Origin of the sequence: Enterobacter cloacae complex sp. XAL002, assembly GCF_049236805.1 — a bacterium.
GTDB lineage: Bacteria > Pseudomonadota > Gammaproteobacteria > Enterobacterales > Enterobacteriaceae > Enterobacter > Enterobacter intestinihominis.
Genome location: NZ_JBMKJN010000001.1, coordinates 1 through 57,671, shown reverse-complemented (window position 1 = coordinate 57,671; position 57,671 = coordinate 1). Strand labels below are relative to the sequence as shown.

Genomic DNA, 57,671 nt, shown 5'->3' with positions numbered 1-57,671 from the left:
GTCATCACCAGCTGTGCGGCGACGAGGTCAACGGCGATGGTCACCGCCCAGTTGTACCAGTAGTTCCAGCCCAGCGCGAAGCCGAAGCCTTCCTCAACGTATTTTTGTCCGTAGGTCGAAAACGAACCAGACACCGGCATGTATGCCGCCAGTTCGCCCAGGCTGGTCATCAGGAAGTAGACCATCAGGCCAATCAGGATATAAGAGAATAATGCCCCACCCGGGCCGGCTGCCGAAATTGTTGCGCCAGAGGCAACGAAAAGACCCGTACCGATGGAGCCGCCAATGGCGATCATCGTCAGGTGACGCGCCTTAAGTGCGCGACGTAGCGCGGGCGCTTCTGTGGTTTTAGTTTCTGAAACCATGTGAAAATGCTGTCCATTCAATAAATGAGGCGCGATTGTAGCAGACGATCTGCGTTGCTTCCGGCAGAAATGCTCAGTTATAAGAGAGCTTCATGACTCGGCCAGGATTATAAGTAAAGCATAATTTTTCCCTCTCCCCTTTGGGGAGAGGGCCAGGGTGAGGGGCGCTTTTACATCTCGCAATAGCGCAGAAAACGCTGGAGCGAGCTGGAAAGGTGTTTCTGACGATGGTGGATGCACCACAGCGTGCGCACCAGCTTCGGCAGCGGAACGGGGATCTCAACCAGAGAGCCGGTTTCCAGCTGTTCGGCGATCACCCGTCGGGAAAGACAGCTAATGCCCAGGCCATGACGTACGGCATGCTTAATGGCCTCGGAGTTACCTAACTCCATCCCTAGCTGGAACTGCGGCAGATGGGACAGCAGCAGATAATCGACAATCTCACGCGTGCCGGAGCCCTGCTCTCGCAGGATCCACTGCGCCTGCGCCAGACGCTCCAGCGTAACCTCGCCCTGGAGTAAAGAAGAGGCCGGGGAAGCAAACACCACCAGCTCATCCTCAAGCCAGGGTTCCGCAATGATATCGACGTTGTGGCACGGTCCTTCAATAAGACCGATGTCCACACGGAAATCAATCACCGCGTTAATCACGTCCTGGCTGTTGCCGACGCTCATCTCCAGCGGCAGGGTCGGAAAATCCCGGCGGTAGCGGGCGATCACTTCCGGCAGGATGTAATTACCGATCGTGCTGCTGGCGTAGACGCGAATAGCGCCGTTGTCCTCGCGGAACAGCTGTTCGATCTCCGTTGCCTGCTCAAGCAAGGCCAGGGCACGCGGATACAGCAGGCGGCCATGTTCGTTCACCACCAGTCGCTTTCCTACCCTGTCGAAAAGCTGGACGCCCAGTTGCCCTTCAAGATCGGTCAAGGCCGCGCTAACGGCGGACTGCGAGAGCGCCAGCATTTGTGACGCCTGGGTTGTCGAGCCGCTTTTCAGCACCTCGGCAAATACTTCCAGCTGACGCAATGTAATGTGCATGGTTGCTTACCACTTATAAAGATTGATTATAAATATATAATCAATTTTATTTTTAAGCCAGAGCGCCGTAACCTTTAGCCAGACAAAGGAGAAGGTTATGTCAGAAATCACCTTACAACATCATCGTACAGTGTGGCACTTCGTGCCGGGTCTCGCGCTCAGCGCCGTGGTTACCGGCGTGGCCTTATGGGGTGGCAGTATACCGGCTGTTGCCGGTGCAGGGTTCAGCGCCCTGACGCTGGCCATTCTGCTCGGCATGGTGGTCGGGAACACCGTTTACCCGCACATCTGGAAATCCTGCGACGGCGGCGTGATTTTCGCCAAGCAGCATTTATTACGTCTCGGGATCATCCTTTATGGCTTCCGTCTCACCTTTTCGCAGATTGCGGATGTGGGTGTCAGCGGGATTGCCATCGACGTCCTGACCCTTTCGAGCACCTTTTTACTGGCGTGCTTTATCGGCCAGAAGATCTTTGGACTGGACAAACAGACCAGCTGGCTGATCGGTGCGGGTAGCAGCATCTGCGGCGCAGCGGCTGTACTGGCAACAGAGCCGGTAGTCAAAGCCGAAGCCAGTAAAGTCACGGTTGCCGTCGCGACGGTAGTTATCTTCGGTACGCTGGCGATCTTCCTGTATCCAGCCATGTATCCGCTGGTGGCGCACTGGTTTAGCCCGGAAACCTACGGCATTTATATCGGCTCAACCATGCACGAAGTGGCGCAGGTGGTGGCGGCAGGTCACGCCATTAACCCGGAAGCGGAAAACGCGGCGGTCATTGCCAAAATGCTGCGCGTGATGATGCTGGCCCCGTTCCTGATTTTCCTCGCGGCGCGGGTTAAACAGCTGGCTCCGGCAGGCGGCAGCGAGAAAAGCAAAATCACCATTCCGTGGTTTGCGATCCTGTTCATCGTGGTCGCTATCTTCAACTCTTTCCACCTGCTGCCAAAAGCGATGGTGGATATGCTGGTCACGCTGGATACGGTCCTGCTGGCGATGGCAATGGCGGCGCTGGGCGTCACCACGCACGTCAGCGCGCTGAAAAAAGCCGGGGCGAAACCGCTGCTGATGGCGCTGGTGCTGTTCATCTGGCTGATTGTTGGCGGCGGTGCGATTAACCTTGCGGTACACAGCCTGTTGGCATAAACCATCTCGTCCTTCTCCTGTTAACCCGCTATCATAGGCATTTCGGGTTAACAGGAGTCTTTTTATGAAATATGTTGGAGCGCACGTCAGCGCTGCCGGTGGCCTTGCGAATGCCGCCATTCGCGCCGCCGAAATCGAGGCGACCGCTTTCGCCCTGTTCACCAAAAACCAGCGCCAGTGGCGCGCAGCTCCCCTCACCGCGGAAGTGATTGATGACTTCAAAGCCGCCTGCGAGAAATACCGCTATAGGCCTGGGCAGATCCTCCCGCACGACAGCTACCTGATTAACCTCGGCCACCCGGTTGCTGAGGCGCTGGAAAAATCCCGCGAAGCATTCCTGGATGAGGTTCAGCGCTGTGAACAGCTGGGGCTGACGCTGCTGAACTTCCATCCCGGTAGCCATCTGATGCAAATCGACGAAGACGCCTGTCTGGCGCGCATCGCCGAGTCCATCAACATGACGCTGGATAAAACCCAGGGCGTGACGGCGGTGATTGAGAATACCGCCGGTCAGGGCAGCAACCTCGGCTTTAAGTTTGAGCATCTGGCGGCGATCATCGACGGCGTGGAAGACAAATCCCGCGTGGGCGTGTGCATTGATACCTGCCACGCGTTTGCCGCCGGGTATGATCTGCGCACAACCGAGGCCACAAAAAATACCTTCGAGGAGTTCGAGCGTATTGTTGGCTTTAAGTATCTTCGCGGTATGCACTTAAACGATGCGAAAAGCGCGTTCGGCAGCCGCGTAGACCGTCACCACAGCCTGGGCGAAGGTAATATCGGCCACGATGCGTTCCGCTTTATCATGCAGGATGCCCGCTTCGACGGCATTCCAATGGTGCTGGAAACCATCAATCCGGATATCTGGGCAGAAGAGATTGCCTGGCTGAAGGCACAGCAGCCCGCTGAACAGGCGGCCTAAAAAAAGCCGGGCGCTTAACGCGACCCGGCTTTTTTGTAGGTCGGGTAAGGCGAAGCCGCCACCCGACACCTCTTTTAGGCTGCTTTTGCGACCACTTCCGCTTCCGGGCGCTTCAGCACCGCGTAAGACAGACCCGCCACCAGCGTACCGGCAACAATCGCCAGCAGGTAGCCCAGCACCGGCGTGATGGCGCCAGGGATCAGCAGGACGAACAGACCGCCGTGCGGTGCCATCAGTTTCGCACCTACCGCCATGGAGATAGCTCCCGTTACCGCACCGCCGACGATACAGCATGGCAGAACACGCATTGGATCGCGCGCCGCAAACGGGATTGCGCCTTCGGTAATGAAGCACAGACCCAGCACCAGCGCCGCTTTGCCGCCTTCCTGCTGCGCTTTATCGAACTTACGACGGGCAATGATTGTCGCCAGGCCAAGTGCCAGCGGAGGCACCATACCTGCCGCCATGATCGCCGCCATCGGCGCGTAGGTCTGGGTACTCAGCAGGCCAACGCCGAACGCGTATGCCGCTTTGTTTACCGGACCGCCCATGTCGGTACACATCATACCGCCGAGGATTGCGCCCAACAGCACCGCGTTCGCCGTCCCCATGGTTTGCAGCCAGTGGGTCAGACCTTCCAGAATGCCCGCGACCGGCTTACCAATCAGGTAAATCATCGCCAGACCGACCACCAGGCTGGAAATCAGCGGGATGATCAGGATAGGTTTCAGCGCCTCCATACTCTGCGGCAGCTTCAGCTTAGAGCTGATGAGCTTCGCCACGTAACCGGCAAGGAAACCGGCAATAATACCGCCGATAAAGCCAGAACCAGTGCTCACGGCCAGCATACCGCCGATAAGACCCGGCGTCAGACCCGGACGGTCAGCGATGGAGAAGGCGATAAAGCCCGCCAGCACCGGCACCATCAGCGCAAACGCGGAGCCGCCACCAATCTGCATCAACGCTGCCGCCAGCGTGCCCTGCTCTTTAAAGGCTTCGATACCAAAGGCAAAGGAGAGCGCAATACACAGGCCGCCCGCCACCACCATCGGCAGCATGTAGGAAACCCCGGTTAACAGGTGACGATAGGCACCCGCAGACTCTTTCTTACCTTCGCCAGGCGTTTTAGCCGCACCGGTCGCCTGATAAGGTTTGGCTTCCGCCAGCGCTTTATCAAACTCCTGCGCAGTTTTCTTCAGCGCCAGGCCGGTTGAGGTGCGGTACATCGGCTTACCGGCAAACTTCGCCAGATCCACTTCGATATCGGCCGCCACGATCACCAGATCGGCTTCGGCCACCTCTTCCGGCGTGATGGCATTACCCGCGCCAACAGATCCGCGAGTTTCAACCTTCACCCACCAGCCGCGTTTTTTCGCTTCGGTTTCAATGGCTTCAGCCGCCATAAAGGTGTGAGCCACACCTGTCGGGCAAGCCGTTACCGCAACAATGCGTTTCGGCCCAGCGGTTGCGACCGGCGCGGCCTCAACGGGTGCACTGTAAACCGTCGCATGACCTTTTGCTTCGCTCAGAAACAGTTCAGGGTGTGCCACCGCGCGGTTAATATCGCCCAGCCACACTTTTTTGCCGTTCAGGGCGCTGTCCGCGGGGATTTTGTCGCCCAGAACAATCGCCATTTCAGCATCACCCGGGTTATCAATGATATCCAGGTGCGCTTTTTGTGCCGCCGCGCCCAGCAGGGTCTTCGCCATATAGGCACGAGCCTGTCCGAGACCGGAGTCAATGATCAGCAGCGTTTTCATTATTCCTCTCCTGCTGTTAGTTAAAAGGTTTTAAGTCAACGCGCGCCATCATCGCGGCTAACTGGGTACGATCGGTAATACCGACATTGCTCTGGCTCACGGCCAGGGCCGCAACGGCGGTAGCAAGGCGTAGGGTATGTTCACTGGATTCGCGCATCAGCAGACCGTAGATCAGGCCGCCAACCATCGAATCCCCGGCACCCACGGTGCTGACCACTTCCATAGAAGGCGGTTTGGCAATCCATTCCCCGGAGGCGTTAACCCACAGGGCACCTTCTGCACCCAGCGAAATCACCACATGAGCGATACCCTGCTCGCGCAGCGCATGGGCAGCGTCAATCACATCCTTTAATTCTGGCAGCTTACGGCCCGCCCAGATTTCCAGTTCACGGCGGTTAGGCTTAACCAGCCATGGCGAGGCTTTCAGACCGGCGACCAGCGCGTCGCGGCTGCTGTCAAAAATAATGCACGGGCACTGGCTGCGCAGGCGCGTCATCCAGTCGGTGAACGCTTCCGGGCTGACGCCGGACGGCAAGCTGCCGCTGACGCACACCATGTCAAACTGGCCCAGCCAGCTCAGGGAATCGGCAACGAAGCGCTCCCAGTCAGCCGGGGTCACTTCGAAGCCGGAGAAGTTCAGATCGGTTACTTCACCGTCTTTCTCGGTCAGCTTAACGTTAATACGGGTACGGCCCTGCACAACCTGAAAACGGTTGGCGATGCCCAGTTCACTGAACAACTGCTGAAAACCGTCCTGGTTGTCTTTGCCAAGGAAGCCGCCAACGGTGACGTCGATGCCGAGATCTTTCAGCACCTTCGCCACGTTAATCCCTTTCCCTGCGGCATGCAGGCCGGTGGTTCGCACCAGGTTAACTTCGCCACGCTCAATTTCCGGGCAGAAGCCCACCAGATCGTAAGCCGGGTTCAGCGTAATGGTCGCAACACGTCTGCTCATTATGCGCCCTCCCCCAGACCGGCCGCGATGGCGTCGCCAATCGCTTTCAGCGCCTGTTCAGCATCAGCACCCTGCGCGGTAAAACGCAGACGATGGCCTTTCTTCACACCCAGCGCGACAACTTTCATCAGGCTGCGCCCGTTGGCTGGTTTACCCGAACCGTCCAGATTGGTCACGGTGATCTCACTTTCAAATTGTTTAATGGTATTCACCAGCATGGTGCCCGGACGGGCATGCAGGCCGTGTTCGTTACGCACCACGTACTCCGCGCTCAGCAGGTTGTCCGTCAGCGCATCGTCGCTGGTCAGCAGGGCCAGCACCGTCGCCGCGTCTGCGTTCAGCAATTTTTCAGCTTTATTGTTCAGCAGCAGATCGCCAAGGCGCTTCAGGACGGATACCGGCTGATCGTCAGCCATGGCAACGGTTACCAGCATCGCGGCGCGTTCGCCGTCTGTCTCAAAGGCAACCGCAGCACGGCTGACCGCGATAGCACTGCGCAGGTTGCCTTCAGCACTGTCGTTCAGCCAGATGCCCTGACCCAGGTTTAAAGGCTTATCATTGATGGTGCGGGTCACAAAGGCGGTATCAGCCGCCCCCACCTCTTTCAGGCGAGCCGCGTTCAGCGCCTGGAGCGTCACCAGATCGGACGCAACGACGTCCAGCATCAGGGTTTCATTATCCAGCTTCAGCGCTTCGCTCTGTTTTTCGCCCATCAGCAGGGCACGCAGCTCTTCAGCAGTGGTGGCGGATTTAAGCTGTTCCGCGACGGCATCATCGCTCAGCACGTGCGTCAACTGACGCAGCAGGCCCAGGTGTTCGTCACCGCTGGCCGCGATACCGATCGCCACGTAAGCCACCTGCCCCTCGCCCCAGAGCACGCCCTGCGGGAACTGGTAAACCTGCACGCCGGTTTTCAGCACCTGATCGCGGGTGTCCGTGGTGCCGTGCGGAATTGCAATACCGTTACCGAGGAAGGTGGAGGTCTGCTGTTCACGCGCCAACATGCCGTTGACGTAGCCGTCCGCCACGTTGCCAGCCTGCACGAGCGCAGCGGCGACCTGGCGAATAGCCTCTTCTTTATTCCCGGCCTGTTCGCCCGGGTGGATATCCTGAACAGATAACTGGAACATGATTCTCCTCTCCTGCTGAAATTGAATCGTTTCAGCTTAACTGAGAAAATATGCGCTAACCTGCTTCTACAGGACATGCAAGATAGCGCTGAAACGTTTCAAGAAGTCTTGTCTTTTCTACAAAAGGTTGCAAGAAAAGTTACATTTCTTGTTGCAGAATTTAGAAGTGCAGCACATTTCTTCTTCAATAGGGAGGTTTTTGCTGATGTTCAGCAAACAGGTTCAGCACACTTCAGCGAAACAGCGTTAAACTGAAATGCTATTTTGATTTATTGTGGCAATCTTGATTTTGCCCTCTGTTTATTTAATGACAGGCGGCGTAAACTCCGCCTCTCTCTGTTACTCGCAAAGACTGAACATGCATAACACCCCCGCTGCCGCCTCACCAAAGCCCTTTGATTTGACGTCAACGGCGTTTTTGATTGTTGCTTTCCTCACCGGTATTGCCGGTGCGTTACAAACGCCTACGCTGAGCTTGTTTCTGACCAACGAAGTCCACGCGCGTCCGGCGATGGTTGGCTTCTTCTTCACCGGGAGCGCCATCATTGGCATCCTGGTCAGCCAGTTTCTGGCCGGGCGTTCCGACAGAAAAGGCGATCGTAAAAGCCTGATCGTCTTTTGCTGTCTGCTGGGCGTTTTCGCCTGCGTGTTGTTTGCCTGGAACCGCAACTATTTCATTCTGCTGTTTGTTGGGGTGTTCCTGAGCAGCTTCGGCTCGACCGCCAACCCGCAGATGTTCGCCCTTGCCCGCGAGCATGCCGACCGCACCGGGCGGGAAGCGGTGATGTTCAGCTCGATACTGCGCGCGCAGGTGTCGCTTGCGTGGGTGATTGGCCCCCCGCTCGCCTACGCGCTGGCAATGGGTTTTGGCTTTACGGTAATGTACCTCAGCGCGGCGGTAGCCTTCGTGGTGTGTGGCGCAATGGTATGGTTCTTCCTGCCTTCCATGCGTAAAGAGCCGAAAGTGGCGACCGGTACGCTGGAAGCACCGCGGCGTAACCGGCGCGACGCACTACTGTTATTCATTATCTGTACGCTGATGTGGGGAACGAACAGCCTCTATATCATTAATATGCCGTTGTTTATTATTGATGAGCTGCATCTGCCGGAGAAGCTGGCCGGGATCATGATGGGAACCGCCGCGGGGCTTGAGATCCCCACCATGCTGATTGCGGGCTATTACGCGAAGCGCTTCGGCAAGCGCTTTTTGATGCGCATCGCCGCCGTTGCCGGGCTGCTGTTTTATGTCGGCATGCTGACGGTCCATACGCCAGCGCTGCTTCTTGCTTTACAGCTGCTGAACGCCATTTATATCGGCATTCTGGCCGGTATCGGCATGCTCTACTTCCAGGATCTGATGCCGGGTCAGGCAGGCGCTGCCACCACCCTTTATACTAATACCACCCGCGTGGGCTGGATTATTGCAGGCTCACTGGCGGGCGTTGTGGCTGAAATCTGGAACTATCATACGGTGTTCTGGATTGCGCTGGTGATGTGCGTCCTGACGTTGAGCTGCCTGACGCGGATTAAGGACGTTTAAGGCGCGGTGAGCGCTTCCAGCTCAAGCAGATAAGTGATGGCCTGCTGGCGCGTACTGCCGCACATTTCGGCGTCAGGCTGGAGCCCGGAGCACACCTTCGGGCGTAAAGGCGAGCCAAAGATCATGCACAGGTTGGAGTCAGAGAGCTGAACGCAGCGGGTATTGGCAGGCTTGCCTTGTGGCATGCCTGGAATGGGGCTTGAGATGGACGGTGCGGTACAGCACGCGCCACAGTCGGAACGACAATCCATACATGCTCTCTGTTGGTGGCAGATGCCCGCGCAGTCGGGCATTGCGCGCACAGTAACACCTTTTATGTATTGATAGCAAAACCCACGAATTCCGCTTGCCTGAAAGGCCGCGCGCGAGTAATTTGGCGCGATATTTTTTACCTCCCGTAAACAGGATTACTGCAATGCCAAGAGCGAACGAAATCAAGAAAGGTATGGTACTGAATTACAACGGCAAACTGCTGATTGTGAAAGATATCGACATTCAGGCACCCAGCGCCCGTGGCGCAGCAACGCTGTATAAAATGCGTTTCTCCGATGTCCGTACCGGCCTGAAAGTGGAAGAACGTTTTAAAGGCGACGATATCGTGGATACCGTGACCCTGACCCGTCGCTACGTTGATTTTTCTTATATCGACGGCAACGAATACGTGTTCATGGATAAAGAAGATTACACCCCGTATATCTTCACCAAAGATCAGATCGAAGAAGAGCTGCTGTTTATTCCTGAAGGTGGAATGCCGGACATGCAGGTGCTGACCTGGGATGGCGTGTTGCTGGCGCTGGAGCTGCCGCAGACCGTTGATCTGGAAATCGTTGAAACGGCACCGGGCATCAAAGGCGCGTCTGCAAGCGCGCGTAACAAACCGGCTACCCTGACTACCGGTCTGGTCGTACAGGTGCCAGAATACCTGTCAGCGGGCGAGAAAATCCGTATCCATATCGAAGAAAAACGCTATATGGGTCGCGCTGACTGATTGTGGCGTTTGCCGGGTGGCGGCTGCGCCTTACCCGGCCTACAAAAACACAAAAACCGGCCTCAGAGCCGGTTTTTCGTAGGCCCGGTAAGCGTAGCGCCACCGGGCAATCAGGCTTACAGAAGCTCTGGATACTTCGTCATTTTCAGCGCCAGCTCAATACCGCGCACTTCCGCCATCCCTTTCAGACGGCCAATCGCCGAATACCCTGGATTCGTTTTCTTGCGCAGATCGTCCAGCATCTGATGCCCGTGATCCGGACGGAACGGGATAGGACGTACATCCCCCGCCTGCTTACGACGTACTTCTTCAGAGAGAATGGCATCCACCACCGCAACCATGTTCACGTCGCCGCCAAGGTGGGCTGCTTCATGGAAGGTTTTTGGATTCTCTTCACGGCAGGTTGCACGCAGGTGAGTGAAATGAATGCGATCCCCAAAGGTTTCGATCATCCGCACCAGATCGTTATCCGCACGCACGCCGTAAGAGCCCGTACACATGGTAAAGCCGTTGTAGATGCTGTCCACCGTCTCTTTTAGCCACTGCATATCCTCAATGGTCGACACGATACGCGGCAGGCCGAGGATTGGGCGCGGAGGATCGTCCGGATGGACCGCCAGCCGCACGCCCGCTTCTTCTGCCACCGGCACGATAGCGCGCAGGAAGTGCGCCATGTTTTCACGCAGCTGGTTTTTATCGATATCGCCATATTCCGCCAGGCGCGCGCGGAACTGATCGAGGGTATAGCCCTCTTCCGCCCCCGGCAGGCCCGCGATAATATTGCGAACCAGCTTCTCAATGTCCGCTTCACTGGCGGCATTGAACCACGCCAGCGCCTGCTGCTGCTCTTCGGCGGTGTAGTCTGCTTCCGCCCCCGGACGCTTCAGAATGTGTAGCTCGAAAGCCGCAAAAGCGATTTGATCGAAACGCAGCGCCTTCGAACCATCGGCCATTTCATATTCCAGGTCGGTACGCGTCCAGTCCAGAATTGGCATAAAGTTATAGCAGACGGTATCAATACCGCAGGCCGCCAGGTTACGAATGCTCTGCTGATAATTCGCAATCCAGGTTTCACACTCACCGGAGTGGGTTTTGATATCTTCGTGAACCGGAATACTTTCCACGACAGACCAGGTTAGACCCTTCTCTGCCAGCTGTGCCTGACGCTTTTGGATTTCCTCCACCGGCCACACCTGACCGTTCGGAATATGATGCAGCGCCGTGACCACACCCGTTGCGCCAGCCTGACGCACATCATCAAGAGAAACCGGATCGTTCGGCCCGTACCAACGCCAGGTTTGTTCCATTGCCCCACCCTCTCAAGTTGTTATACCAATATGGATTACCTCAATGACGACTACCATACATGTTTAATCGAAGTGGTCAACACAGCGCGCGACATTGATTGATCAAACTCACATAACCGGGATATTTACGGCTTACCAATTTAATTTGTTGTCATATAACTTTACACTGGCATTGTTAATTAATGGTTAATCAGGTGTGTACTACATGAAGACTATTGCCTCCACCGCGCTTCCTGCTCATGTCCAGCAGCCCCGCTACGATCGCGAGCAGTTACGCTCCCGCATCGTCCATTTCGGCTTTGGCGCGTTCCACCGGGCGCATCAGGCGTTGTTAACAAACCGGGTGCTGAACGCCAAAGGAGGCGACTGGGGTATTTGTGAGATTAGCCTCTTTAGCGGCGATGTTCTCATGCGCCAGCTCCGCGCGCAGGATCATCTGTTTACCGTGCTGGAGAAAGGTGCCGAAGGCAATCAGCCCATTATTATCGGTGCGGTAAAAGAGTGCCTGAACGCAAAACTCGACTCGCTAGCAGCCATTATTGAGAAGTTCTGCGAACCGCAGGTGGCCATTGTCTCCCTCACCATTACCGAAAAAGGCTACTGCATCGATCCGGCGACGGGGAAACTGGATATGCACAACAGCCGCATTCTGCACGATCTTGAGCATCCGTCTGAGCCGCATTCCGCGCCGGGTATTCTGGTCGAAGCGCTTCATCGCCGCCGCGAGCGCGGCCTGCCGGCGTTTACCGTGCTCTCCTGCGACAACATTCCCGATAACGGCCACGTGGTGAAAAATGCCGTTCTCGGCATGGCCGGAAAGCGTTCCGCAGAGCTGGCCGGATGGATCGAGGCGCACGTGAGCTTCCCTGGCACCATGGTCGACCGAATCGTGCCCGCCGCCACTGACGCCTCACTCGCGGAAATCACCCAGGAACTTGGCGTTGAAGATCCCTGCGCCATCAGCTGTGAACCGTTCATTCAGTGGGTAGTGGAAGATAACTTTGTCGCCGGGCGTCCGGAATGGGAGGTTGCAGGCGTACAGATGGTTGAGGATGTCCTGCCCTGGGAGCAGATGAAGCTGCGGATGCTGAACGGCAGCCACTCCTTCCTGGCGTATCTGGGCTACCTTGCCGGCTACGCGCACATAAATGAATGTATGCAGGACGACAGCTTCCGCGAGGCTGCCCGCAGGCTGATGCTGAATGAGCAGGCCCCTACGCTGCGCATCACCAACGTCGATCTGACAGCCTATGCTGACAGCCTGCTTGACCGCTTCGCCAACCCGGCGCTACAGCACCGCACCTGGCAAATCGCTATGGACGGCAGTCAGAAGCTGCCTCAGCGCATGCTGGATGGGATCCGCATGCATCTTGAGCGTAACACCGCCTGGCCATTACTGGCGCTGGGCGTCGCAGGCTGGATGCGCTACGTCAGCGGGACGGACGACCAGGGCAACGCCATTGACGTGCGCGATCCGCTGAGCGACAAGTTTCAGGCCATTGTCGCTACCAGCAGTGACACAGAACGCGTTAGCGCCCTGCTGACGCTAAAAGAAATCTTTGGCGACGACCTGCCGCAAAACCCTGTCTTTGTCGAGGCAATCACCGGCGCGTACCAGCGCCTCGTCCGGCTCGGCGCGCGTCAGGCCGTTATCGAAACGTTAAAAATTTAGCGATTATTGCGTTTAAGGCGAACGGTTTTACGCTCCGTTCGCCCTCCCTCTTCTCAATGCCCGATTTTTTCGTCAGGATGATAGATAGTTGTTACTACATCACAATTATTTATCGGAGCGCACGTGACCAAAACCAACCTGATCACCGGTTTTCTCGGCAGCGGTAAAACTACGTCCATTCTGCATTTGCTGGCCAATAAAGATCCGGCGGAAAAGTGGGCCGTGCTGGTCAACGAATTTGGCGAAGTGGGGATCGACGGCGCGTTGCTCGCCGACAGCGGCGCGATGGTGAAAGAGATCCCGGGCGGGTGTATGTGCTGCGTGAATGGTCTGCCGATGCAGGTCGGGCTGAATACGCTGCTGCGTCAGGGCAAGCCTGACCGTCTGCTGATTGAACCCACTGGGCTGGGTCATCCGAAGCAAATTCTTGATTTACTGACCGCCCCGGTCTACGAGCCGTGGCTTGAGCTGCGTGCGACGCTTTGCCTGCTCGACCCCCGCCAGCTGCTGGATGAAAAAGCGATCAATAACGACAATTTCCGCGACCAGCTCGCCTCGGCAGACATCATCGTGGCGAATAAATCCGATCGCGCGACGGCTGAGAGTCAGGCCGCGTTCAATGCCTGGTGGCAGCAGGCTGGCGGTGGACGTCAGTATGTGCAGACCACCCAGGGCAACATTGATGGCGCCCTGCTCGATCTTCCCCGCCTCAACCAGACGCAACTGCCTGCCAGCGCAGAGCATTCGCATAGCCACGGCGCGAAGCAAGGTCTGGCTGCGCTGAGCCTGCCCGAACATCAGCGCTGGCGTCGAAATCTGAACAGCGGCCAGGGACACCAGGCCTGCGGCTGGATCTTCGATGCCGATACGGTTTTCGACACCATTGGTATACTGGAATGGGCGAGACTGGCGCCGGTTGAGCGGGTAAAAGGGATCATGCGCACCCCGGATGGTCTGGTGCGCATTAATCGTCAGGGCGAGGATTTCTTTATAGAAACCCAGAACGTCGCGCCACCCGACAGCCGGATAGAGTTAATTAGTGCGGTTAATACCGACTGGAATGCCCTCCAGTCAAGCCTGTTGAAGCTTCGTTTAAGTTTGGGCGGCTAACGTTGCCCCTGATTTCACACATTGCTGAAGACTATGACGACTCGACTTCCTGCTATTTTATTGCTCAACGCTGCCGGTCTGGCGATCTTTTTCTCCTGGTATATCCCGGCGGATCACGGATTCTGGTTCCCGCTGGATTCCGGGCTGTTCCACTTCTTTAACCAGGCGCTGGCGAAGAGTGAAGCCTTCCTGTGGCTGGTGGCGATCACCAACAACCGCGCGTTTGACGGCTGTTCGCTGCTGGCAATGGGCTGTCTGATGCTCTCCTTCTGGCTGAAGGAAGACAAAACGGGTCGTCGCCGTATTCTGATTATCGGCCTGGTCATGCTGCTGGCAGCCGTGATTATCAACCAGCTGGCGCAGCATCTGATGCCGGTTAAACGCGCCAGTCCGTCGCTCTCTTTCCCGAATATTAACCGCGTCAGCGAGCTGCTTCATATTCCAACCAAAGACGCCTCGAAGGACAGCTTCCCGGGCGACCACGGTATGATGCTGCTGATTTTTGCTGGCTTCATGCTGCGCTATTTCGGTAAAAAAGCCTTCGCCATCGCCCTGGTTATTGTGGTGGTATTTGCATTCCCGCGGGTGATGATTGGCGCTCACTGGCTGACAGATATCGCCGTAGGCTCCCTCACGGCGGTGTTAATTGGTTTACCCTGGGTGCTGATGACTCCCCTGAGCGATCGCGTAATAAGTATTTTTGATCGCTATCTTCCCGGCAAATTTAAACAAGTCTGAAACAAATAAATAACGCTAATTAACACCATTCATCAGGGATCGTTTTCGATCCCTGAGTCACTTCTTTCCGGCATCATTCAGCGCTGTCATCATTCCGTCATACAATTCGTGATAAAAATGAAGCAATTGCAGGGATTACCGGTATGAATGGCGGCATTTTGAGCAATTCCGCGCTGTAACGTTGTGTATCACATTTTCTTATAAAAAAACGGTCTTTTTTGCTCGCAATGCCCTTTGCAATCGGTTAACCTCGAACTCGTTTTGCCCCATTGAGATAATTATTATCGTGGTGAATAATTTTGTGCGTTGTGCCACAGATTTCACCATAAAGAATTGTCTCATTGTGAACAGATAATTAGTCTCGTCACGGTTGGCATTTTTATAACGATATTTTCGTTAAGGACTTCAAGGGAAAACAAACAAAATGGTCAAATCTCAACCAATTTTGAGATATATCTTGCGGGGGATCCCGGCGATTGCAGTGGCGGTTCTGCTTTCGGCATGTAGTACGACGAACACCGCGAAGAATATGCATCCTGAGACGCGTGTTGTGGGAATGGAAGATTCCTCTTCACTGCAAGCCTCTCAGGATGAATTTGAAAATATGGTACGTAATCTCGACGTTAAGTCGCGTATTATGGATCAGTATGCTGACTGGAAAGGCGTGCGTTACCGCCTGGGCGGCAGCACCAAGAAAGGCATCGATTGCTCCGCATTCGTACAGCGTACTTTCCGTGAGCAGTTTGGGTTAGACCTTCCGCGTTCTACTTATGAACAGCAGGAAATGGGCAAGTCCATTTCGCGCACTAAACTGCGTACGGGCGATTTAGTCCTGTTCAGAGCAGGTTCAACCGGTCGACACGTTGGCATCTATATCGGTAACGATCAGTTTGTCCATGCTTCCACCAGCAGTGGTGTGACGATTTCCAGCATGAACGAACCTTACTGGAAGAAGCGCTACAACGAAGCTCGCCGCGTTCTGAGCCGTAGTTAATATTGCTGTCGTATCGTTGGTTATCCCTTGGCTGGCGATACGATTAAAAAAGCACTGCTCCGGCAGTGTTTTTTTTTGCCCGTTACACTGATAGACATCCAGCGTCATTTCAGGAATCACGACATCTATGTTTACCCGCTACTTCTCCAGCAACCGCAAGATACTGTTTCTCAGTATTCTGACGGGGTTGTTTACCGCCCTGCTTCTGAGTGCGTTACAGTTTTACTGGAGTTATCACAAGCGAGAAGTCAGGTACGATACCCTCATTACGGATTTAAGCGTCTACATGGAGAGCTTTTTCGACGAGCTTAAAACCTCTATTGATACGCTCCAGCCGCTCACGCTGAACAGCTGTGAAGAGGTCAGTGCGGCGCTCACCTCACGCGCGGCCTTCAGTATTAACGTGCGCGCCTTTTTGCTGGTCCGGGATAAACAGGCCTTCTGCTCTTCGGCAACAGGTCCGATGAATACCCCAATGGAAACGCTTATCCCTCAGCTACACATCAGCAAACCTGTTGATATCGCGCTCCTGCCGGGCACGCCCATGCTGCCGGATAAACCCGCGATCGCTATCTGGTATCGCAATCCGCTGGTAAAAGACGGCGGCGTATTTACCTCCGTGAACATCAACCTGACGCCTTACCTTCTTTATACGTCACGTCAGGATGAATTTTCCGGAATATCGATCGTCATTGGCGACTCCGCGTTATCCACCCAGTCCGGAATGCTGGTTCAGGCGCGGGATTTGCCTGAGGTCCCCGCTCGCACCGCCACGCTGAAAAATATTCCTCTGACCGTTAACGTCTATGCGCAAGCCTGGAAGACCGATGAACTGCTCTACGCCGTGTTCTTCGGCCTGGTCTGCGGTATTGCGGCAGGTCTGCTGAATTTCTATATTCTCACTATCCGTCTTAATCCCGGGAAAGAGATCCTTACGGCCATCAAGCACGATCAGTTCTACGTGGTCTATCAGCCCGTCGTGGATGCGCAGTCGCTCAGAATGACCGGGCTGGAAGTCCTGATGCGCTGGAAGCATCCGGTGATGGGCGAAATTCCACCGGATGCCTTTATTAATTTTGCTGAAGCGCAGAAGCTGATCGTCCCGCTGACGCTGCATCTTTTTGACCTGATTATCCGCGATGCCCCTGTCCTGCAAACGGTGCTCCCGCCTGGGGCCAAGTTTGGGATCAACATCGCACCCGGTCATCTGCATGCGGAAAGCTTTAAAGAGGATATGCGCGCGTTTGCCGCTGCCCTTCCGCCCGATCACTTCCAGATTGTGCTGGAAATAACCGAGCGCGACATGATCAACCACCGCGAGGCAAATCAGCTGTTTGAATGGCTGCACAATGAAGGTTTTGAAATCGCCATCGATGATTTTGGCACCGGCCACAGCGCGCTGATCTATCTGGAACGCTTCACGATGGATTACCTGAAAATTGACCGTGGCTTCGTGAATGCCATCGGGACTGAAACCGTTACCTCGCCAGTGCTGGACGCGGTGCTGACGCTGGCAGAACGCCTGAATATGTTAACCGTCGCCGAGGGTGTTGAAACGCCCGAGCAGGCGGCGTGGCTGCGCGAGCATGGCGTGAACTATCTTCAGGGCTACTGGATCGGCCGACCAATGCCGCTGGAGCAGTTCAGGACGTGGCAACCCGACATCACGCTCGGGGAATAATTTCACAATCACGGCGCTGTCCCTTATTATTCTCCTCAACCGAGCCTGCCTGTGAACAAAGGGATCCGCCGCACTATGATTATGCGCGTTGTATTGATGCTGTTGGCGCTGGTGAGCCTGTCGAGCCAGGCGCAGACCATCAAAGAGAGCACGGCCTTTGCCGTCATTGGCGAGCCGAAGTATGCGGTCAACTTTACTCACTACGATTATGTGAACCCCGCCGCCCCGAAAGGCGGGAACGTGACGCTTTCCGCGACCGGAACGTTTGACAACTTTAACCGCTTCGCCCTGCGCGGCGTGGCGGCAGCGCGTACCGAATCCCTCTATGACACGCTGTTCGTCACCTCCGACGACGAGCCCGGCAGCTATTATCCCCTGGTCGCTGAGAACGTGCGTTACGCCGATGATTTTAGCTGGGCAGAAATCGCGATTAATCCGCGGGCGCGTTTTCACGACGGTACGCCGGTTAGCGCCCGCGATGTGGCGTTCACCTTTCATAAATTTATGACCGAAGGCGTGCCGCAGTTTCGTCTGGTGTACAAGGGCACCACGGTGAAAGCCATCGCCCCGCTGACCGTGCGAATCGAACTCCCTGAGCCAAACAAAGAGAATATGCTGAGCCTGTTCTCCCTGCCCGTCATGCCCGAATCATTCTGGAAAAACCATAAGCTGAGCGATCCCCTCTCTTCCCCGCCGCTGGCCGGAGGACCGTATCGCATTACCGACTGGCGAATGGGCCAGTACGTGATCTATTCCCGCGTGAAAGATTACTGGGCAGCCACGCTGCCGGTAAACCGGGGCCGCTGGAACTTCGATACAATCCGCTACGACTACTACCTGGATGATAACGTGGCCTTCGAGGCGTTTAAGGCAGGCGCATTTGATTTACGTGTCGAGAACAGCGCCAAAAACTGGGCGACCCGGTATATCGGAAAAAATTTCGCGAAAGGCTATATCGTTAAAGACGAACATAAAAACGAATCCGCGCAGGACACGCGCTGGCTGGCGTTTAATATTCAGCGCCCGGTTTTTTCCGATCGTCGGGTGCGTGAAGCTATTACCCTGGCGTTTGATTTCGAATGGATGAACAAAGCGCTGTTTTACGGAGCCTACAGCCGGGCGAACAGCTATTTCCAGAATACTGAATATGCCGCCCGTGATTATCCCCACGCGGACGAGCTGGTTTTGCTGGCGCCAATGAAAGCGGAGCTCCCGCCGGAAGTGTTCACCCGCCTATTTGAACCGCCAAAATCCGACGGAAACGGGTTCGACCGGGACAACCTGCTGAAAGCCAGCAAACTGCTGGATGACGCTGGCTGGGTGTTGAAAAATCGGCTACGAGTAAATGTTAAAACTGGTAAGCCGCTCAGCTTCGAACTGCTGATTGCCTCCGGCGCAAACGATCAGTGGGTGCTGCCGTTTAAGAAGAACCTTGCCCGTCTTGGGGTGACCATGAATATCCGCCAGGTCGATATTGCCCAGCTGACCAACCGCAAGCGCAGTCGCGATTACGACATGATGCAAACCCTGTGGGCTGCCCAGCCGTGGCCGAGTTCAGACCTGCAAATCTCCTGGGCATCGGGCTATATCGACTCCTCCTACAACGCTCCGGGGGTAAAGAGTCCGGTGATTGATGCGCTGATCGCGAAAATCGTTGCCGCTCAGGGCGATAAAGAGAAACTTCTGCCGCTCGGGCGCGCGCTTGACCGGGTGTTAACCTGGAACTATTACATGCTGCCGATGTGGTACATGGGTGAAGATCGCGTGGCCCGCTGGGACAAATTCTCCCTGCCCGCCGTTCGCCCGGTTTATACGCTTGGTTTTGATACGTGGTGGTATGACGTGAATAAAGCCGCAAAACTGCCCGCAGCGCGGCGTTGAGGAGTGACGATGGGCGCTTATCTTATCCGCAGGCTGCTGCTGGTTATCCCGACGCTATGGGCCATCATTACCATTAACTTTTTTATCGTGCAGATTGCCCCCGGCGGCCCGGTGGACCAGGCGATTGCGGCCATAGAATTTGGTCACGCTGGCGGCATGCCGGGCGGCGGCGGTGAAGGAATGGGGGCCAGCCATGCCCGGACGGGCGTGGGCAATATCAGCGAAAGCCACTACCGGGGCGGTCGGGGACTGGATCCGGAGGTGATCGCCGAGATCACCCATCGCTATGGTTTTGACAAGCCGCTGCACGAGCGTTATTTCAGGATGCTCTGGGATTATGTCCGTTTCGATTTTGGCGACAGCCTGTTTCGCAGCGCCTCGGTGCTAACCCTGATCAAGCAAAGCCTGCCGGTTTCCATCACGCTCGGACTGTGGGGGACGCTGATTATTTATCTGGTTTCCATTCCGCTGGGGATCCGCAAAGCGGTCTACAACGGTAGCCGTTTTGATATCTGGAGCAGCACGTTCATTATCATCGGCTACGCTATCCCGGCGTTTCTGTTTGCCGTGCTGCTGATTGTCTTTTTCGCTGGCGGCAGTTATTTCGACCTCTTCCCGCTGCGCGGGCTGGTCTCTGCGGATTTCAGCACGCTGCCGTGGTATCAGAAAATCACCGATTACTTCTGGCACATCACGCTTCCGGTGCTGGCGACGGTTATCGGCGGTTTTGCGGCGCTTACGATGCTGACCAAAAATGCCTTTCTTGATGAGATCCGCAAACAGTACGTCGTCACCGCGCGCGCCAAAGGCGTCGGTGAAAAGCAGATTATGTGGAAGCACGTTTTTCGTAACGCCATGCTGCTGGTGATTGCCGGTTTTCCCGCCACGTTCATCAGTATGTTTTTTACCGGCTCTCTGCTGATAGAAGTGATGTTCTCTCTCAACGGTTTAGGGCTGCTCGGCTATGAGGCCACCGTCTCCCGTGATTACCCGGTGATGTTTGGCACACTGTACATTTTCACCCTGATCGGCCTGCTGCTGAATATCATCAGCGATATCAGCTATACGCTGGTCGATCCCCGTATCGATTTTGAGGGCCGCTGATGTTGCGTTTAAGCCCCGTCAATCAGGCCCGCTGGGCGCGCTTTCGCCACAACCGTCGCGGCTACTGGTCGCTGTGGATCTTCGCCGTCCTGTTTGCCTTAAGTCTGTGTTCCGAACTGATTGCCAACGATAAACCCCTGCTGGTGCATTTCAAAGATCGCTGGTACGTGCCGGTGCTTACTACCTATAGCGAAAGCGATTTTGGCGGTCCGTTTGCGACGCCAGCCGAGTATCAGGATCCCTGGTTACGTGAACAGATCGCGCAGCACGGCTGGGCGCTTTGGGCACCGATTCGTTTTGGCGCGAACAGTATTAACTACGCCACGTCCACCCCCTTCCCTTCCCCGCCTTCCTCGCAGAACTGGCTGGGAACGGACGCCAACGGCGGCGATGTGCTGGCGCGCATCCTCTATGGCACCCGCATCTCGCTCCTGTTTGGGCTGCTTCTGACGCTCTTTAGCAGCGTGATGGGCGTCGTGGCGGGCGCCATGCAGGGCTATTACGGTGGAAAAATCGATTTGTGGGGGCAGCGCGTAATTGAAGTCTGGTCCGGTATGCCGACGCTGTTTCTGATTATCCTGCTGTCCAGCGTAGTACAGCCTGGCTTCTGGTGGCTGTTAGGCATCACCGTCCTGTTCGGCTGGATGGCACTGGTCGGCGTGGTGCGCGCGGAGTTTCTGCGCACGCGAAATTACGATTATATTCGCGCCGCGCAGGCATTAGGCGTGAGCGATCGCGCAATTATCTTCCGTCACATGCTTCCCAATGCGGTGGTGGCGACCCTCACCTTCCTGCCGTTTATTTTGTGTAGCTCCATTACCACCCTGACGTCGCTTGATTTTCTTGGTTTCGGTTTGCCGCTGGGCTCACCGTCTCTTGGCGAACTGCTGTTGCAGGGCAAAAACAACCTCCAGGCCCCCTGGCTGGGCATCGCCGCATTCCTCTCCGTGGCTGTGCTGCTTTCCCTGCTGATTTTTATTGGCGAAGCCGTGCGCGATGCCTTCGATCCCAACAAGGCGGTATGACATGACCCGGCCTCTTCTGAGCATAGAAAATCTGTCGATTGCGTTTTCAAAGCAGGGCGAATCTCGCCCGGTGGTGACGGATTTATCGTTGCAGATCCAGCGCGGAGAGACGCTGGCGCTGGTCGGGGAATCCGGCTCTGGTAAGAGCGTTTCGGCACTGTCGGTGCTGCGCCTGCTCCCTTCCCCGCCGGCCAGCTATCCGCAGGGGGATATTCTGTTCCATGAACAATCCCTGCTGAACGCTGATGAGCAAACCCTGCGCGGCATTCGTGGCAATAAGATTGCCATGATTTTTCAGGAGCCGATGGTGTCGCTCAATCCATTGCATACGCTGGAAAAACAGCTCTATGAAGTGCTGTCACTTCATCGGGGAATGCGTAAAGAGGCAGCGCGGGGGGAAATTCTGGACTGCCTTGAACGCACCGGCATTCGTAATGCGGCGAAACGGCTGAACGATTTCCCGCATCAGCTTTCCGGCGGCGAGCGCCAGCGCGTGATGATCGCGATGGCGCTGCTGACGCGCCCCGAACTGTTGATTGCGGATGAACCCACCACCGCGCTGGACGTCACGGTGCAGGCGCAAATTCTGCAACTGCTGCGTGAACTGCGGGACGAGCTAAACATGAGCCTGCTGTTTATTACGCATAACCTGGGCATCGTGAAAAAGCTCGCTGACGCGGTGGCCGTGATGCAAAACGGCCGCTGCGTCGAACAGAACAGGGCAACTGCCCTGCTGAGCGCGCCTCAGCACCCGTATACACAGCGCCTGCTCGATAGCGAACCCTCTGGCGACCCGATTCCGCTTAACGCTGACAGCGCACCGTTGCTGAAGGTTGAGGACCTGTCGGTGTCATTCCCGATCCGCAAAGGCATTTTGCGTCGCGTGGTCGATCACAATCATGTTCTGAAAAACATGAGCTTCTCTCTGCGTCCGGGCGAGTCGCTTGGGCTTGTGGGCGAATCCGGTTCGGGCAAAAGCACCACCGGCCTGGCGCTGCTGCGCCTGATCGCCTCGCAGGGAAGCATTCTCTTTGACGGCATGCCGCTGCAAAACCTGAGCCGCCGGCAAATGCTGCCCGTCCGCCCGCGCATGCAGGTGGTCTTTCAGGATCCGAACTCTTCGCTGAACCCGCGGCTGAGCGTATTGCAGATTATTGAAGAGGGCCTGCGCGTTCATCAGCCCGCGCTGACGGCACAACAGCGTGAAATCGACGTTAAGCGAGTGATGGCGGAAGTGGGTTTAGATCCCGAGACCCGGCACCGGTATCCGGCTGAGTTTTCCGGCGGACAGCGGCAGCGTATAGCGATTGCCCGCGCGTTGATCCTGAAACCGGAGCTGATCGTGCTGGACGAGCCTACCTCTTCACTGGACCGCACCGTGCAGGCGCAAATTCTGGCGCTGCTGAAGGGGCTACAGGAAAAGCATCGGCTGGCCTATATCTTTATCAGCCACGATTTACAGGTGGTGCGTGCGCTTTGCCATCAGGTGGTGGTATTGCGGCAGGGAGAAGTCGTTGAGCAGGGAGAGTGCCAGCGCGTATTCACTGCGCCTGCGCAGGATTACACGCGCCAGCTATTGTCCGCCGACTAGCACTCAGAAAGGATATTGACCGGAGAACGGTTCGGCAATCGCCACGCCGAAGTTTTTCAGACGGCAGGTCGCAGCAAATTCATCCTGGCTGTTAACAAACAGGCACGGCTCACCTTCGCATTCCAGCACGGAGCTGTCTACTTCGATGTCCGTCAGCGCCTGGCTGAGACGTTCCATAACCGGCCACGCATTTTCATCGCTCGGGCTAAGCAGCTTGAGCGCCACCAGACAATTATCCTCCCCGGCAACGCTTTGCGGAATCGGTTCAACTTTCGAACCTGCAAAACCCGTCGACCAGCGATAGCTCTGGGGCAAGCGATGGACAATGGAGAGTTGTAATGTATTCACGTTCAGATCCCCGGAAGCAAATTTACTTCACAATTTATTTACATTTATAGTAACACATCATCGCCAACCTGCACTGTTTAGCGGATTTTATAGGCGTTGCAGGCTCGCGTCGGCGCTATATGTACCCGTTTCTGCGATCTAACTCAACCTTTTTAAATACAATGATGTGACTTTTTACATAAATAGATTTTACATAAAAGAAACAAACACCGGGTAAACGAACCGAGGGTTGGTTGATATGGGTCAACAAAAAGGCCCGTTTCGGGCCTTAAGTGCTCATTTATGCGCCGTCTTACGGGGCCGGCTGGCGTAAAGATAGAAGAGGATGGAGCAAGTCGCGCAGAGGGCAATCGCCCACAGCATCGGCCAGGCAGTATTAAACGTCGCCATTGAGAGCAGCGCCCCGACAATCGCGCCAATCCCGAAACGGAACGTCCCTGCCAGCGACGAGGCGGTGCCCGCCATATGCGGGAATTCGTCGAGGATCACCGCCATCGCGTTGGATGAGACCATCGAAACGCAGCCAACAAACGCCGCCACGCCCACCACCAGCGCCCAAAAACCGACGCCCAGCAACGCGCTCAATACCAGCCAGATAGCCATCACGAACTGGATCCACAGCCCGGCGCGGAACATATTCAGCGCCCCGACCCGCCGGACAAAGCGGCTGTTGATAATGGTCATCACAAACAGGAACACGATATTCAGCGCGAAGTAGTAACCAAAGTGCTGGGGTGACACATGGTTCAGTTCGATGTACACAAACGGCCCCGCGCTCAGGAACGAAAACATCCCGGCAAAGCTAAAGCCGCTGGCAAGCATATAGCTCAGCACGCGCTTATGGCGAAACAGCGAGGCAAAGTTGCCAAGCGTGGTGCGGACGTGAAACTTCTGACGGCGCTCGACCGGCAGCGTTTCATCGATAAAGACGAAGATCATCACCGAGGCCAGCAGCGCGGCAATCGCCAGGATCCAGAAAATCGCATGCCAGCTGAACCACACCAGCACCGCCCCGCCCACCATGGGGGCGACCAGCGGCGCAATTGTTGTGACCAGCATGACGAACGACATCATGCGTGAGAACTCTTCCTTCGGGTAGATGTCGCGCATCAGCGCGTTAATCACCACGCTTGCCGCAGCCGCAGCCAGGCCATGGAAGAAACGCATCACGATCAGCTGATCGATACTCTGCGCCAGCGCGCAGGCCACCGCCGCCGCGGCAAATATCAACGTCCCGCCCAGAATAACGGGTTTGCGCCCCAGGCTGTCTGCCATTGGGCCATAAAAGAGCTGGCCGAGCGCAAAACCAAGAATGTAGGTGCTGAGCGTCATCTGTGCGCTGCCTGCCGGTACGCCAAACTGCGCGGAAATCACCGGCAGCGCGGGCAGATACATATCGATAGACAGCGGCATCAGCATGGCCAACAGGCCAAGGATAAATACGATTTTAAACGACGAGTGTGGCCTGGTGGTCACAGGGTTCTCCTGAATTTAGCGTGAAAGCAGCCCGACGCTGGCAATCTCTTCTTCCGTCAGCGGGCGATATTCCCCTGGCGCCAGGTCTGGATCGAGTTCAATCGCGCCGATACGTTCACGATGCAGCCCCACAACGTGGTTGCCCACGGCGGCAAACATCCGTTTCACCTGGTGGTAGCGGCCTTCACTGATGGTCAGACGGACGTCCGTTGGGGTAATGACTTCCAGCACCGCCGGTTTGGTCAGATCTTTTTCATTATGTAGCTGAACGCCTTTCGCGAATTGCTCTGCCGTGTCATCCGAGACCGGCGACTCAAGTGTCACCCGATAGGTTTTCTCACAGTGATGGCGCGGGGAGGTGATGCGGTGCGACCACTGACCGTCATCGGTCATCAGCACCAGGCCGGTGGTATCAATATCCAGTCGCCCTGCCGCATGCAGCTTGTGCGCCACAGGTTCGTCGAGGAAGTAGAGCACCGTCGGGTGATCCGGATCGTCCGTTGAACAGACGTAACCTTCCGGTTTGTTGAGCATGAAGTAGCGCGGGCCATTCTGCTGGGTCAGCGGGTTGCCGTCATACTCCACCTGGTGGTCAGGCTGGAGTTTAAAAGCGCTGTCTTTCACAATGTCGCCGTCCACGGTTACGCGGCTGGCGCGAATTTCACGCCCGGCAATAGCGCGGCTTACGCCGAGTTGCTGAGCGATAAACTTATCAAGTCGCATGAAATCTTTTTAGCCTTAATGGTGCTGGAAGTCGGACTACGCGTCCGAAAAAGAAGCAGTCAGAAACAGTTCAGTATAATGGTCTGGTTGCGCCACTCAAGGGAAAAAGTTTCGTGGCATACTATATGCGAGTTAACTGAATAGAGAAGCCATGACGTTCACACTACGCCCCTATCAGCAAGAAGCCGTTGATGCCACCCTCGCCTGGTTTCGCAAGCACCGGGAACCCGCCGCCATCGTGCTCCCGACCGGAGCCGGTAAAAGCCTGGTGATTGCCGAACTGGCGCGCCTGGCTCGCGGGCGCGTGCTGGTGCTGGCGCACGTAAAAGAGCTGGTGGCGCAAAACCACGCCAAATATTGCGCGCTCGGCCTGGAGGCCGATATTTTTGCCGCCGGGCTGAAGCGCAAAGAGAGCCACGGGAAAGTGGTGTTTGGCAGCGTACAGTCCGTTGCGCGCAACCTGGACCTGTTTCGCAGCGAGTTTTCCCTGCTGATTGTCGATGAGTGTCACCGCATCAGCGATGACGACGACAGCCAGTATCAGCAAATCCTCACTCATCTGAGAGAGGTGAACCCTCACTTACGCCTGCTTGGCCTGACCGCCACGCCATTTCGTCTGGGCAAGGGCTGGATTTATCAGTTTCATTATCACGGCATGGTGCGTGGCGATGAAAAGGCCCTGTTCCGCGACTGTATCTATGAGCTTCCGCTGCGCTACATGATCAAGCATGGCTATCTGACGCCACCGGAGCGGCTGGATATGCCGGTCGTGCAGTACGATTTCAGCCGCTTACAGGCGCAGAGCAACGGGCTGTTCAGCGAGGCGGATCTTAACCATGAGCTGAAAAAACAGAAGCGGATCACGCCGCATATCATCAGCCAGATTGAAGAATTTGCGCAAACGCGCAAAGGGGTGATGATTTTTGCTGCTACCGTCGAACACGCGCGTGAAATCACGGGGCTTCTGCCCACCAACGACGCGGCGTTAATTACCGGTGAAACCCCCGGGCCGGAGCGCGACAGCCTGATTGAGGCTTTCAAAGCCCAGCAGTTCCGCTACCTGGTGAATGTCTCCGTATTAACCACCGGGTTTGACGCACCGCACGTTGACCTGATTGCAATTCTTCGCCCGACCGAATCCGTCAGCCTGTACCAGCAGATTGTCGGCCGTGGCCTGCGCCTGGCACCGGGCAAAACCGACTGTCTGATCCTCGATTATGCCGGTAATCCGCACGATCTCTACTCCCCGGAAGTGGGCACGCCAAAAGGCAAGAGCGACAACGTGCCGGTACAGGTGTTTTGTCCGGCCTGCGGGTTTGCCAACACTTTCTGGGGCAAAACTACCGCCGACGGCACGCTGATCGAACATTTTGGCCGCCGCTGTCAGGGCTGGTTTGAAGACGATGAAGGCCATCGCGAACAGTGTGATTTCCGCTTCCGCTTCAAAAACTGCCCGCAGTGCAACGCCGAGAACGATATCGCTGCCCGCCGCTGTCGGGAGTGTGACACGGTGTTGGTCGACCCGGATGACATGCTGAAAGCGGCGCTGAAGCTGAAAGATGCGCTGGTGCTGCGCTGTTCCGGCATGGTCTTACAGCCCGGTGCGGATGAAAAAGGCGAGTGGCTAAAGATTACCTATTACGACGAGGACGGCGCAGACGTCAGCGAGCGGTTCAGGGTCCAGACGCCCGCCCAGCGCACCGCGTTCGAACAGCTCTTTATCCGCCCGCATACCCGCACGCCCGGCGTGCCGCTGCGCTGGATAACCGTTGCCGATATCGTGCGCCAGCAGGCGCTGCTGCGCCATCCTGATTTTGTTGTCGCCCGTAAAAAAGGGCAGTTCTGGCAGGTGCGTGAGAAGGTCTTTGACTATGAAGGACGCTTTCGCCGGGCAAACGAATTGCGCGGTTAACGGGACTTTTCGTTGATGCGCGAGCCATTTGAGTATAAAATGCCGCCCGCTTCACATCCGTGAGGCAGAACACTCACCTGCTGCTGGGTCGCCTGTAGCAGGGTTTTAAATACAGAGAGAAATCAATGTTCACTATCGAAGCAGAAGTACGTAACGTGCAGGGTAAGGGTGCGAGCCGCCGCCTGCGTAACGCTAACAAGTTCCCGGCTATCGTTTACGGTGGCGAAGCTGCTCCAGTTGCAATCGAACTGGATCACGACAAAGTGTGGAACATGCAGAACAAAGCTGAATTCTACAGCGAAGTTCTGACCATCGTTGTTGGCGGTAAAGAAGAAAAAGTGAAAGTTCAGGCTGTTCAGCGTCACCCGTTCAAGCCAAAACTGTCTCACATCGACTTCGTTCGCGCGTAATCGCAAACCTGTCGAGAAAAACCCCGCTTCTGCGGGGTTTTTTTATGGCCGCTACTTACCGCCTGAGGTGCGACGCTGGAGCTGATCGCGCAGATTCGGCGGCGTGCCTTTAATGGTCAGCGTGTCGGTCGCCGGATCCCAGAAGATACGTTCCCCGAGCAGCATGGCATCAAAGTTAATGGTTAACCCACCGCCGCTACCGGCAAATTTCGTCAGCTGACGGAGCGTACTGCGATCCGCCGGGAAGCTCTCTTCCAGCTCATAGCCTTTTTCCGCGGTAAATTCCTGGAAGCTGACTTCGCTGACGCCCGCCAGCTCTTTGGACAGCGACTCCAGCTCAATCTCTTCCCCGGCCTGTAACTGCTCGTTACAGTAGCTGTAAACCTGCTGACGCACGGTCTGACGCTCAGATTTATCCAGCTGCGCCTCAGCGGTAAAGTCATCCACCGCCTGGAGCAGACCTTTGTTCTGCGCTTTGGCGTTCAGCCCTTCACTGGCACCGAGGAAGTCCATAAAGAAATCGGCCACTTTGCGGCCCACGCGGCCTTTAAGGAAGGTCAGGTAGCGCGTCGATTCCGGATTGGTTTCCCATTCGGTTAAATCAATACGCGCCACAATATCCGCATGGTTGATATCCAGATAGTGCGTTGAGCTGATATCCAACTGCTCGTTCACACGCATGCTGCTTAAATTATTCAGCACGGTGACCAGCAGATACTCTACCGCCAGATAGCGGTAGTGGCAGAACAGGACGATACCGCCATCGGCGAAGGGATATTTCGCCAGTTCGTCACGAAGACGGCCGGTTGCAGCGCGGCTGAATGCCAGGAAATCCTCTTCGCCCTGACGTTGCAGGCGCAGGCTATCCGCCAGCTCGCTCTCTTCGCTGAACAAGCCATAGGCTTTATTTTTCGCGCTGTAGACGCGATGCAACTCCGCCATCATCTCGACAACGGTAGGCGTTGGTTCCAGTAACGAATCGCGTAGCACCACTTCAAGGGTTTGCTCATCACGCTTGATAAGCTGGTGCAAGGCAATCTGGTTGATTTCCAGACTCATGATAAACTCTCCTTTTAGACCGGGCGGTATTCAACCACCACCAACGCATGTGTGCAACAGAAGATAAAAAAGGGGAAAAAAAGCTGTTGCTACGGTAATATGTCGCCCTTCTCTCAACAAACTGATTTTGATTTATGCCACAACATTCCCGCTACAGTGACGAACACGTTGAACAACTGCTCAGTGAGCTGGTCAACGTACTGGAAAAACATAAAACGCCAACCGATCTCTCCCTGATGGTTTTGGGAAATATGGTTACCAACCTGATCAATACCAGCGTTGCTCCGGCTCAGCGTCAGGCGATCGCCAAATCTTTCGCCCAGGCTTTGCAGTCATCCGTTAGCGACGACCAGGCACACTAAGGGAAACGAACAACAGTTTATGGTGACGAATCGTCAGCGCTACCGTGAAAAAGTCTCCCAGATGGTCAGCTGGGGGCACTGGTTTGCCCTGTTCAACATTCTGTTGGCGATGGTGCTCGGCTGCCGTTATCTGTTTGTGGCGGACTGGCCAACCACGTTAACCGGGCGTATCTACTCGTGGATGAGCCTTGTTGGTCACTTTAGCTTTCTGGTCTTCGCCACCTATCTGCTGATCCTGTTCCCACTGACGTTTATCGTCATGTCGCAGCGGCTGATGCGCTTCCTGTCCGCCATTCTTGCGACGGCGGGCATGACGCTGTTGCTTATCGACAGCGAAGTCTTTACCCGGTTCCACCTGCACCTGAATCCTGTCGTCTGGGAGCTGGTGATTAACCCGGATCAGAACGAGACCGCCCGCGACTGGCAGCTGATGTTTATCAGCGTGCCGATTATCCTGCTGATCGAAATGTTGTTTGCGACGTGGAGCTGGCAAAAGCTCCGCAGCCTGACCCGACGCCGACATTATGCGAAGCCCGTCGCGGCGCTCTTTTTCGCCTCATTTATCGGTTCGCACCTGATGTATATCTGGGCAGATGCGAACTTCTACCGCCCTATTACCATGCAGCGTGCGAATCTGCCGCTCTCCTATCCGATGACGGCACGTCGTTTCCTTGAAAAACACGGTCTGCTGGACGCGCAGGAATATCAGCGTCGTCTGGTCGAACAGGGTAATCCGGAAGCGGTCAGCGTGCAGTATCCCCTGAGCGATCTGAAATATCGCGACATGGGGCGCGGTCAGAACGTGCTGCTGATTACCGTCGATGGCCTGAACTATTCTCGCTATGAGAAGCAGATGCCTGCCCTGGCTGAATTCGCTGAGAACAACATCGTATTCACTCAGCACATGAGTTCCGGTAATTCGACCGACGCGGGTATTTTCGGTCTGTTCTACGGCATTTCACCGAGTTATATGGACGGCGTGCTGTCGGCCCGTATTCCGGCTGCATTGATTACCGGGCTTAATCAGCAGGGCTACCAGCTGGGGCTGTTCGCCTCTGATGGTTTCAACAGCTCGCTGTACCGCCAGGCGCTGCTGTCTGATTTCTCACTGCCAGCCGCGCAGAGCCAGTCTGACGATCGGACTGCTGACCAGTGGATAGACTGGCTGAAGCGCTATGCACAGGAAGATAACCGCTGGTTCTCCTGGGTTGCGTTTAACGGCACAAATCTTGATGACAGCAATCAGAAAGGCTTCGCGCGCCGCTATAGCCGTGCGGCGGGTGATGTCGATGCGCAGATCGCTCGCGTGCTGACCGCCCTGCGCGACGCGGGCAAGCTGGACAATACGGTCGTCATTATCACGGCGGGGCATGGCGTGCCGCTCGGCGACGAAGCGAAGGGCATGGACTGGTCGCGTCCGAACCTGCATGTCCCGCTGGTGATCCACTGGCCGGGCACTCCCGCGCAACGCATCAACATGCTGACCGACCATAAAGACGTCATGACCACGTTAATGCAGCGGCTGCTGCACGTTAGCACGCCGGCAATTGAATACTCGCAGGGACAAGACCTCTTTAGCGCCACGCGGCGTCATAACTGGGTCACGGCTGCTGGCGAAAACACGCTGGTGGTGACCACGCCGACGCTGTCCCTTGTGCTGAACAGCAACGGCAATTACCAGACGTACAGCCTCGAAGGTGAGAAGCTGAAAGACCAGAAACCGCAGCTCAGCTTGCTGTTGCAGGTGCTGACAGACGAGAAGCGCTTTATCGCTAACTGATTATTTATGAATCAGTTAGCGTTGCTTCCCCCTTGCAATCAAAAAGGAATCGAGTAGTATTCCTTTTATGCGTCGGCACGTAGCGCAGCCTGGTAGCGCACCGTCATGGGGTGTCGGGGGTCGGAGGTTCAAATCCTCTCGTGCCGACCAAAACTACACAAAAAAACCAGCCGCTTATGGCTGGTTTTTTATTGCCTGTCTTCGCATGCACAATGCTTAGTGCTTCTCACGCCCACCGAGAAAGAAAATCCCCAGCGGAATCGCCAGCAGGACGGTGAACACCAGACTGTAAACAAAGATCATCGCTGATTGCAGGACAAACATGCTGGTTGTCCACGCAGAGAGCGGGATGTTGTACTGCTCGATCACGCCGACAATGGTTGCTCGCCCCACGCATGCAGCAGCAATCATAAACACAACCAGTAACGCCAGCAGGAACTTGCGGCCTTCAGGTGTCTTCAGTTTTTCCCGTACCATCTCTTCTCCCTTTACAGATGAATAACAATAATTAACGCGTAAAATAACACGATCTCTGCACCGACTCCACCACAGCATTAAACACCAATAAAAGAGCATAAAAGCAGTTCTTTACTCCGTTTAAAATGAAAATGTGAGTAAATTACGCCAACCATTCACATACATTATGTTAGTCTTTCCGGGATCGTTTTAACAAAAAGGAATGACAGTGAAAAACGCACCTAAATTTGCCATCGCCCTTATCGCCGCTGCGTGCGCGAGCACCAGCGCTTTCGCCAGCGAAACCCCAAAAGAGCAGCCGCTGGAAAAAGTTGCCCCGTATCCGCAAGCGGACAAAGGGATGAAGCGCCAGGTTATTCAGCTCCCGGCTCAGCAGAATGAAGGGAATTTCAAAGTCGAGCTGTTAATCGGCCAGACGCTGGAAGTGGACTGCAACCAGCATCGTCTGGGCGGCCAACTGGAAAGCAAAACACTGGAAGGCTGGGGTTATGACTACTATGTCTTCGACAAAGTAACCTCGCCAGTCTCCACCATGATGGCGTGCCCGGACGGCAAGAAAGAGAAGAAATTTATCACCGCCTATCTGGGTGATAACAGTCTGCTGCGCTATAACAGCAAGCTGCCGATTGTCGTTTATACGCCGGAAAACGTGGATGTGAAATATCGCGTATGGAAGGCGGATGAGACGGTAGGACAAGCAGTAGTTCGTTAAAAATAAGTCGGGTGGCGCTCACGCTTACCCGACCTGGAAAGGGTGCGTTCTGGTGCCCTCACCCCAACCCTCTCCCGGTGGGAGAGGGAGAAAACACGAAAAACGGTAACGGATGTTACCGTTTTGCGTTTACCTTACAGCGCGATATCCGCAACCGGCTTGTTTTCCGCCTGAGGCTTCAGCTCTGCCTTTGGCGCAGCATCCGCAGCCTGCGGTTTGACGTATTGCAGTTGCAGAACGCGACTGGTGTATTCCAGCTCTTGTTCCGTGGCGTCAACGTTACCGTTCAGCTTCGAACCGTAGGATGGAATAATGGTTTTCAGCTTCGCCTGCCATTCCGGGCTGGATACTTTGTCCTTAAACACTTTTTCCATCAGGTGTAGCATGATTGGCGCAGCGGTAGACGCCCCCGGGGATGCTCCCAGCAGCGCGGCAATAGTGCCATCCTTATCGCTTACTACTTCGGTACCCAGACGCAGCACACCGCCCTCTTTCGGATCGCGTTTGATGATCTGCACGCGCTGACCCGCCTGCCACAGACGCCAGTCTTCTTTCTTCGCCTGCGGATAGTACTCTTTCAGCGCCTCGAAGCGTTCTTCATCAGAGAGCATCACCTGGCTAATCAGGTATTTCACCAGATCGAAGTTATCCAGTCCCACGTCCATCATTGGCTTGACGTTCGACGTCGTGGTCGCGCTCAGCAGATCCCAAAGAGAACCGTTTTTCAGGAACTTGGTGGAGAATGTGGCGAACGGCCCGAACAGCACTACGCGCTTACCGTCCAGCATACGGGTGTCGATATGGGGAACGGACATCGGTGGCGCACCAACAGAAGCCTGACCGTACACTTTAGCCAGATGACGGTTAACCACTTCAGGGTTTTCCGACACCAGGAACTGGCCGCCAACCGGGAAGCCGGCGTAGTCGTCCGCTTCCGGAATACCGGACTCCTGCAACAGTTTCAGCGCCGCGCCGCCAGCACCGATAAACACGAACTTCGCCTTAATCACATGCTCGGCTTCGTTGTTTTTCAGATCGGCAACGGTCACGCTCCAGCTGTTATCCGCGTTGCGCTTGAAACCACGCACTTCGGAGCTGAGTTGCAGGTTAAAGTTCTCTTTTTTCTTCAGAGAGGCCACCAGCTGACGGGTGATTTCACCGTAGTTAACGTCAGTACCAATTTCAGTGCGGGTCGCCGCCACTTTCTGGTTCGGATCGCGGCCTTCCATAACCAGCGGCGCCCACTCTTTGATTTGAGCGTGATCTTCAGAGTATTTCATCCCGCGGAAAAGCGTGCTCTGTTGCAGGGCAGCGTAGCGCGCACGCAGGAAGTTGACGTTTTGATCGCCCCAGACAAAGCTCATGTGCGGAACGGTGTTGATGAAGGAGTGCGGATTGTGCAACACACCGCTGTTCACCTGGTGAGACCAGAACTGACGTGAGATCTGGAACGCTTCGTTGATCTCTACCGCCTTCTCGATACTAATGGAACCGTCCTTTTTCTGCGGCGTATAGTTCAGTTCCATAAGTGCCGAGTGCCCCGTCCCGGCGTTATTCCAGCCGTTAGAGCTTTCCTGCGCCACGCCATCAAGGCGCTCGACCATGGTCATGGACCAGTTCGGCTCTAATTCCTGAAGATATGTGCCCAGCGTGGCGCTCATGATGCCGCCACCAATTAAAAGGACATCCGTTTCCTGCTCTTTTGGTGCGTCAGCCTTCGCCGCCAGCGAGACGGCGTTCAGCCCCACGGCCAGAGAAAAGAGCACGGCAGTCATTTTTTTCATCATTTATGCCTTAGTTGAATAGTGCTTGATGCGTAGAAATTACAGGTGAAACACGCTGCGGTGGCACGGTAGCAACTTTTAAATATTGTTTAAAGGTTACGAAATTATTGTAATTGTGAAATTTAATGATGGATTGTTTGTAGGGTTTTGGCATACAGGCTGGCACCCGACGATTTTCCTGGCTATGATGCTGCACTTTGTGATCGCGCGCACGGAAGCCTGCCCCTACCAGCGAATTGTTATGTCATTACCTCACTCGTCTGTACCCCAAGAAGGCCATGTCGCCACCGTTTTACGTTCGCCTCAACGTCTGATGCGCGAAACCCTGGCCGGCGTGATTACCGCGCTGGCGCTGATCCCGGAAGTGATTTCGTTTTCCGTGGTCGCGGGCGTGGATCCGAAAGTGAGCCTTATCGCCTCCGTGGTGCTCTGTTTCGCCCTTTCCCTGCTCGGCGGGCGTCCGGCCATGGTGACGGCGGCGGCCGGTTCCGTCGCGCTGGTGATTGGCCCGATGGTCCATCAACACGGCGTACAGTACATTCTGCCCGCGGTGGTGATGGCTGGCGTGATTCAGATCCTGTTCGGCGCGCTGGGAATGGCGCGGCTGATGCGCTTTATTCCCCAGTCGGTGATGACCGGGTTTGTTAACGCCCTTGGCATTTTGATTTTCTTTGCCCAGGTGCCCCATTTCTGGAGCCGAAGCCCGCTGATAGTGGGCCTGTTCGTGCTGACGCTGCTGATTGTGCTGTGGGTGCCACGCTATATCAAAAGCGTGCCCTCCCCGCTGATTGCCATTGTGCTGCTGACTTTGTTCACCGTCACCAGCGGGCAAATCCTGCCGACGGTAGGGGATGAAGGCTCCATGAGCGGCGGTTTGCCGGGCTTTACGCAACTGCTGGTGCCGCTCAATCTGGAAACCCTGAGCATTATCTGGCCGTGCGCGCTAAGTATCGCTTTTGTTGGCCTGCTGGAATCGCTACTGACGGCTAAGCTGGTGGATGAACTGACCGTTACCCCTTCAAGCAAGCGCCGCGAGAGCATCGGTCTGGGCGTGGGGAATATTATGGCCGGGTTCTACGGCGGCATTGCGGGCTGCGCGATGATTGGGCAGACCATCGTTAACGTGGAGATGGGGAAAGGCAGAAGCCGTATCTCCACCCTTGCGGCGGGTATCGTACTGCTTGTGCTGGTTACGGCGCTCAGCGAGGTGATGGCCAAAATCCCGATGGCGGTACTGGCGGGTATTATGGCCATTGTGGCCGTCAAGACCTTTAGCTGGCATAGCGTTCAGCCCGGAACGCTGAAAAACGCGCCGGTGGCTGAAACCGTCGTGATGCTGGTGACGGTTGTGGCAACGGTTTCCACCGGCAACCTGGCGATTGGCGTGCTGGGCGGGATTGTGATGATGTTCATCCTCCCTGCCCGGCTGAAGCAAAAAGCGCTGGCTACAGAAGAAAAATCGTCGCCAGTCCAAGAAAAATAAAGAAACCGCCGGTATCGGTAATGGCGGTGATCATCACGCTCGACCCCACCGCGGGGTCGCGCCCCAGCCGGGTCATGGTCAACGGGATAATCACGCCCATCATCGCCGCCACCAGCAGGTTCAGCACCATCGCCAGCATCATGACCCCGCCCAGCGCCATATCATCGTACAGCCACCAGGTAATGCCGCCCATGATGCCGCCCCAGACCAGGCCGTTAATCAGCGCGACGCCCATCTCCCTGAAAATCAGCCACGAAAAATTACCCGGCTGAATGTTTTCCAGCGCCAGGGCGCGAACGATCATGGTGATTGTCTGGTTGCCGGTGTTCCCGCCGATCCCCGCCACAATCGGCATCAACGACGCCAGGGCCACCAGCTGGGAAATGGTATGTTCGAAGCCGTCAATAACGCGGGACGCCACGAACGCGGTGCATAAATTGATGGCGAGCCACGCCCAGCGGGTTTTGACGGCCTTGCCGACGGAGGCATGAACATCGTCTTCGGCACTGATACCGCCAAGGGCACGCAGGTCGTTATCGGTCTCTTCATAGACCACGTCAACGATCTCATCAATGGTCAGACGCCCCATCAGCTTGCCCACCGAATCCACCACCGCCGCGCTCACCAGGTCATCACGTTCGAAGGTACGCGCGGCTTTTTCGGCATCGTCTTCCGGCGAGAAGACCATCGGCTCGGTTTCCATGACCTCACTTACCCGCTGCTGGGTGCTGTTCAGCAGGATCGTTTTCAGCTCCAGCTCCCCGAGCAGGGTTTTATCCCGCGAGGTGACGAACAGTTTATCGGTGTTGTCCGGCATACTGCCCAGGCGACGAAGATAGCGCTGCACCGTACCCAGGGTGACGTCCGGACGCACGGTGATGACGCCAAACTCCATGATCGCGCCGACGCTGTTTTTCTCGTAGTGCATCACCTGACGCACGCGCGCCCGCTCCTCGGCAGGCAGGGAAGCCAGCAGGCGTCCGGTCAGGTTGCGCGGAAGATGCTGAACGAGGTAAATCTGCTCATCGATATCCAGCGTTTGCAGGGCGTCAAGAATGTCCCGATCGCTCATCTCATCGATAAGGTCATCCCAGACGTTTTCCGAGGCTTCAAGCAGCACCTGACCGCGCTCATGATCCTGCACCAGCCGCCACAGGGCGTGGCGCTCCTCGGAAGGCAATGCCTCCAGGGTGTCCGCCAGATCCGGAGGTGGTAAATGTGCAACCAGCGCACCTACCTCAGCAATATCGTCGGCCAGCGTGCCGACATCATATTGCTCAGCCAGGGTTAGCTTACCCAATAACGTTGACGTGACCGCTTTATCGGTCGTCAGGAGCCAGATGAGCCGCGCACGCTCCTGGTCACGCTGCCTGGCGCTGTTTTTCTTTAATACCGACATCAATCATAAATCCATTAAATGAGTTGGCGTTAAGCATAGCGCGGGGATATGTAAATAAGAATAAACGGCGGGTCGGGATGGAGAAAAAAACGGCATATATGAAAAATGAGTGTGCCGGGGGCCACCCGGCACAATTGCAATCAGGCCGTGCGCGCCACCGCGTCCCGTGACGCCGCATCGCGCTCATCGCCGGTCAGCTCGCTCAGTTTGCCGTCGCGCATCTCCAGCAGACGGTCGGCGTGAATGAAGTAGTGATCGTCATGGCTGATGGCAAAAATGGTTTTCCCCATCGCCTGCATCAGCGGCAGCAGGACCTGATAAAACTCGCGACGGAAGTGCGGGTCCTGATCGGCGGCCCATTCATCCAGCAGGATGATGTCGCGCTCTTCGGCCAGCGCCAGCAGCAGCGCCACGCGCTTCTTCTGCCCTTTCGACAGCTTGAGATTCAGGATTTTGCCATCCTGAAGCTCCAGCTTGTGCGACATTTGCAGGTGCGCAAGCCACTTCTCCACCAGCGCCGGATCCGCCTGCTGCCCTTCCGGGCCCAGCAGCCGGTCGAACAGCCAGACGTCGGTAAATACCGCCGAAAAGAGCTTGCGGTAGTCCTCCGGTTTCTCCGCGCTCAGCGCTTTACCATCCAGCAAAATTTCACCCGACTGCGGCTGGTAGAGGCCCGTCAGCAGCATCGCCAGCGTGGATTTGCCGCTGCCGTTACCGCCGATCAGGAACAGCAGTTCGCCGCGGTGAATGGTCAGGTTGATCGGCCCCACTGAGAAGGCGTTATCCTGATAGCGGAAGGTCACGTTACGCAGCTCAAGCGTTTGCCAGTTCGGGAAGGCCTGCGGGCGCGGGAACTCAGCCTTAAACGGCGCAAGGTCGAACTTCTTCAGCTTGTTGAAGGCCACCTGAGCGCTCAGCAGCGTCGGCAGTGCGCCAACGGCCGACAGCAGCGGCGTGCGTAAAAACAGCAGCGTCAGGGAGTAGGTTGCCGCCACGTTGGTATCCGCCCACCCCAGGCTGTTCGCCATCCAGAACACCAGGCCAATCGCGCCCAGCATCATGATGTTGGACCAGTTCACGGCGCTCAGGTGGAACGTATCGGCGCGGATAATGTGATGACGATATTCGTGCGCATCCGGGATATAAAGATGGTTGAAGATATGCTCGGCACGCTCGCGGTTCAGCGTCAGCTCTTTGCGCCCTTCCAGCACCGTCTGATAATCGTTATAGAGCTTGTCTTCCGTTTCGCGCAGCACTGCCATGTGCTTATAGACGCGTGATACCAGCAGGAACCCGCCCCAGATGGTAATAACAATCCACAGCGCCGTTACCGCCAGCATTTTGCTGGAGAGCCAGGCGAGATAGGCTGCCGAGCCAAAGGTCAGGATGATCCCCTGCACCAGCTCCGGCAGGCGCACAAAGGCGATGGTAATGGCGCGCACATCGCTGGTCAGCCCCGCCAGCAGAGAAGCACTTCCCAGCTGTTCGATGCGTTCCACTTGAGTATCAAGGATCCGTTTGATGAACTCGCTGCGCAGACGGAAAACGAAGTGGTGGCCGAGCGCGGTCAGCGCCAGCTGTGACCCGAGCGTGACAGCCATCAGCAGCAGCAGTAAACCCAGAAATTCCGGCAGGACGGAGAGTGACGTGTCGACCATTTCGATCAAACGCACGTTAATGAAGGCAATCAGGCCGATCCCCAGCGCCGCGCTGGCAAGGCTTAGCGCCATCACCGCGATAAAAGGCCAGCGATACTGCCGCCAGACAAGAAGAAGTAGTTGCATGCAGAGCAATCCGGACAAGAAAAATCAGCCAGCAGTGTAAACTGCCTTTCACACACATCAAGAATAATTCTTATTTTTATTCTCTGTACGCTGCCTGGCGGAACGTGAGGTTGTAGCGAAACGCCCCCGCCACCGGGTGATCGCCATTTTTAAGCGGCTGAATACCGTGATAAAAAAGCCGTGATTCACCGCCCCAGACCACCACATCGCCATGCTCCAGCATCAGCCGTTTGAGCGGGTCGTTGCGCCGCAGGCCGCCAAACTGAAAGACAGCGGGCAGCCCAAGGGATACCGAGACAATCGGCGCGCGCAGGTCAGGCTCGTCCTTATCCTGATGCAGGGAGAGCTTTGCCCCGACGGCATAGCGGTTGATCAGACAGGCATCGGGACGAAAATCAGGATAGCCGGCCGCGACGGCGGCATCGTGACACAGCGCCTGAAACGCCTCCGGCATCGGCGGCCACGGCCGATCCGTCAGCGGGTCGTTCGCGGCATATACATAGCCCCGCTCATTCGTCGCCCATCCCAGTTCGCCGCAGTTGGTCATCGCCACAGACATGGTATACCCGCCCGGCGTGACCATATGGCGAAACGGCGAACGGGCGGTGACGGTATCAATACCGTCGAACAGCGCCGCCGCGCGGGAAAGCGCAAAACGTCTCAGGATCGTCGCCCCCGGCGCGAGCGGCTCCTGCCAGGGTTCAGCATCAGCAAAAAGATCGAGCATTATCCCTCCGGGTTGTTCGCCTCACGTTTCAACAATAGCACCTTACGCGTTGCGCCCCAGCGATAACCCGACAGCGCACCGTCGTTACGCACCACGCGGTGACAGGGGATAACTATCGCCAGTTTGTTGGCTCCGCAGGCTCCTGCCACGGCACGTACGGCATTGGGTTTACCAATGGCCTTCGCCACCTGCTGATAGCTCGCCGTTTCACCGCAGGGGATAGCCCGCAGCGCCTGCCAGACCTGCTGCTGGAAAGCGGTACCCCGGATATCCAGCGGTAACGTCAACGGCGTCGCGCGGCTGTCGACAGAGGCAATCACCTGACGAACACGCCCGGCAAATGCGCCTTCCATCGGTTCACGGACGGCAAGCGGAAACAGTGAGAGCAGCTCAGCCGTCAGCCCGGCGTCGTCATCACCCAGCAGTATTGCGCAGATCCCGCGCTCGCTTTCCGCCACCAGACAGTGGCCCAGCGAGCAGTCGCTGATGGCATAGCGGACCGCAGCCTCTCCGTTACGGTACTGTTTCGCCGTCATGCCCAGCGCGCCGTTGGCTTTACGGTAGTAGCTGCTGCCGTCCGGGAAGCCAGCGGCCAGTACGGCGTCGGTGATTTTACCGCCCTGTGCAAGCAGGCTACGCAGGCGTTGTTCACGCGCAGCCTGCTGCCATGCTTTCGGCGTCATGCCGGTAACGGATTTAAACAAGCGGTGGAAATGGAACGGACTCATGCCAACCTGCTGCGCCAGTGCCTCCAGGTTCAGCGCGGCATCCTGCTCAAGCAGTCGGCAGGCCAGCGCAACGTTGGCCTTTTTCTGCGCCATAGGGTCGACCTGGTCCGGCCTACAGCGCTTACAGGGGCGGAAACCCGCCTGCGCGGCCTGGTGAGCATCAGGATAAAAGCAGACATTTTTACGCAGCGCGTGGCGGGCACGGCAGGACGGACGACAATAAATGCCGGTCGTCTGCACGGCAAAGACAAACTGGTTATCCGCACGCGGATCGCGGGCCAGAACAGCCTGCCAGCGATCCTCATCGGTAAGATAGGTTGTGTTTTTCATCATCGGCTCCTCTTACAAGCATACGCTCAGCTTGCCTGAACGCCACCGAACAAAAACCCGCAACCTTGCTTTTTAATTTTTTTCGCTCACCAGGAAGCTGTTGAACTGCGGTGAACTCCAGGTTTTAAACCCGTCAGCCTCTTTGGTGATCATATAAACGGCCAGCCCTTCCTGACGCACCACCTCTTTGGCCTTCTCCGTGCCGAGCACCATCAATCCGGTATCCCAGGCGTCGGCTTCCAGCGCAGTTGGCGCTATCACAGTCACGGACACAAGGTTGTGGGTAATCGGGCGTCCGGTTTGCGGATCAATCACATGCGAGATACGTTTGCCATCCAGCTCGTAATAGTTGCGGTAGCTTCCGGAGGTGCTGATACCGTGCCCGTTGATGTCGACAATCGCCTGCACCGCGTTCTGCTGATCGGTTGGTTTTTGGATGGCCACTCGCCACGGCCTGCCGCTGGCGTTCATGCCCCGGCTGACGAGCGCGCCCCCGACGGAAACCAGATAACGGGGAATACCTTCCTGCGCCATCAGGGCCGCGAGATGATCCGCAGCATACCCCTCGCCTACCGTGGAGAGATCCACAAACAGGTCGGGAATGTCTTTTTGCAGGTATTGCTGACCGTACTGGGAGATCACCGCCAGATGCTGTAACCCTGTACGCGCGCGGGCGTCGTCGATGGCGGCTTGATCGGGTGTGGTCACCGGCTGCTTGTTGGGGCCAAATCCCCACAGGTTCACCAGCGGCCCAACGGTCACATCCATTGCGCCGTTGGTTTTGTAGCCCACGCGCATGGCTTCCGTGACGATATCGGCCATTGCTTCGCTCACCGGCCACAGCGAGGTGCTGCTGGAGCGATTGAAACGCATCAGCGCTGAGTCATTTTTATAGGTAGAGAGTAGCTGATCGTCGGCATCCAGCTGCGCCTGAATTTTACCGCGTAGTTCTTCAGCGCGGGACTTATCAATATCCATCACGCTGACGCGCCAGAAGGTCCCCATGGTTTTCCCTTCCAGCACCGTCGCGGCGGGTGCGTCGATTTTTGCGGGCTGTGTAGAAGAGTCACACGCGGTCAGGAGTAAAAAAGTCGCCAGAACGCTGGCGCGTAAAAAAGTCATATCCATTGGTTATTATCCTCATGCCAGGGCGGCAAGAGTACACTAAAACAGCGTATTTGTAAGACCCTAAAAAAGCATGAAAAAAGGGGCCTGATGGCCCCTTTGTCGCTGTATGAGCAATTAGAACTGGTAAACCAGACCCAGCGCGACGATATCGTCAGTACCGATACCTGTCTGACGGGTGAAGTCATTTTCATCCAGCAGGTTGATTTTGTAATCAACATAGGTGGACATGTTTTTGTTGAAGTAGTAAGTCGCACCCACGTCAACATACTTCAGGATATCCTGATCGCCATAGTTTTCGATGTCTTTACCTTTAGACTGCAGGTAAGCCACGGATGGACGCAGGCCGAAGTCGAACTGATACTGAGCAACCACTTCGAAGTTCTGCGCTTTGTTAGCCCAGCCCTGATCGCCAACGCGGGTCGCGTTGTAAGTCTGAGTATACTGTGCAGCCAGGTAGATGTTGTTCGCGTCGTATTTCAGACCACCGGTGTAGGTCTCTGCGCGATCGCCTTCACCGTAGTAGCCCGCAGCGTTCTGGTCAGCAGTACGTTTAGAACTGGTGACTGCCGTACCGAGTGCGAAGCCTTCGCCCAGATCGTAAGTCAGAGAGCCGCCGTAGCCGTCACCGTTCTGACGCAGCGCGTCACGACCGTTGTTGGTCTGGCCTTCGCCGCTTGGGCTGCCGTTTTTACCCTGGTACTGCAACGCGAAGTTCAGACCATCAACCAGACCGAAGAAGTCCTGGTTACGGTAGGTCGCGAAGCCGTTACCACGCTGCTGCATGAAGTTGTCAGAACCGTAGGTATCGCCGCCGAACTCCGGCAGAACGTCGGTCCAGGAAGTCACATCATAAACAACGCCGTAGTTACGACCGTAGTCGAATGAACCCGCATCAGCGAATTTCAGACCTGCGAACGCCACACGCGTCCATGAGTTGTTTTCGTTCTCACCAGAGTTACCCTGGATCTGGTATTCCCACTGGCCGTAACCGGTCAGCTGGTCGTTAACCTGAGTTTCGCCTTTGAAGCCCAGACGCATGTAGGTCTGGTCGCCGTCTGCACTGTCGTCATCAGAGAAATAGTGCAGGCCATCCACTTTACCGTACAGATCTAATTTGTTGCCGTCTTTGTTATAAATTTCAGCCGCATTTGCTGCGCCTGCCACCAGCAGAGCTGGTACCAGGAGGGACAGTACTTTAACTTTCATTTTATTAACCCTCTGTTATATGCCTTATTATTTACCACTGCTTACTGGTCAACCCTCTTAACCAGTCGGCAAGTTCATTCTCCTCAAAAATGCAGAATAATCCAACAGGAATATGATACGAAAACTTTGAAGATGTTTCACTTTACCATCAAGATGTTTCAATATGTAAATTTAAAGGAACTTTCACAAAGCATCAAAAGTTTAAAAATATAGCACGGATAATCAAAACAAAAATATATCCTATAAAATTCAAAAGACTAACTTAAAAAAGAGTACAGCACTGAATGACAAAAAAATTCCCGTCAACACCACTAAAATAACCCTCGCTATCATCATTAACTTTATTTATTACCGTCATTCAGTTCTGAATGTCTGTTTATCCCTAATTGAACCGGATGCTCCGCATTCGGTTTTTTTTTACCTTTCTTTACGTCAACAGACATTTTATGTGCTACCCGTCTGTAATGATAACGACTATTAACTAAATCCATCGCCCGGCGATTACAGATTTTCCTTTTCACTTTCAAAATTAATTTCTTGTTAATTAGTGCTATTTTACTGCCGTTGTAACAGCATATTTGTACATTTCACTGGGTTTTGTACATCTTTCACACGGATGACGTTGAAGCGGGTTGCGACAGATAAAAAGTCAAGGTCATACCGATAACGACGCTGGAAATTCAGTTATTACCCTTTATACTGCCCTATCCCATTACCGCGCGGCCATTACGGGTTAAACACATCGATGAGTCAGACTGAAACTACCGCCCCGAGCAAATTCTCCCTTCTACCGGGCAGCATCACCCGTTTCTTTCTTCTGTTGATCGTTGTGCTGTTAGTCACAATGGGAGTGATGGTTCAGAGCGCCGTGAATACCTGGCTTAAAGATAAAAGCTATCAAATTGTCGATATCACCCATGCGGTGCATAAGCGCATTGATACGTGGCGCTACGCGACCTGGCAAATCTACGACAATATCGCCGCCGCACCTGCCACCTCATCAGGCGAAGGGTTGCAGGAAACGCGCCTTAAGCAGGATGTGTATTACCTTGAAAAACCGCAGCGCAAGACGGAAGCCCTGATTTTCGGCTCGCACGACAGCGCAACGCTTGAGATGACGCAGCGGATCTCCTCCTATCTGGACACCCTGTGGGGCGCCGAGACCGTACCGTGGTCCATGTATTACCTGAACGGTCAGGACAACAGCATGATCCTGATCTCGACCCTGCCGCTTAAGGATCTCTCGTCGGGCTTCAAAGAGACCACCGTTGGCAGCATTGTCGATTCCCGTCGGGCAGAAATGCTGCAACAGGCCAACGCGCTGGACGAGCGCGAAAGTTTCTCGTCATTACGCCGTCTTGCCTGGCAGAATGGCCACTACTTTACGCTGCGAACCACCTTTAACCAGCCGGGCCATCTGGCGACCGTGGTTGCCTTCGATCTGCCAATTAACGATCTTATCCCGCCGGATATGCCGCTGGACAGTTTCCGACTGGAGCCAGACAACAGCACCCAAAATATGCGCACGCCGTCGGATAAAGAAGGCCCGGACAGCGTAGCGATCTCATTTAATGGCTCGAAGATTGAGATTGCCTCATCGCTCAACTCAACCGGTATGCGGCTGGTGTGGCAGGTGCCTTTTGGCACCCTGATGCTTGATACCCTGCAAAACATTATGCTGCCGCTGCTGTTGAATATCGGCCTGCTGGCGCTGGCGCTGTTTGGCTACAGCACCTTCCGTTTCCAGTCGGGCCGCCAGAGCGACTCGACATCGGTATCAGCCGGGACCAGCAACGAGTTGCGTGTTCTTCGTGCCCTGAATGAAGAGATTATTTCCGTGCTGCCGCTTGGGGTGCTTGTTCACGATCAGGAGGCAAACCGGACGGTGATGAGCAACAAAATTGCCGATCACCTTCTGCCGCATCTTAACCTGCAAAATATTACGGCCATGGCGGACCAGCATCAGGGCGTCATTCAGGCCACCATTAATAATGAACTGTATGAGATCCGTCAGTTCCGCAGTCAGGTCGCCTCGCGCACGCAAATCTTCATCATCCGCGATCAGGATCGCGAAGTGCTGGTGAATAAAAAGCTCAAGCAGGCGCAAAGGCTGTATGAGAAAAACCAGCATGGCCGCGCGGCGTTTATGCAAAACATTGGCGATGCCTTTAAACAGCCGCTGAAGTCACTCGCCACGCAGATTGCTGATTTAAGCACGCCGGAAAGCCGACAGCTTAGCAGCCAGGCCGACTCGCTGGTTCGTCTGGTGGACGAAATCCAGCTTGCGAACATGCTGGAGAATGACATCTGGAAGGGCACCCCTACGCTCTTCTCCATCCAGGATCTGATTGATGAGGTGGTTCCGGAAGTCCTGCCGGTGATCAAGCGCAAAGGGCTCCAGCTGCTGATCAACAACCATTTACCGGCCAACGACGAGCGTCACGGCGATCGCGATGCGCTGCGTCGCATCCTGATGATGTTGATTCAGTATGCCGTCACCACGACACAGATCGGCAAGATCACCCTTGAAGTCAGCACCGATGAGTCCACCGACGATCGTCTGACGTTCCGTATTCTGGATACGGGCGAAGGCGTCACCGTGAGCGAAATCGATAACCTGCACTTCCCGTTCCTGAACGATACCCAGCGCGACCACTACGGTAAGGCGAATGCCCTCACCTTCTGGCTCTGCGATCAGCTGGCGCGTAAGCTGGGCGGTCATCTGAACATTAAGGCGCGCGAATCCCTCGGCACCCGCTACTCCTTGCATGTTAAAATGGCGGCGAATCCTCAGGAAGAGGATGAAGAGCGTCTGCTGGATGATGTGGTGGTGATGGTGGACGTGACCTCCAGTGAGATCCGTAATATCGTCGTTCGTCAGCTGGAAAACTGGGGCGCGTCCTGCATTACCCCGGACGAAAGGCTCGCGAGTCAAGAATTTGATCTATTTTTAACTGATAATCCGTCTAATCTTACTGCCTCCGGCTTGCTTTTAAGCGATGATGAGCCAGGCGTGCGGAAAATCGGCCCTGGGCAGCTGCGCGTCAACTTTAATATGAGCAATGCAATGCAGGAAGCTGTATTACAACTGATTGAAGAGAATCTGGCGCAGGAAGAGATCCTGGAGTCACCGTTAGGCGGCGATGAAAATGCCGAACTCCATGCCAGCGGATATTATTCGCTCTTCGTTGATACAGTACCAGATGATGTTAAGCGGTTGTATACTGAGTCCGCTGCGCAGGATTTTGCAGCGCTGGCACAGACAGCACACCGGCTTAAAGGGGTGTTTGCCATGCTTAATCTGGTTCCCGGCAAGCAGTTATGTGAAACGCTGGAACATCTAATTCGTGAGAAAGATGCCTCTGGCATTGAAAAATACATCAGCGACATTGACGCTTACGTCAAGAGCTTGCTGTAGCAAGGTAGCCTTATACATGAACAATATGAACGTAATTATTGCCGATGACCATCCGATTGTACTGTTCGGTATTCGCAAATCACTTGAACAGATCGAGTGGGTGAATGTAGTCGGTGAATTTGAAGATTCCACAGCCCTTATTAACAACCTGCCTAAACTTGATGCGCACGTGCTCATTACCGATCTCTCCATGCCTGGGGATAAATACGGTGATGGGATTACGCTCATCAAATACATTAAACGCCACTTCCCGGACATTTCGATCATTGTTCTGACCATGAACAATAACCCGGCGATCCTGAGCGCCGTTCTGGATCTTGATATTGAAGGGATTGTGCTGAAACAAGGCGCACCTACCGATCTGCCTAAAGCGCTGGCGGCGCTACAGAAAGGGAAGAAATTCACGCCTGAGAGCGTCTCACGCCTGCTTGAAAAAATCAGCGCGGGTGGCTATGGCGACAAGCGTCTCTCGCCTAAAGAGAGTGAAGTTCTGCGTCTGTTCGCTGAAGGTTTCCTGGTTACTGAAATCGCCAAGAAACTGAACCGCAGTATCAAAACCATCAGTAGCCAGAAAAAATCCGCGATGATGAAGCTGGGTGTGGATAACGATATCGCCCTGCTGAACTATCTCTCTTCCGTGACGCTGAGCGCAACGGACAAAGATTGATCGTCGCTGTCTACGCCGGGTGACCCTCGCGGTTACCCGGTCTAAAGACCCCGTAGGCCCGCGCAAGCGCAGTGCCGTCGGACACATAAAAAAGGCCCTTTCGGGCCTTTTTTATTGTCTTGCTTTTCGCACCCGCTCCGCATACACGGATAGCGTCTGCTTCAGTACATCCAGTGTGACCGGCTTCGACAGACAGCTGTCCATTCCCGACTCCAGACAGCGCTGCTTCTCCTCCGCCAGTGCGTTGGCTGTCACCCCCACCACCGGCAGCGTCAGCCCCAGCTGTCGGATACGCTGCGTCAGACGATAGCCGTCCATGTTAGGCATGTTCACATCACTGAGCACAATATCAATATGATTCTTACTTAAGACATTCAGGGCATCCACGCCATCATTGGCCGTTTTACACTGATAGCCCAGAGAGCCAAGCTGGTCTGCGAGCAGACGACGGTTAATCGGATGATCGTCGACGACCAGAATCATCATATCGTCATTCACCGATGCCAGCTCATCAGGGGAAGCCAGCACGGTAGCGCCATCGCTGTCCTCAAGCTGTACGCTGTAAATACGCGCCAGCAAGCCCAACATTTCGTGCGGTGTCGCCACACTGTGCACCCATACCCCGGGCGAACGCTCAATCGGAATACCGATATGACGGCGGCAGAACATCACCACGCCCCGCCCCGCCCACGCCTTGTCTGGCTCAACGTCAGTAATCAGCATGTCATCTGCGTCCGGCGTCTGGCCTTCATAGCGTGAGACCCGCACGCCGCTGCTGGTCAGCATCGAGGTCAGGAAATCATGTAAGGAGGCGTTGTGCACCGCCAGCCAGCAGTGCTTTTCGCTCAGCCCGTCGACCGTGGTTTTCACCGGATAGTGTGCCGAGTAGAGCGGGATACGGATGGTGAACTGGCTGCCCATACCCGGCTCGGTATCGACGGAGATATCCCCGTCCATCATGCTGATAAGCTTCTCGCAAATCGCCAGACCCAGCCCGGTCCCCTGGAAATTACGCTGGACGCCCGTCCCCACCTGGAAGAACGGATCGAACAGGCGAACGACCTCTTTCGCCGGAATGCCAACACCCGTGTCGCGTACGCGAATAGTCAGGTACTCCCCTGCCCGGCAGACATGCAGCACAATACAGCCGATATCGGTGAATTTGATGGCGTTGCTTAGCAGGTTCGAGATGACCTGTTGCAGACGCATCGGATCGCCATGCAGCGTCAGCGGCACATCCGGCTCGATAAAGCAGTACAGCCCCAGCTGTTTGCGCACCACCAGCGGCAGATAGTTGGCGCTGATATGGTTCATCACCTCGCGCGGGGAGAACTCACGCGGTTCTATTTTCAACTGCTCGGATTCAATTTTAGAGAAGTCGAGAATATCGCTGATAATTTTCAGCAGCAGGCTGGACGAGTTGTTCATCGCCGTCACCAGGCGGTCGACCCCTTTCGGCAGCTCTTTGGTCTGGAGAAGATCGAGGTTACCGATAATGCCGTACAGCGGCGTACGCAGCTCATGGCTGACGGTCGCGAGGAACATCGATTTCGACTGGCTGGCCTGCTCCGCCGCCTGCGCCATATCCTGCAATGACTCTTCCATCTTAACGCGCGCGGAGACGTCCACCAGCACGCAAATCGCCACGTTTTCATTGCGGTAGCGCGAATGGACGAAGCTGATTTGCAGGTTGGTGTGGGTGCTGGTCAGCACATCTACAAAGTTAACCTGTTGCCCACAGATGATCTGCGTTAACCGCTGGCGGTCTTCATGCGTGAGCATGTTCAGGTAGTTATGGGCAAGCTCGTTACTGAGGATATTTGTCCCGTCCTGAGTACGCAGGATACAGATCCCTACCGGCGCCGAGGCGACAATCTTACGGTTAAACTGCTCGTGCTCCTCCAGACGCTGAGCATCCGCTTCCGCCGGAATAAAGATCCGCCGCTCATACATTCTCGCCAGCATAAACAGCGCGACGCCTACCGCGATGTTCAACAAAATGGCGTTAAGGATCAGGATGCGAATGCGCTCCAGCACCTTGTCCACCGGCAGCGAATAGACAATGCTCAGCGATGATGGCGGCAAACTTTTCTTCAGCACCAGCTCACGGAACCCGGAGGTATAGCCAAACCATGACCGCTCCTGCATCCAGCTGGGCTCCACTTTCAGGCGGTTTTCAGGCCCGGTAAGGGAGATGAGTGGGTGGCCGTTCTCATCCAGAATGGTCACGCCCATCGGCAGACTGCCCGGCGTGAAGAAGTTTTCCATGCGGATGGTTTGTTCAATCCCCAGCAGCGCTTGCAGGCGGTTTCCGAGGTAAACCGGAGTCAGGGCATAGAAATAGCCGACGCCCATGCGCGGCCCCTGGCTTATCCAGAAGATGTTGTTCCCGCGCTCTTCCTGAGGCGCATTGCGGTATTTCACTATGCGCTCATGCAGGCTTTTCAGCGCGTCTTCGCGTTCGACGGGCATATCTCGCAGACCGAAGTCCGCCATGCAAAGATTTTCGTTGCCAATCAGGTAGACGCGGTTTAGATCGTAAGCGGCCGAAAAATTATCGCGCCAGTAGCGCATAAACCATGACAGGGACTCCAGTGAGCCACGCCAGGCTTTGCCCATCGCGGAACAATCGGAGTCCGGGAAGAGCGGTTCGAAATCAGGTACTTCGGTTTTTTCATCCCGACCGCGGAGGGCAAGAATGCCGTTCTCCGCCGTCAGTCGATTCTCAGCGATATACTTAAGCTCTTTCATCACGTCAGACGTGCGCTGGATATAGCGCTGGGCCTGATCCGAGCTTAAGTTAAACTCCTGGCGGATCTCCGCTTCTTTCTGGTGTAACGCGTTAACGATGTAAAACACCGAGAGCAGTGCCACCAGCAACCATAGCAGTAGCGCAAGCGCCCGAAACAGATAGCGAGAGACTTTTAACGTGGTACGAAAGGAGACGAGGTATTTCAAAGGGGCGAGGCTCCGCCATCGGGGAAAAAAGAATGTGGTTAAGGTAGCGGTAAACGCGGCTTGTCGCAACGTTCACTTGTCTGCTTGCGCAAAACAAAAGGGCCGGAAACCGGCCCTTTATGCGTCAGGAGACGTTACTCGTCAGCGTCATCCGCTGCTTCATCATCGGTGTCCGCTTCCGGGACGATTTCATCATCCCCTTCCGCGACGCTGCCGTCGATAGAGTCGAGCTCTTCGTCATCCACCGGCTCAGCAACGCGTTGCAGACCGACGACGTTTTCATCTTCCGCAGTACGGATGAGGATAACGCCCTGGGTGTTACGACCCACCACGCTGATCTCTGACACGCGGGTACGCACCAGCGTACCGGCATCGGTGATCATCATGATCTGGTCCGCGTCGTCCACCTGTACCGCGCCAACAACGGAACCGTTGCGCTCGGTCACTTTGATGGAGATAACGCCCTGCGTGCCACGAGACTTGGTCGGGTATTCGCTTTCCGCCGTACGTTTACCGTAGCCGTTCTGGGTGACGGTCAGGATTGCGCCTTCGCCACGCGGAACGATCAGGGAAACCACGCTGTCTTCACCCGCCAGCTTGATACCACGCACGCCGGTCGCCGTACGACCCATTGCGCGCACGGCGTTCTCTTTAAAGCGCACCACTTTACCGGCCGCAGAGAACAACATCACTTCATCAGAACCAGAGGTCAGATCCACGCCGATCAGCTCGTCGCCTTCGTTCAGGTTCACCGCGATGATCCCGGCGGAACGTGGACGGCTGAATTCGGTCAGCGCGGTTTTCTTCACGGTACCGCTCGCGGTTGCCATAAAGACGTTCACGCCCTCTTCGTACTCGCGTACCGGCAGAATGGCGGTGATACGTTCGTTCGCTTCCAGCGGCAGCAGGTTAACGATAGGTCGACCCCGCGCGCCACGGCTCGCTTCCGGCAGCTGATAGACTTTCATCCAGTACAGACGGCCCCGGCTGGAGAAGCAGAGGATCGTGTCGTGGGTGTTGGCCACCAGCAGACGGTCAATGAAGTCTTCTTCTTTAATACGCGCCGCAGATTTGCCTTTACCGCCACGACGCTGTGCTTCGTAGTCGGTCAACGGCTGATACTTCACGTAACCCTGGTGAGACAGCGTCACGACCACGTCTTCGCGGTTGATCAGATCTTCAATGTTGATATCGGAGCTGTTGGCCGTGATTTCGGTGCGACGCTCGTCGCCGAACTGATCGCGAACCAGCTCCAGCTCTTCACGGATCACTTCCATCAGGCGCTCTGCGCTACCCAGGATATGCAGCAGCTCGGCAATCTGCTCCAGCAGCTCTTTGTACTCGTCGAGCAGTTTTTCATGCTCAAGGCCGGTCAGTTTCTGCAAACGCAGATCCAGAATCGCCTGGGCCTGCTGTTCAGTCAGGTAGTACTGACCGTCACGCACGCCGAATTCCGGCTCCAGCCACTCAGGACGCGCGGCATCATCGCCGGCACGTTCCAGCATCGCCGCCACGTTGCCCAGATCCCATGGACGCGCAACCAGCGACGCCTTCGCTTCTGCCGGCGTCGGCGCACGGCGGATCAGCTCGATGATCGGGTCGATGTTCGCCAGCGCAACGGCCAGTGCTTCAAGGATATGGGCACGATCGCGCGCTTTGCGCAGTTCAAAGATGGTACGGCGAGTCACCACTTCACGGCGGTGACGCACAAACGCGCTCAGGATCTCTTTCAGGTTCATGATCTTCGGCTGGCCATGGTGCAGCGCAACCATGTTGATACCGAAGGAGACCTGAAGCTGAGTCTGGGAGTAAAGGTTGTTCAGCACAACTTCACCCACCGCGTCGCGCTTGATTTCAATCACGATGCGCATACCGTCTTTGTCAGACTCGTCGCGCAGCGCGCTGATGCCTTCAACGCGTTTTTCTTTTACCAGCTCGGCGATTTTTTCAATCAGACGCGCCTTGTTCACCTGATACGGGATCTCGTGAACAATAATGGTTTCACGGCCGGTTTTGGCGTCCGCTTCCACTTCGGCGCGGGCACGGATGTAAATCTTGCCGCGACCGGTACGGTACGCTTCTTCAATACCGCGACGGCCGTTGATGATTGCCGCCGTCGGGAAGTCCGGGCCCGGGATGTGTTCCATCAGCCCTTCAATGCTGATGTCTTCATCGTCGATGTAGGCCAGGCAGCCGTTAATCACTTCCGTGATGTTGTGCGGCGGAATGTTGGTTGCCATACCCACTGCGATACCGGACGAACCGTTCACCAGCAGGTTTGGGATCTTCGTTGGCATAACGTCAGGAATTTTTTCCGTGCCGTCGTAGTTATCAACGAAATCAACCGTCTCTTTTTCCAGGTCAGCCATCAGCTCATGGGCAATCTTCGCCAGACGGATTTCCGTATAACGCATTGCCGCGGCGGAGTCGCCGTCGATAGAACCAAAGTTACCCTGACCATCTACCAGCATGTAACGCAGCGAGAAAGGCTGCGCCATACGGACAATGGTGTCGTACACCGCGGAATCACCATGGGGATGGTATTTACCGATTACGTCACCAACGACACGGGCAGATTTTTTGTAGGCTTTATTCCAGTCATTGCCCAATACGTTCATGGCGTATAGTACGCGACGGTGTACCGGCTTAAGGCCATCGCGGACGTCCGGCAGCGCACGGCCAACAATGACCGACATCGCATAGTCCAGATAGGAGCTTTTCAGCTCTTCCTCGATGTTAACCGGTGTAATTTCTCTCGCAAGGTCGCTCATCTAACCGCTATCCCTCTACTGTATCCCGGATTCAAAGGTCGCAAATTATAACACAGCCGCGGTGATACAGGTAAACCTATACGCTTTATTCACAGGGATTGCCTGATATACTCATTTGTCTTGCTAAATAAGGAGTAAAAGCGCCCATGAATGCCGAAAAATCCCCGGTGGCTCACAACGTTGACCACGAAGAGATTGCCAAATTTGAAGCGGTGGCGTCCCGCTGGTGGGATCTCGAAGGTGAGTTCAAACCTCTGCATCGTATTAACCCGCTACGTCTGGGCTATATCGCGGAGCGTTCCGGCGGTCTGTTCGGTAAGAAAGTGCTCGACGTCGGCTGCGGCGGCGGCATCCTGGCGGAAAGCATGGCGCGCGAAGGGGCCACCGTCACCGGTCTGGACATGGGCTTCGAACCTCTACAGGTTGCGCGTCTTCATGCGCTGGAGTCCGGCGTACAGGTAGAATATGTCCAGGAAACCGTGGAAGAGCACGCGGCTAAACATGCGCACCAGTATGACGTGGTGACCTGCATGGAGATGCTGGAGCACGTTCCCGATCCACAGTCGGTCGTCAGCGCCTGTGCAAAACTGGTGAAACCGGGTGGACAGGTCTTCTTCTCGACCATCAACCGCAACGGCAAAGCCTGGCTGATGGCCGTGGTAGGCGCGGAATATGTGCTGCGCATGGTGCCGAAAGGGACGCACGACGTGAAGAAGTTCATCAAGCCTGCCGAACTGCTGGGCTGGGTTGACCAGACATGGCTTAAGGAGCAGCACATGACGGGTCTGCACTACAATCCTCTGACGGATAAATTCAAACTTGCCCCGGGCGTGGATGTTAACTATATGTTGCACACAACCGCCAAAAACGACTAACGTCATTCGTTATTCTTATAAAGATTGCGCGACATCATGTTGCGCAATTCTAACCTCCCGTTGAAGAAATCAGCACTCGATCAAATTTTGAATTTTTTTTCTGGAATATTGACATCTCTTCCAGGCCTTACGGTACGAGGACTTAGCCTTTTTTACCCTTTCACAACCTCAATTTAACGTCAAAATCAACCCTTGTGCTGAAAAGATTCGATACTAGAATACTCACCATATAGCGTTCTTCTTATCGCAAAACCCCTATATGTAGTATTTATCCACAGAGTTAGTCACAAGACGGTTCTGTGGATAAACGGGGGATATTTTTTTATTTCACGGACAGGTAAAAACCCACATGAATCAGAGTCTGCTGGTGACAAAGCGCGACGGTACTACCGAGCGTATCAATCTGGACAAAATCCATCGAGTTCTCGACTGGGCAGCAGAAGGACTGAACAACGTATCTATATCCCAGGTCGAACTGCGTTCTCACATTCAGTTCTACGACGGCATCAAAACGTCTGATATCCACGAAACCATTATCAAAGCAGCGGCAGATCTGATCTCCCGCGACGCACCGGATTATCAGTACCTCGCTGCGCGTCTGGCGATTTTCCACCTGCGTAAGAAAGCCTACGGCCAGTTCGAGCCGCCGAAGCTTTACGATCACGTAGTGAAAATGGTTGAGCTGGGCAAATACGACACGCATCTGCTGGAAGACTATACGGAAGAAGAGTTCGAGCAGATGAACGGGTTTATCGATCACTGGCGCGACATGAACTTCTCCTACGCGGCGGTGAAGCAGCTCGAAGGCAAATACCTGGTTCAGAACCGTGTGACGGGCGAAATCTACGAGAGCGCCCAGTTCCTCTATATTCTGGTGGCCGCCTGCCTGTTCTCTAATTATCCACGTGAAACCCGTCTGGACTACGTGAAGCGTTTCTACGATGCGGTCTCTACGTTCAAGATTTCTCTGCCTACGCCAATCATGTCTGGCGTGCGTACCCCTACCCGTCAGTTCAGCTCCTGCGTACTGATCGAGTGTGGTGACAGCCTGGATTCCATCAACGCGACCTCCAGCGCCATCGTAAAATACGTCTCCCAGCGTGCTGGTATCGGCATCAACGCTGGTCGTATCCGTGCGCTGGGCAGCCCGATCCGCGGCGGTGAAGCGTTCCACACCGGCTGTATCCCGTTCTACAAGCACTTCCAGACGGCAGTAAAATCCTGCTCTCAGGGCGGCGTGCGCGGTGGCGCTGCCACCCTGTTCTACCCAATGTGGCACCTGGAAGTGGAAAGCCTGCTGGTTCTGAAGAACAACCGCGGCGTGGAAGGCAACCGCGTGCGTCACATGGACTACGGCGTGCAGATCAACAAGCTGATGTACACCCGCCTGCTGAAAGGTGAAGATATCACCCTGTTCAGTCCATCCGACGTCCCGGGTCTGTACGACGCGTTCTTCGCCGATCAGGACGAATTCGAGCGTCTGTACACCAAATACGAAAAAGACGACAGCATCCGCAAGCAGCGCGTGAAGGCGGTCGATCTGTTCTCCCTGATGATGCAGGAACGTGCCTCTACCGGCCGTATCTACATCCAGAACGTTGACCACTGCAACACCCACAGCCCGTTCGATCCGGTGGTTGCGCCAGTGCGCCAGTCCAACCTGTGCCTGGAGATCGCCCTGCCGACCAAACCGCTGGACGATGTGAACGATGAAAATGGTGAAATCGCCCTGTGTACGCTCTCTGCGTTCAACCTGGGTGCGATTAAGAGCCTGGACGAGCTGGAAGAGCTGGCCGTGCTGGCGGTTCGTGCGCTCGACGCCCTGCTGGACTACCAGGATTACCCAATCCCGGCGGCAAAACGCGGCGCAATGGGCCGTCGCACTTTAGGTATCGGCGTGATCAACTTCGCCTACTGGCTGGCGAAAAACGGCAAGCGTTACTCCGACGGCAGCGCCAACAATCTGACGCACCAGACGTTCGAAGCCATTCAGTACTACCTGATGAAAGCCTCCAACGAGCTGGCGAAAGAGCAAGGCGCGTGCCCGTGGTTCAATGAAACCACCTACGCGAAAGGCATTCTGCCGATCGACACCTACAAAAAAGACCTGGATGCGATCGTCAGCGAGCCGCTGCACCTCGACTGGGAAGGCCTGCGCGAGTCCATTAAAACTCACGGCCTGCGTAACTCCACGCTCTCTGCCCTGATGCCGTCCGAGACCTCTTCGCAGATCTCCAACGCCACCAACGGTATTGAGCCACCGCGCGGCCACGTCAGCATCAAAGCGTCGAAAGACGGCGTGCTGCGTCAGGTGGTACCGGATTACGAAACGCTGGGCAACAACTACGAGCTGCTGTGGGAAATGCCAAACAACGATGGCTACCTGCAACTGGTGGGTATCATGCAGAAGTTTATCGACCAGTCGATCTCTGCCAATACCAACTACGACCCGACGCGCTTCCCGTCAGGCAAGGTTCCGATGCAGCAACTGCTGAAAGACCTGCTCACCGCCTACAAATTTGGCGTGAAAACGCTGTACTATCACAACACCCGTGATGGTGCGGAAGACGCGCAGGACGACCTGGCGCCGTCAATTCAGGACGATGGCTGCGAAAGCGGCGCATGTAAGATCTAATAAATTCCCTCACCCTAACCCTCTCCCACAGGGAGAGGGAACTCTTTCCCCCTCTCCCTGTGGGAGAGGGCCGGGGTGAGGGGAAATAACACCACAGGACTCACCGCAATGGCATATACCACCTTTTCACAGACGAAAAACGACCAGCTCAAAGAGCCGATGTTCTTCGGCCAGCCGGTCAACGTGGCACGCTACGATCAGCAAAAATATGACATCTTCGAAAAGCTGATTGAAAAGCAACTCTCTTTCTTCTGGCGTCCGGAAGAAGTTGACGTTTCCCGCGACCGTATCGATTTCCAGGCGCTGCCGGAACACGAAAAGCACATCTTCCTCAGCAACCTGAAATACCAGACGCTGCTGGACTCCATTCAGGGTCGTAGTCCGAACGTGGCGCTGCTGCCGCTGATCTCGATTCCTGAGCTGGAAACCTGGGTTGAGACCTGGGCGTTCTCCGAGACGATCCACTCCCGCTCTTACACCCACATCATCCGCAACATCGTTAACGATCCGGCGGTGGTGTTTGATGATATCGTCACCAACGAACAGATCCAGAAGCGCGCCGAAGGCATTGCGCACTACTATGACGAACTGATCGAGATGACCAGCTACTGGCATCTGCTGGGCGAAGGTACGCACAACGTGAACGGTAAAACCGTCACCGTAAACCTGCGGACCCTGAAAAAACAGCTCTATCTGTGCCTGATGAGCGTCAACGCCCTGGAAGCGATCCGCTTCTACGTGAGCTTCGCCTGCTCCTTCGCGTTTGCCGAGCGCAAACTGATGGAAGGCAACGCCAAAATTATCCGTCTGATTGCCCGTGACGAAGCCCTGCACTTGACCGGCACTCAGCACATGCTGAACCTGCTGCGCAGCGGTGCAGACGATCCGGAGATGGCGGAAATTGCGGAAGAGTGCAAACAGGAATGCTACGACCTGTTCGTGCTGGCGGCCCAGCAGGAGAAAGAGTGGGCAGACTACCTGTTCCGCGACGGCTCCATGATTGGCCTGAACAAAGACATTCTGTGCCAGTACGTTGAGTACATCACCAACATCCGCATGCAGGCCGTCGGTCTCGACCTGCCGTTCCAGACGCGCTCTAACCCAATCCCGTGGATCAACACCTGGCTGGTGTCCGATAACGTGCAGGTCGCGCCGCAGGAAGTGGAAGTGAGTTCTTACCTGGTCGGTCAGATTGATTCTGAAGTCAACACCGACGACCTGAGCGATTTCCAGCTCTGATGAGCCGCGTAACGCTGAGCCTTTCGGGTACAGAGGTGTTGTGCCAGGAAGAGCACCCTTCTCTGCTGGTGGCGCTTGAAGCACATCAGGTAGAAGTCGAGTACCAGTGTCGTGAAGGCTACTGCGGCTCCTGCCGCTGCCGTCTGGTCGCAGGCCAGGTAGACTGGCTGACCGAACCGCTGGCCTTTATCAGTGAAGGGGAAATTTTGCCCTGCTGCTGCCGGGCAAAAGGCGATATAGAGATCGAGATGTGATGTTGTCCTTATCCCCTCTCCCGGTGGGCTGAGGGTTCCCCACAAATTAATGCGAGCACTGAGCAATCCCCTCGCCCCTCCG

At 55.6% G+C, this 57,671-nt stretch carries 47 protein-coding genes and 1 tRNA gene (1 of these 48 running past the window's edge); 27 read left to right on the top strand and 21 right to left on the bottom strand.

What is annotated here, in order from left to right; translation table 11 throughout:
* Positions 1-365 carry the beginning of an amino acid permease gene (locus ACOT0L_RS00240; RefSeq protein ID WP_022648700.1) on the bottom strand. 1,105 nt of this gene lie to the left of the window's left edge, so the window shows 365 of its 1,470 coding nt (coding positions 1-365); it begins with the start codon at positions 363-365; its stop codon lies beyond the left edge, outside the window.
* A 170-nt stretch (positions 366-535) separates the two neighbouring features.
* Positions 536-1,402, bottom strand: coding sequence for a DNA-binding transcriptional regulator YeiE (yieE, locus tag ACOT0L_RS00235; RefSeq protein WP_003859337.1), 867 nt, complete (start codon positions 1,400-1,402; stop codon positions 536-538).
* 97 nt (positions 1,403-1,499) lie between these two features.
* Between yieE and ACOT0L_RS00230 the strand changes: the two genes are divergently transcribed.
* Positions 1,500-2,546 (top strand): YeiH family protein, encoded by a 1,047-nt coding sequence (locus tag ACOT0L_RS00230; protein ID WP_022648702.1) that lies wholly within the window; start codon positions 1,500-1,502, stop codon positions 2,544-2,546.
* Positions 2,547-2,610: 64 nt separating this feature from the next.
* Positions 2,611-3,468 carry a deoxyribonuclease IV gene (gene nfo, locus ACOT0L_RS00225; RefSeq protein WP_126503307.1) on the top strand — a complete coding sequence of 286 codons (858 nt, stop codon included), beginning with the start codon at positions 2,611-2,613 and terminating at the stop codon, positions 3,466-3,468.
* Between the two features lie 74 nt (positions 3,469-3,542).
* Here nfo and fruA read toward each other — a convergent pair whose 3' ends face one another.
* The 3 genes from fruA to fruB are packed head-to-tail and all read right to left on the bottom strand — an operon-like array spanning position 3,543 to position 7,313.
* The gene (gene fruA / locus ACOT0L_RS00220) at positions 3,543-5,228 is read right to left on the bottom strand and encodes a PTS fructose transporter subunit IIBC (protein ID WP_022648704.1); all 1,686 of its coding nucleotides are present in this window, start codon (positions 5,226-5,228) and stop codon (positions 3,543-3,545) included.
* A gap of 16 nt (positions 5,229-5,244) precedes the next feature.
* Positions 5,245-6,183 (bottom strand): 1-phosphofructokinase, encoded by a 939-nt coding sequence (gene fruK, locus ACOT0L_RS00215; protein WP_006811313.1) that lies wholly within the window; start codon positions 6,181-6,183, stop codon positions 5,245-5,247.
* Positions 6,183-7,313, bottom strand: a complete 1,131-nt coding sequence (fruB, locus tag ACOT0L_RS00210) for a fused PTS fructose transporter subunit IIA/HPr protein (RefSeq protein ID WP_045308656.1) — start codon at positions 7,311-7,313, stop codon at positions 6,183-6,185. Before fruB ends, fruK begins: the two co-directional genes overlap by 1 nt.
* Before the next feature lie 75 nt (positions 7,314-7,388).
* On the opposite strand from fruB, the gene ACOT0L_RS00205 reads away from it, so the two are divergent.
* Together ACOT0L_RS00205 and setB are read left to right on the top strand one after the other, a co-directional pair.
* On the top strand, positions 7,389-7,568 hold the full coding sequence (locus ACOT0L_RS00205; protein WP_139154318.1) for a hypothetical protein: 180 nt from the start codon (positions 7,389-7,391) through the stop codon (positions 7,566-7,568).
* Between the two features lie 103 nt (positions 7,569-7,671).
* Positions 7,672-8,853: a sugar efflux transporter SetB gene (gene setB / locus ACOT0L_RS00200; RefSeq protein WP_032622475.1), complete on the top strand. Its 1,182-nt coding sequence runs from the start codon at positions 7,672-7,674 to the stop codon at positions 8,851-8,853.
* On the opposite strand, the gene ACOT0L_RS00195 is transcribed toward setB, so the two are convergent.
* Positions 8,850-9,104, bottom strand: a complete 255-nt coding sequence (locus ACOT0L_RS00195; protein WP_032622476.1) for a YkgJ family cysteine cluster protein — start codon at positions 9,102-9,104, stop codon at positions 8,850-8,852. The genes setB and ACOT0L_RS00195 overlap by 4 nt on opposite strands.
* A 164-nt stretch (positions 9,105-9,268) precedes the next feature.
* Between ACOT0L_RS00195 and yeiP the strand changes: the two genes are divergently transcribed.
* On the top strand, positions 9,269-9,841 hold the full coding sequence (gene yeiP / locus ACOT0L_RS00190) for an elongation factor P-like protein YeiP (RefSeq protein ID WP_003859355.1): 573 nt from the start codon (positions 9,269-9,271) through the stop codon (positions 9,839-9,841).
* 116 nt (positions 9,842-9,957) lie between these two features.
* Here the strand turns inward: yeiP and uxuA are convergent, their stop codons facing one another.
* A complete protein-coding gene (gene uxuA, locus ACOT0L_RS00185) occupies positions 9,958-11,148 on the bottom strand; it encodes a mannonate dehydratase (RefSeq protein ID WP_022648722.1) in 1,191 nt (396 codons plus the stop codon).
* 205 nt (positions 11,149-11,353) lie between these two features.
* Between uxuA and ACOT0L_RS00180 the strand changes: the two genes are divergently transcribed.
* From ACOT0L_RS00180 to yejF, 9 genes are all read left to right on the top strand, one after another.
* On the top strand, positions 11,354-12,820 hold the full coding sequence (locus ACOT0L_RS00180; RefSeq protein WP_126503309.1) for a mannitol dehydrogenase family protein: 1,467 nt from the start codon (positions 11,354-11,356) through the stop codon (positions 12,818-12,820).
* 123 nt (positions 12,821-12,943) lie between these two features.
* On the top strand, positions 12,944-13,930 hold the full coding sequence (locus tag ACOT0L_RS00175) for a CobW family GTP-binding protein (protein ID WP_045308657.1): 987 nt from the start codon (positions 12,944-12,946) through the stop codon (positions 13,928-13,930).
* Positions 13,931-13,963: 33 nt separating this feature from the next.
* Positions 13,964-14,668, top strand: coding sequence for a phosphatase PAP2 family protein (locus ACOT0L_RS00170; protein WP_022648725.1), 705 nt, complete (start codon positions 13,964-13,966; stop codon positions 14,666-14,668).
* 424 nt (positions 14,669-15,092) lie between these two features.
* Positions 15,093-15,662, top strand: a complete 570-nt coding sequence (mepS, locus tag ACOT0L_RS00165) for a bifunctional murein DD-endopeptidase/murein LD-carboxypeptidase (RefSeq protein ID WP_003859364.1) — start codon at positions 15,093-15,095, stop codon at positions 15,660-15,662.
* A 127-nt stretch (positions 15,663-15,789) separates the two neighbouring features.
* Positions 15,790-17,343, top strand: a complete 1,554-nt coding sequence (locus tag ACOT0L_RS00160; protein ID WP_063151840.1) for a cyclic di-GMP phosphodiesterase — start codon at positions 15,790-15,792, stop codon at positions 17,341-17,343.
* Between the two features lie 75 nt (positions 17,344-17,418).
* The gene (locus ACOT0L_RS00155) at positions 17,419-19,224 is read left to right on the top strand and encodes an extracellular solute-binding protein (RefSeq protein ID WP_038416428.1); all 1,806 of its coding nucleotides are present in this window, start codon (positions 17,419-17,421) and stop codon (positions 19,222-19,224) included.
* A gap of 9 nt (positions 19,225-19,233) precedes the next feature.
* Positions 19,234-20,328 carry a microcin C ABC transporter permease YejB gene (locus ACOT0L_RS00150; RefSeq protein WP_003859369.1) on the top strand — a complete coding sequence of 365 codons (1,095 nt, stop codon included), beginning with the start codon at positions 19,234-19,236 and terminating at the stop codon, positions 20,326-20,328.
* Positions 20,328-21,353, top strand: coding sequence for a microcin C ABC transporter permease (locus ACOT0L_RS00145; RefSeq protein WP_023306620.1), 1,026 nt, complete (start codon positions 20,328-20,330; stop codon positions 21,351-21,353). Before ACOT0L_RS00150 ends, ACOT0L_RS00145 begins: the two co-directional genes overlap by 1 nt.
* A gap of 1 nt (position 21,354) precedes the next feature.
* Complete coding sequence (gene yejF, locus ACOT0L_RS00140; RefSeq protein ID WP_126503311.1) at positions 21,355-22,944, top strand: microcin C ABC transporter ATP-binding protein YejF; 1,590 nt, start codon at positions 21,355-21,357, stop codon at positions 22,942-22,944.
* A 3-nt stretch (positions 22,945-22,947) separates the two neighbouring features.
* Here the strand turns inward: yejF and ACOT0L_RS00135 are convergent, their stop codons facing one another.
* From ACOT0L_RS00135 to rsuA, 3 genes are all read right to left on the bottom strand, one after another.
* Positions 22,948-23,292 carry a YejG family protein gene (locus ACOT0L_RS00135; protein ID WP_003859372.1) on the bottom strand — a complete coding sequence of 115 codons (345 nt, stop codon included), beginning with the start codon at positions 23,290-23,292 and terminating at the stop codon, positions 22,948-22,950.
* 276 nt (positions 23,293-23,568) lie between these two features.
* Complete coding sequence (locus tag ACOT0L_RS00130) at positions 23,569-24,768, bottom strand: Bcr/CflA family multidrug efflux MFS transporter (protein WP_022648730.1); 1,200 nt, start codon at positions 24,766-24,768, stop codon at positions 23,569-23,571.
* 15 nt (positions 24,769-24,783) lie between these two features.
* A complete protein-coding gene (gene rsuA / locus ACOT0L_RS00125) occupies positions 24,784-25,491 on the bottom strand; it encodes a 16S rRNA pseudouridine(516) synthase RsuA (protein ID WP_022648731.1) in 708 nt (235 codons plus the stop codon).
* Between the two features lie 151 nt (positions 25,492-25,642).
* On the opposite strand from rsuA, the gene ACOT0L_RS00120 reads away from it, so the two are divergent.
* Positions 25,643-27,403, top strand: a complete 1,761-nt coding sequence (locus tag ACOT0L_RS00120) for a DEAD/DEAH box helicase (protein WP_022648732.1) — start codon at positions 25,643-25,645, stop codon at positions 27,401-27,403.
* 125 nt (positions 27,404-27,528) lie between these two features.
* Complete coding sequence (rplY, locus tag ACOT0L_RS00115) at positions 27,529-27,813, top strand: 50S ribosomal protein L25 (protein ID WP_022648733.1); 285 nt, start codon at positions 27,529-27,531, stop codon at positions 27,811-27,813.
* 51 nt (positions 27,814-27,864) lie between these two features.
* Here rplY and yejK read toward each other — a convergent pair whose 3' ends face one another.
* A complete protein-coding gene (gene yejK, locus ACOT0L_RS00110) occupies positions 27,865-28,872 on the bottom strand; it encodes a nucleoid-associated protein YejK (protein ID WP_017693031.1) in 1,008 nt (335 codons plus the stop codon).
* A gap of 134 nt (positions 28,873-29,006) precedes the next feature.
* Here yejK and ACOT0L_RS00105 point away from each other — a divergent pair, with 134 nt between their 5' ends.
* The 3 genes from ACOT0L_RS00105 (at position 29,007) to ACOT0L_RS00095 (ending at position 31,164) form a co-directional block, all read left to right on the top strand.
* Positions 29,007-29,234, top strand: coding sequence for a YejL family protein (locus tag ACOT0L_RS00105; RefSeq protein ID WP_001135586.1), 228 nt, complete (start codon positions 29,007-29,009; stop codon positions 29,232-29,234).
* 19 nt (positions 29,235-29,253) lie between these two features.
* Positions 29,254-31,014 (top strand): LPS biosynthesis-modulating metalloenzyme YejM, encoded by a 1,761-nt coding sequence (gene yejM / locus ACOT0L_RS00100; RefSeq protein WP_022648735.1) that lies wholly within the window; start codon positions 29,254-29,256, stop codon positions 31,012-31,014.
* A 73-nt stretch (positions 31,015-31,087) separates the two neighbouring features.
* Positions 31,088-31,164: transfer RNA gene (locus ACOT0L_RS00095), tRNA-Pro, on the top strand.
* A gap of 66 nt (positions 31,165-31,230) precedes the next feature.
* Here the strand turns inward: ACOT0L_RS00095 and ACOT0L_RS00090 are convergent.
* Entirely contained in the window at positions 31,231-31,491 is a 261-nt protein-coding gene (locus tag ACOT0L_RS00090) for a DUF2534 family protein (protein WP_006811332.1), read from the bottom strand.
* A gap of 202 nt (positions 31,492-31,693) precedes the next feature.
* Between ACOT0L_RS00090 and eco the strand changes: the two genes are divergently transcribed.
* Positions 31,694-32,203, top strand: coding sequence for a serine protease inhibitor ecotin (gene eco, locus ACOT0L_RS00085; protein WP_032622478.1), 510 nt, complete (start codon positions 31,694-31,696; stop codon positions 32,201-32,203).
* 134 nt (positions 32,204-32,337) lie between these two features.
* Here the strand turns inward: eco and mqo are convergent, their stop codons facing one another.
* On the bottom strand, positions 32,338-33,987 hold the full coding sequence (gene mqo / locus ACOT0L_RS00080; protein ID WP_126503313.1) for a malate dehydrogenase (quinone): 1,650 nt from the start codon (positions 33,985-33,987) through the stop codon (positions 32,338-32,340).
* Between the two features lie 187 nt (positions 33,988-34,174).
* On the opposite strand from mqo, the gene ACOT0L_RS00075 reads away from it, so the two are divergent.
* Positions 34,175-35,470, top strand: a complete 1,296-nt coding sequence (locus ACOT0L_RS00075) for a SulP family inorganic anion transporter (protein ID WP_045308675.1) — start codon at positions 34,175-34,177, stop codon at positions 35,468-35,470.
* On the opposite strand, the gene mgtE is transcribed toward ACOT0L_RS00075, so the two are convergent.
* The 6 genes from mgtE to ACOT0L_RS00045 form a co-directional block, all read right to left on the bottom strand.
* A complete protein-coding gene (gene mgtE, locus ACOT0L_RS00070) occupies positions 35,433-36,869 on the bottom strand; it encodes a magnesium transporter (protein ID WP_006811337.1) in 1,437 nt (478 codons plus the stop codon). The two genes, ACOT0L_RS00075 and mgtE, sit on opposite strands and share 38 nt — an antisense overlap.
* Positions 36,870-37,009: 140 nt before the next feature.
* Positions 37,010-38,653 carry a multidrug ABC transporter permease/ATP-binding protein gene (locus tag ACOT0L_RS00065; RefSeq protein WP_003859392.1) on the bottom strand — a complete coding sequence of 548 codons (1,644 nt, stop codon included), beginning with the start codon at positions 38,651-38,653 and terminating at the stop codon, positions 37,010-37,012.
* A 76-nt stretch (positions 38,654-38,729) separates the two neighbouring features.
* The gene (gene alkB, locus ACOT0L_RS00060; RefSeq protein ID WP_023300603.1) at positions 38,730-39,380 is read right to left on the bottom strand and encodes a DNA oxidative demethylase AlkB; all 651 of its coding nucleotides are present in this window, start codon (positions 39,378-39,380) and stop codon (positions 38,730-38,732) included.
* A complete protein-coding gene (gene ada / locus ACOT0L_RS00055; RefSeq protein WP_058677670.1) occupies positions 39,380-40,438 on the bottom strand; it encodes a bifunctional DNA-binding transcriptional regulator/O6-methylguanine-DNA methyltransferase Ada in 1,059 nt (352 codons plus the stop codon). Before ada ends, alkB begins: the two co-directional genes overlap by 1 nt.
* A 72-nt stretch (positions 40,439-40,510) precedes the next feature.
* Complete coding sequence (gene apbE, locus ACOT0L_RS00050; protein WP_023300605.1) at positions 40,511-41,566, bottom strand: FAD:protein FMN transferase ApbE; 1,056 nt, start codon at positions 41,564-41,566, stop codon at positions 40,511-40,513.
* A gap of 114 nt (positions 41,567-41,680) precedes the next feature.
* On the bottom strand, positions 41,681-42,772 hold the full coding sequence (locus ACOT0L_RS00045; protein ID WP_023306624.1) for a porin OmpC: 1,092 nt from the start codon (positions 42,770-42,772) through the stop codon (positions 41,681-41,683).
* 745 nt (positions 42,773-43,517) lie between these two features.
* Between ACOT0L_RS00045 and rcsD the strand changes: the two genes are divergently transcribed.
* Entirely contained in the window at positions 43,518-46,190 is a 2,673-nt protein-coding gene (rcsD, locus tag ACOT0L_RS00040; protein WP_023300606.1) for a phosphotransferase RcsD, read from the top strand.
* 16 nt (positions 46,191-46,206) lie between these two features.
* The gene (gene rcsB, locus ACOT0L_RS00035; RefSeq protein WP_003859405.1) at positions 46,207-46,857 is read left to right on the top strand and encodes a response regulator transcription factor RcsB; all 651 of its coding nucleotides are present in this window, start codon (positions 46,207-46,209) and stop codon (positions 46,855-46,857) included.
* A gap of 111 nt (positions 46,858-46,968) precedes the next feature.
* Here the strand turns inward: rcsB and rcsC are convergent, their stop codons facing one another.
* A complete protein-coding gene (gene rcsC, locus ACOT0L_RS00030; RefSeq protein WP_023300607.1) occupies positions 46,969-49,815 on the bottom strand; it encodes a two-component system sensor histidine kinase RcsC in 2,847 nt (948 codons plus the stop codon).
* 134 nt (positions 49,816-49,949) lie between these two features.
* The gene (gene gyrA, locus ACOT0L_RS00025; RefSeq protein WP_023300608.1) at positions 49,950-52,586 is read right to left on the bottom strand and encodes a DNA topoisomerase (ATP-hydrolyzing) subunit A; all 2,637 of its coding nucleotides are present in this window, start codon (positions 52,584-52,586) and stop codon (positions 49,950-49,952) included.
* A gap of 146 nt (positions 52,587-52,732) precedes the next feature.
* Here gyrA and ubiG point away from each other — a divergent pair, with 146 nt between their 5' ends.
* The 4 genes from ubiG to yfaE all read left to right on the top strand — a co-directional run bounded on the left by ubiG (position 52,733) and on the right by yfaE (position 57,589).
* Positions 52,733-53,461: a bifunctional 2-polyprenyl-6-hydroxyphenol methylase/3-demethylubiquinol 3-O-methyltransferase UbiG gene (gene ubiG / locus ACOT0L_RS00020; protein WP_006811346.1), complete on the top strand. Its 729-nt coding sequence runs from the start codon at positions 52,733-52,735 to the stop codon at positions 53,459-53,461.
* Between the two features lie 349 nt (positions 53,462-53,810).
* A complete protein-coding gene (gene nrdA, locus ACOT0L_RS00015) occupies positions 53,811-56,096 on the top strand; it encodes a class 1a ribonucleoside-diphosphate reductase subunit alpha (RefSeq protein ID WP_023300610.1) in 2,286 nt (761 codons plus the stop codon).
* 108 nt (positions 56,097-56,204) lie between these two features.
* On the top strand, positions 56,205-57,335 hold the full coding sequence (gene nrdB / locus ACOT0L_RS00010) for a class Ia ribonucleoside-diphosphate reductase subunit beta (protein ID WP_022648802.1): 1,131 nt from the start codon (positions 56,205-56,207) through the stop codon (positions 57,333-57,335).
* Positions 57,335-57,589 (top strand): class I ribonucleotide reductase maintenance protein YfaE, encoded by a 255-nt coding sequence (gene yfaE / locus ACOT0L_RS00005; RefSeq protein WP_003859419.1) that lies wholly within the window; start codon positions 57,335-57,337, stop codon positions 57,587-57,589. The genes nrdB and yfaE overlap by 1 nt, the downstream gene beginning before the upstream one ends.
* The last annotated feature ends 82 nt before the right edge of the window (positions 57,590-57,671 follow it).

Coding starts and splice junctions, on each gene's coding strand:
- fruK (WP_006811313.1), bottom strand. CDS start 6,183: ATGAGCAGACGTGTTGCGACCATTACGCTGAACCCGGCTTACGATCTG.
- eco (WP_032622478.1), top strand. CDS start 31,694: ATGACAGTGAAAAACGCACCTAAATTTGCCATCGCCCTTATCGCCGCT.
- yfaE (WP_003859419.1), top strand. CDS start 57,335: ATGAGCCGCGTAACGCTGAGCCTTTCGGGTACAGAGGTGTTGTGCCAG.
- ACOT0L_RS00230 (WP_022648702.1), top strand. CDS start 1,500: ATGTCAGAAATCACCTTACAACATCATCGTACAGTGTGGCACTTCGTG.
- apbE (WP_023300605.1), bottom strand. CDS start 41,566: ATGGATATGACTTTTTTACGCGCCAGCGTTCTGGCGACTTTTTTACTC.
- nrdA (WP_023300610.1), top strand. CDS start 53,811: ATGAATCAGAGTCTGCTGGTGACAAAGCGCGACGGTACTACCGAGCGT.
- mqo (WP_126503313.1), bottom strand. CDS start 33,987: ATGAAAAAAATGACTGCCGTGCTCTTTTCTCTGGCCGTGGGGCTGAAC.
- rsuA (WP_022648731.1), bottom strand. CDS start 25,491: ATGCGACTTGATAAGTTTATCGCTCAGCAACTCGGCGTAAGCCGCGCT.
- ada (WP_058677670.1), bottom strand. CDS start 40,438: ATGAAAAACACAACCTATCTTACCGATGAGGATCGCTGGCAGGCTGTT.
- ubiG (WP_006811346.1), top strand. CDS start 52,733: ATGAATGCCGAAAAATCCCCGGTGGCTCACAACGTTGACCACGAAGAG.
- ACOT0L_RS00145 (WP_023306620.1), top strand. CDS start 20,328: ATGTTGCGTTTAAGCCCCGTCAATCAGGCCCGCTGGGCGCGCTTTCGC.
- uxuA (WP_022648722.1), bottom strand. CDS start 11,148: ATGGAACAAACCTGGCGTTGGTACGGGCCGAACGATCCGGTTTCTCTT.
- yieE (WP_003859337.1), bottom strand. CDS start 1,402: ATGCACATTACATTGCGTCAGCTGGAAGTATTTGCCGAGGTGCTGAAA.
- rcsB (WP_003859405.1), top strand. CDS start 46,207: ATGAACAATATGAACGTAATTATTGCCGATGACCATCCGATTGTACTG.
- setB (WP_032622475.1), top strand. CDS start 7,672: ATGCATAACACCCCCGCTGCCGCCTCACCAAAGCCCTTTGATTTGACG.
- ACOT0L_RS00150 (WP_003859369.1), top strand. CDS start 19,234: ATGGGCGCTTATCTTATCCGCAGGCTGCTGCTGGTTATCCCGACGCTA.
- ACOT0L_RS00155 (WP_038416428.1), top strand. CDS start 17,419: ATGATTATGCGCGTTGTATTGATGCTGTTGGCGCTGGTGAGCCTGTCG.
- nfo (WP_126503307.1), top strand. CDS start 2,611: ATGAAATATGTTGGAGCGCACGTCAGCGCTGCCGGTGGCCTTGCGAAT.
- ACOT0L_RS00105 (WP_001135586.1), top strand. CDS start 29,007: ATGCCACAACATTCCCGCTACAGTGACGAACACGTTGAACAACTGCTC.
- ACOT0L_RS00160 (WP_063151840.1), top strand. CDS start 15,790: ATGTTTACCCGCTACTTCTCCAGCAACCGCAAGATACTGTTTCTCAGT.
- fruA (WP_022648704.1), bottom strand. CDS start 5,228: ATGAAAACGCTGCTGATCATTGACTCCGGTCTCGGACAGGCTCGTGCC.
- yejK (WP_017693031.1), bottom strand. CDS start 28,872: ATGAGTCTGGAAATCAACCAGATTGCCTTGCACCAGCTTATCAAGCGT.
- yejF (WP_126503311.1), top strand. CDS start 21,355: ATGACCCGGCCTCTTCTGAGCATAGAAAATCTGTCGATTGCGTTTTCA.
- nrdB (WP_022648802.1), top strand. CDS start 56,205: ATGGCATATACCACCTTTTCACAGACGAAAAACGACCAGCTCAAAGAG.
- ACOT0L_RS00195 (WP_032622476.1), bottom strand. CDS start 9,104: ATGGATTGTCGTTCCGACTGTGGCGCGTGCTGTACCGCACCGTCCATC.
- ACOT0L_RS00170 (WP_022648725.1), top strand. CDS start 13,964: ATGACGACTCGACTTCCTGCTATTTTATTGCTCAACGCTGCCGGTCTG.
- alkB (WP_023300603.1), bottom strand. CDS start 39,380: ATGCTCGATCTTTTTGCTGATGCTGAACCCTGGCAGGAGCCGCTCGCG.
- fruB (WP_045308656.1), bottom strand. CDS start 7,313: ATGTTCCAGTTATCTGTTCAGGATATCCACCCGGGCGAACAGGCCGGG.
- gyrA (WP_023300608.1), bottom strand. CDS start 52,586: ATGAGCGACCTTGCGAGAGAAATTACACCGGTTAACATCGAGGAAGAG.
- ACOT0L_RS00205 (WP_139154318.1), top strand. CDS start 7,389: ATGCAAGATAGCGCTGAAACGTTTCAAGAAGTCTTGTCTTTTCTACAA.
- yeiP (WP_003859355.1), top strand. CDS start 9,269: ATGCCAAGAGCGAACGAAATCAAGAAAGGTATGGTACTGAATTACAAC.
- yejM (WP_022648735.1), top strand. CDS start 29,254: ATGGTGACGAATCGTCAGCGCTACCGTGAAAAAGTCTCCCAGATGGTC.
- ACOT0L_RS00090 (WP_006811332.1), bottom strand. CDS start 31,491: ATGGTACGGGAAAAACTGAAGACACCTGAAGGCCGCAAGTTCCTGCTG.
- mgtE (WP_006811337.1), bottom strand. CDS start 36,869: ATGTCGGTATTAAAGAAAAACAGCGCCAGGCAGCGTGACCAGGAGCGT.
- ACOT0L_RS00045 (WP_023306624.1), bottom strand. CDS start 42,772: ATGAAAGTTAAAGTACTGTCCCTCCTGGTACCAGCTCTGCTGGTGGCA.
- rcsD (WP_023300606.1), top strand. CDS start 43,518: ATGAGTCAGACTGAAACTACCGCCCCGAGCAAATTCTCCCTTCTACCG.
- rplY (WP_022648733.1), top strand. CDS start 27,529: ATGTTCACTATCGAAGCAGAAGTACGTAACGTGCAGGGTAAGGGTGCG.
- ACOT0L_RS00065 (WP_003859392.1), bottom strand. CDS start 38,653: ATGCAACTACTTCTTCTTGTCTGGCGGCAGTATCGCTGGCCTTTTATC.
- ACOT0L_RS00075 (WP_045308675.1), top strand. CDS start 34,175: ATGCTGCACTTTGTGATCGCGCGCACGGAAGCCTGCCCCTACCAGCGA.
- mepS (WP_003859364.1), top strand. CDS start 15,093: ATGGTCAAATCTCAACCAATTTTGAGATATATCTTGCGGGGGATCCCG.
- ACOT0L_RS00180 (WP_126503309.1), top strand. CDS start 11,354: ATGAAGACTATTGCCTCCACCGCGCTTCCTGCTCATGTCCAGCAGCCC.
- ACOT0L_RS00120 (WP_022648732.1), top strand. CDS start 25,643: ATGACGTTCACACTACGCCCCTATCAGCAAGAAGCCGTTGATGCCACC.